This window comes from Pseudomonas sp. WS 5503 (assembly GCF_012985385.1).
In the GTDB taxonomy this organism is placed as follows: Bacteria; Pseudomonadota; Gammaproteobacteria; order Pseudomonadales; family Pseudomonadaceae; genus Aquipseudomonas; species Aquipseudomonas paracarnis.
The window spans coordinates 113,710-169,164 of sequence record NZ_JAAQWI010000012.1; the positions used below are offsets into that span (position 1 = coordinate 113,710).

Sequence of the window (55,455 nt, forward strand, 5' to 3'; positions counted from 1 at the left end):
GGTGAATATCGCCGCGGATTTGCTCGCTACCGGGGTGTGGCACATCGGGTTGCTGCTGGTGCATGCGCGCTGGCACGGCAGCGGGCTGGCGCAGCGCTTGCACGCGGACCTTGAGGCCTGGGCGGTGGCGAAGGGCGCCCAGTGGCTGCGGCTGACGGTAGTGGTGGGCAATACCAGGGCCGAGCGTTTTTGGCCCAGACTTGGCTATGTACAGGTGCGTACCCGCGAGGGCATCACGATGGGTCGGCAGGTGAATAAGGTGTCTATCCAGGTAAAGGGTGTTGCCAGCGCGAGCATTGAAGACTACGTGGCGTTGGTTGAAAGGGATCGACCTGATACGCCATAGCCAGGGATGTACATCAATCCCATGTAGACGCTGATTAGGCGTGCCGCCGTATCGTTGCGTATGCAGAGTGCCAGGCAGTGAATTTGTAGCTGACACACCGCTATCGCAGCATAGGTATCTACACAACTTCGGCGCGACGCTGGACCTGTGGCGAGGGAGCTTGCTCCCGTGACGGCCTGGCAGTCGACGCTGATCGAGCTGACGCACCGCGATCCAAATGTGGGAGCTGGCTTGCCTGCGAAGACGGCCTGACAGTCAACACAGTTGGACCGTGTACATATCCATTCCTGCGGTAACGGCCACTTAGGGTTCCGCTTTTACAGCGGCTCACTTTTGAAAAGCCGGAATGCCGGCCCAGACAAAAGTAAGCAAAACGCTCTTTCCTGAACCCATCCTGAAGAATCTTCCTATTCACCAGCCTGCCACTTTCCTACGGTTTACTCCGCCAACATCGGGGCGTAAGCTTCGCGCGTTTTCATCAATAGCGGAGACCCTCAGTGGGTACTTGTTCGAGTGACAGTCGTCGGCCGGTTTCGGTAACCGGCCTCTACTTGGCAAGGTAACGCGCATTTTCCAGATGCCGTTGTCTCGCCTCATAAAGCGAGAAGCGGCATCCCGGCGGTGGCCAGTCCTGGCACCTGCCTGATTCCCTCTCATCGACGCTGACCAGCACCTGGGTAACGCCTGGATGCTACGGACGCGCCTGCCTGTTACGGCGGGCGGGCCAGGTTCGGCTGTGCCTGTGTGACGGGCGCGGTGTGGACGGGCAGTACCTGCACGACGGTTTTTCCTCGCGCAGGAGTTACACCATGAACCTCACTTTGCTCAAAGAGTTCTTCGCCGGTTTCCTGCGGACCCGGCATATCGCGCGGCATTTTCGCCGCCTGGCGATGCTGGAGACCGTGACCGATGCCAGCGTCAGCCGCGAAGTACCGCCCAGCCTGGCGCAGACACTGGTGGCCTCTGCCAACCGCAGCACTGTGCAATTGCTGGGCGTGCTGGGCAGCCACGCCGAGGGCTTGAGCACTCAGGAAGCCGACGCCTTGCGCGTGCAATACGGCCTTAACGAAGTCGAGCACGAACAGCCGCTGCCGTGGTGGGTGCACCTGTGGCATTGCTACAAGAATCCGTTCAACCTGCTGCTGACCCTGTTGGCGGTGATCTCTTGGCTGACCGAAGACATGAAGGCCGCCACGGTGATTTTCTCCATGGTGGTGCTCTCGACCCTGTTGCGCTTCTGGCAGGAGGCCAAGTCGAACAAGGCCGCCGACGCCTTGAAGGCCATGGTGAGCAATACCGCGACGGTGCTGCGCCGCGATGCTGCCAAGCGCATTGAACTGCCGATCAAACAACTAGTGCCAGGCGATCTGATTGTGTTGTCGGCCGGCGACATGATCCCCGCGGACTGCCGCGTGCTCAGCGCCAAGGACTTGTTCGTCAGCCAGGCGGCTATGACCGGTGAATCCATGCCGGTGGAAAAGTTCGCCCACCAGCAGGACGCCCACACGCGCAACCCGCTGGAGCTGGAGAACATTCTGTTCATGGGCACCAACGTGGTGTCCGGCGCCGCCACGGCGGTCATCCTCGCCACCGGCAACAGCACGTATTTTGGTGCCTTGGCGCAACGCGTCACGGCGACGGACCGTGCGACCACCTCGTTCCAGCAGGGGGTCAACAAGGTCAGTTGGTTGCTGATTCGCTTTATGTTCGTGATGGCGCCGCTGGTGCTGTTCATCAACGGCTTCACCAAGGGCGACTGGACCGAGGCGTTGCTGTTCGCGCTGTCGATTGCGGTAGGCTTGACCCCGGAAATGCTGCCCATGATCGTCACCTCGACCTTGGCCAAGGGCGCGGTGTTTCTGTCGCGCAAGAAGGTCATCGTCAAGCGCCTGGACGCGATCCAGAACTTCGGCGCCATGGACGTGCTGTGCACCGACAAGACCGGCACGCTCACCCAGGACAAGATTTTCCTGGCGCGCCATGTGGACGTGTGGGGCCAGGAGTCGGACGACGTGCTGGAAATGGCCTATCTCAACAGCTACTACCAGACCGGCCTGAAAAACCTGTTGGATGTGGCCGTGCTCGAGCATGTGGACATCCATCGTGAGCTGAAAGTCGGTACCGCGTTCCACAAGGTCGACGAGATCCCATTCGATTTCAACCGCCGCCGCATGTCGGTGGTGGTGGCCGAGGAGCACCAACCGCACCTGTTGATCTGCAAAGGGGCGGTGGAGGAAATTTTGTCGGTGTGCAATCGCGTGCGTCATGGTGACGTCGATGAGGCACTGACCGACGAACTGCTGGCGCGCATTCGCCAGGTGACCGCGGCCTTTAACGAAGAAGGGCTGCGGGTGGTGGCGGTAGCGGCGCAGCCGATGCCGGCAGGACGTGACACCTACACCCTGGCCGATGAAAACAACCTGACGCTGATCGGCTACGTGGCGTTTCTCGACCCGCCCAAGGAAAGCACCGCGCCCGCCCTCAAGGCCCTGAAGGCCCACGGCGTGGCGGTGAAGGTGTTGACCGGCGACAACGAACTGGTCACGGCGAAGATCTGCCGCGAAGTGGGCCTGGAGCAACAAGGCTTGCTGATGGGCAACGACATCGAGGCGATGAGCGACGCCGAACTGGCCCTGGCCGTGGAAACCACCAATGTGTTTGCCAAGCTCACGCCCAGCCACAAGGAACGCATCGTGCGGCTGCTCAAGGCCAACGGACATGTGGTCGGCTTTATGGGCGATGGCATCAACGACGCTCCGGCGTTGCGCACGGCGGATATCGGGATTTCGGTGGACAGTGCGGTGGACATCGCCAAGGAAGCGGCTGACATCATCCTGCTGGAGAAGAGCCTGATGATCCTGGAGGAGGGCGTGCTGGAAGGCCGGCGCACCTTCGCCAACATGCTCAAATACATCAAGATGACCGCCAGTTCGAACTTCGGCAACGTGTTCTCGGTGTTGGTGGCCAGTGCCTTTATCCCGTTTTTGCCGATGCTGCCGATGCACCTGCTGGTGCAAAACCTGCTGTATGACATCTCCCAGATTGCGATTCCGTTCGACAACGTCGATGACGAGATGCTTGCCACGCCGCAACGCTGGCAGCCGGGGGAAGTGGGGCGCTTCATGTTGTTTTTCGGGCCGATCAGTTCGATCTTCGACATCACCACGTTCGCACTCATGTGGTATGTGTTTGATGCCAACACTCCAGACCACCAAACGCTATTTCAATCCGGCTGGTTTGTGGTGGGGCTGCTGACCCAGACCCTGATCGTGCACATGATCCGCACGCCAAAAATCCCATTCCTGCAAAGCCGCGCAGCGCTGCCGTTGATGTTGATGACCGGCGTGATCATGGCCGTGGGGATATTCCTGCCGATGGGGCCTTTGGCGCACTACTTCAAATTGCAGGCGCTGCCGTCGCTGTACTTCGTGTTCTTGCCGGTGATTTTGCTGGCTTACATGGCGCTGACTCAGGCAGTGAAGGGCTACTACATTCGCAGGTTTGGCTGGCAGTAACAGGTTCCATGCAACATCGCAAATCCTGTGGGAGCCGGGCTTGCCCGCGATGACGGTGTATCAGTCGCCAGATTCATTGGTGGTGTACCGCTATCGCAGGCAAGCCAGCTCCTACAGGGACCTGCGAGTTACCAATGTGCCGCTGCATTCATGGAGATTTCTTATGCAGGCAATCAACAACATCAACCTCAACTCCCTGGTCGACACCGTGGTCAGCCTCAGCGCTGCGTTTATTCTCGGTGGCCTCATCGGGTTCGAGCGCCAGTACCGCCAGCGCACCGCCGGCTTACGTACCAATGTGCTGGTGGCGGTGGGCGCGGCGATCTTTGTCGACATGGCCAACCGACTGGGCGGTGCGGAAGGCGCGGTGCGCGTGGTCGCTTACGTGGTGTCGGGCATCGGCTTCCTGGGGGCGGGTGTGATCATGCGGGAGGAGGGCAATGTGCGCGGGCTCAATACGGCCGCCACCCTCTGGGCTTCGGCCGCGGTGGGTGCCTGCGCCGGCGCCGACCTGATCCTCGAGGCGTTGCTGGGCACGCTGTTTGTGCTGGCGGCCAACACCTTGCTGCGGCCGATCGTCAACAACATCAATCGTCAGCCCTTGGACGTGGTGTCGGCAGAGGTCACCAATATCCTCTATGTCATTGCGCGCCGCAGTCAGCAACAGGCCGTGATGGTGTTACTGGAAGCCGAGCTGGCACGCTGCAACTACCCTGCCAGCGACGTCGACGTGCGACCGTTCGGCAGTGACGAAGTGGAAATCGAGGCCATCCTGGCCGCCACGTCGGTGGATGGCGACGAACTGGACGCGCTGGTGGCGCGCCTCTCAACGTCAACCCTGGTGGTGCAGGCCTTCTGGAGTCCGAGCACCACCGACTGATCCTTATGGGCTGGCCAGGATTGGCTAAGCTTGCATGTGGAAAAATCCTACATGTTGTCCGGATTATCCCTTCGGTTGAAACATCATTGCATTGCTAAAGTTGGGTACTTGCGGCTGTTGCGCCGTTGAGGCCCGGCGTCCGTCGCTCTGTTGAGTTAATTGAAGAGGCCAGACACTGCTTGGTTACCGCTCCAAGGAAGCAGTGCCGCTTGTCGGAACTGTCATTTCTCACAGGTACCCAGGTCCGGCGTGATGTGTAAGGGTATTTTGTCCACATAAGGAAGTTTTATGAGCAAAGCATTAATTGTGGATGACCATCCGTTTATCCGGGCAACGGTCAAACACCTCCTGCAATTGGAGGGGTTTGATGAGATTTTTCAGGCGGGGGATGGCGCTGACGCCATGCAGTTGGCGAGGGAGCAACGTCCCGAGCTGATTATCCTTGACCTGGCGATGCCTAAATTAGGCGGGTTGGAGGTTATCAGCCGCATCAAGGCGTTGGGCTTGCCGTGCAAGATTCTGGTGCTGACCTCCTACCTGGCGGTATTTTTTTCTACCCGTTGCATGCGTTCCGGCGCGATGGGGTTCGTCGCCAAGACCGGTGAGCTGGATGAGCTGCAAAAGGCCATCAAAGCGATCATGTCGGGCTACAGCTGCTTCCCCAGTTTGCCGACCAGTTCGGTGCGCCGCGATGATCTGCAAGAAACGGAACGGCAGATGATCGAGTGCTTATCGGACCGTGAGTTAACCGTGTTGCAAATGTTGGCCCTGGGGCTGGGCAACAAGGAAATTGCCGAACAAATGCTGCTCAGCCACAAGACCATCAGCACTTACAAGACTCGACTCAAGGAGAAGTTACGCATGTCTTCGGTAGTGCACTTATCCAAGTTTGCCCAGCGCAACCATCTGATCTGAATTGAGATGATCACCACCGCGTTTATAAGGTTCACCACGATCTTCTGGATGAGCCTGTTACCTCAGATCGCGGTGGCCCTGGATGAGCCCCATGCTTTGCGGCTGTTGGGGCACTCACGTATTGACACCCCGCAAGTAGCACTGGACGAGTCTGATTGGCGCTGGCTGCGCGAGCGGCGCACATTACGGATGGGGGTTTCTGCTCCCGATTACGCGCCTTTTGACTTGACCAATAACAACGACGAGCTCGAAGGTATCACCGCCGATTTTGCCGCACTGGTGGGTCAGGCCCTGCATATCTCCATAGAGGTACGGCGTTACGATACCCGCGATGAAGTGATCGAAGCCTTGAAGCAGGGGGGCGTGGATTTTCTCGGTTCCGCCAATGGCTACGAAGCGGCCGACCCGCAACTGCTTTTGTCTCGCTCCTATGCCAACGATCAACCGACCCTGGTGACCCGCAGCGGTGACAGCCAGGTATTGAAAGACGACTTGGCGGGCAAGCGCGTAGCGATGCTGTATCACTATATGCAGCCCGACGCCGTTCGGGCGTTTTATCCCCAGGCCCAATTGGAGTTGTTTGCCTCGACTTTCGAAGCCATTGGTGCCGTAGCGTTTGGTCGCGCCGACGTCTATCTGGGGGATGCTATCAGCAGCAACTACCTGATCAATCGCAATCACCTCAACAATGTACGTATGGCGGATTTTTCCGGCTTGGAAGTCAACCCGTTTGCGTTTGCCGTCGCCCGCGAAAATACACGTTTACTGCCCATTCTCAATGCCGCGCTGGAGGCGATTCCCGCCAGCGAGCAGATGGAAATCCTGCGCCGCTGGAGCGGAGGTAACCTGGGGATAATCGGCGTTGACCGGTTGCATTTGAGTGCCAGCGAACAACGCTGGGTGCAAAAGAATCCAAGGGTCAGAGTCGCGGTACTCAATGACTTTCTACCGTTATCTTTTATTGGTGATCAAGGCCAGTTCGAAGGGTTGAGTGCCGAGGTACTATCGCGTATCAGCTTGCGTACCGGCTTGAAGTTCGATGTGGTCCCGGGCGGCTCATTGCCGCGCCAGATCAATATCGTCAGTGCGGGTACGGCGGACATGCTGGCGGTCGTCACGCCTAGCGCGGAGCGTGCTGAAAAAGTGCGCTTTACCCGGCCCTACCTGACCAATCCCTTTGTGCTGGTAACCCGTAACGGTCCCCACAGCCCGCTCACGCTGGAGGACATGGTCGGCAAACGCCTGGCCATGGTGGTCGGCAATGGCCTGCATGAGGACATAGCGAAAAATTTTCCAGGTGTGATGTTTGTCGACGTGGAGAACCCCCAGCAAGCCATGGCGCTGGTGGCCAATGGTGACGCCGACGGCGCGGTCAACTCGTTGATCAGCGCACGTTATCTGATCACCCGGTATTACCGCGACCGCTTGCGTGTCAGCAGCACGGTTGGCATTGAGCCTGCACGCGTGACCTTTGGGGTAAATCGCAGTCAGTTGGAGCTGTATTCGATCCTCGACAAGGCGCTGCTGAGCATCACCCCTCAGGAAATGGACGAACTGATTGGCCAGTGGCGTAGCGAGGTCATCATCGAGGACAGCTATTGGTTGCGTTATCGTAATGTGATTCTTCAGGGCTTTGGGTTGGCGGCGTTGTTGTTGGCCATCACGCTGGGCTGGGCGATTTACCTGCGCAGCCTGATTCGCAAGCGCCTGCAGGCCGAGCGAGCGCTGAGCGATCAGATGCGGTTCATGAGCGTATTGATCGACGGCACGCCGCACCCGATTTACGTGCGTGATCGCCAAGGGCGACTGATGGCCTGCAATAACGCCTACCTCGACGTGTTTGGCTACAAACTTGAAGACGTGATCGGCAGGACCGTAGTGGAAACCGACATCGAAAACCCGCCACAGGCCCGGTCGTTTCATGACGATTACCTGCGCTTGATGGCCGGCGGCGAGCCGCAGATTCATGATCGAATCCTCAAGGTGCCCAATGGCGATGTGCTGACCATTTACCAGTGGATGCTGCCGTATCGCGACGGCGACGAGAAGGTGGTGGGCATGATTGCCGGTTGGGTAGACGTAAGCGAACGGCACCGGTTGCTCGGCCAGCTACAGGAAGCCAAGGACGATGCCGACGCCGCCAATCGCGCCAAGACGACCTTCCTGGCGACCATGAGCCACGAGATCCGCACGCCGATGAACGCCGTGATCGGCATGATCGAACTGGCCTTGAAAAATGCCGAGCAGGGACGGGTCGACCGCGATGCTCTGGAGGTGGCCTCGGTGGCTTCGCGGGGTATGTTGGAGCTGATCGGCGATATTCTCGATATAGCGCGGATCGAGTCCGGGCATTTGTCACTGACCCTGGAGCCCGCCAATCTGCATGAGTTGTTGGCGTCGGTCGCACGCGTATTCGAGGGGCTGGCCCGAGCCAAGGGGTTGGCACTGCAGGTTGAGCTGGACCCGTTGATTGACCAGGCGGTGCTGGTCGACCCGCTGCGATTCAAGCAGGTGGTCTCGAATCTGCTGAGCAATGCCATCAAGTTCACTCCCCATGGGCAGGTCAGTTTGGTCGCGCAGGCGGTGGTCGAGGGCGATCGCTTGGCCGTGCAGTTATGGGTGCAAGATACCGGCATCGGAATCAGCGTCACCGACCAGCAGCGGTTGTTCAGTGTGTTCATCCAGGGCAGCAATAACCAGCAATCGGCACGCAGCGGGTCTGGGCTGGGGTTGGTGATCAGCCGCAGCCTGTGCGAAATGATGGGCGGCCAATTGCACTTGAGTAGTGTGTTGGGGCACGGCACTCGGGTGGACGTGACGTTGACCCTGGTCATGACCGCCACGCTGCCAGCCCCGATTGAGCCTGTGCAAGAGGCGGCGCCTGAGGGGCGCGCGCTGAGCATTCTGGTGGTGGACGACTACCCGGCCAACCGCTTGCTGCTGGCCCGACAGTTGAGCTTTCTGGGCCACCGTATCATCACGGCCGAAGACGGTGTCCAAGGGCTTGAACAGTGGCGAACGGGGCAGTTCGACGGCGTCATTACCGATTGCAATATGCCGTTCAAGAACGGCTATCAGTTGGCCCAGGAGATTCGCGCACAGGAGCGTGAGCGGGATCTGGAGCCCTGCCTGTTACTTGGGTTCACCGCCAACGCCCAGCCGGAGGAGGCCGAGCGCTGTCGGCAGGCTGGCATGGATGGCTGCCTGTTCAAGCCAACCGGGCTTGACGACTTGCGGGCGGCATTGGCGTCGCGTTCAGTTGGCACGAGCCCGCGACCCTTGGTTGCCTTCAACTTGAGCACCCTGGTTGCGCTGACCGGGGATGATCATGCCGCGCTGGTCGAATTGCTGGCGCCGTTACTCGAAAGCCTGGAGGCGGATCGTGCCTTGCTGCCACGGCTGGCAAGCCAGGCAGACTTTGCCAGGTTGCACGACCTGGCTCATCGTGCCAAGGGAGGAGCGCGGATGGTCAAGGCCAACCCATTGATCAGTGTATGTGAGGCATTGGAGGCGGCGTGTGAACAGCGGGACCGTCAGGCATTGGGACCAGCGGTTGAAAGCGTGGGTGAGGCGATCGATGTTTTGCATCATGGCTTAAGCGCTTATTGCAATCAGCCCTGACTGTGGTTGATCGCCTTTCGGAGGATTTGGGAAAGTTCTTACATGAACGGGGAATAAGCCTGATTTTTTCGTCGGCATATGTCTGGAAAATGGGCGACGCTCACTGTCGAGCACTGCCTGCCCAGGGGTTTGCCATGCCGAACAAAGCATTGACCATCCTGATTGCCGATGAACAGCATTTGCAACGCCTGTACATCGAGAAAATGCTCAACCAGTTGGGCTATTACCGGATCGTGCCGGTGCAAACGTTCGAGGAGTTACGGATTCTCACCGCTATTCCTGCCGACCCATTCGATGTGCTGATTATCAATGCGGCGCTGATGGCCCAGGCTTACGAAGCTCAGCCTCAGGTGCGTCATGTTCTGGTCTACGATCACCTGGATCTGGGTGCGCCTTGCGGTGTAACGCCGGTAATACGGGTGCGCCTGCCGGGCATGCCGGACAACGTCAATCTTGAACATTTCATGGGCATCGTCGACCCCTCGGAGGTCTTCCACGGCCTGCGAGTGTTGCCGTGGCTGCGGGAGTTATCCCGCATGCCGGTGGCCAGGGCCTAGCCGCGTGCCTTAGGGAGCTTGCCCCCGCTGGGGCGCGAAGCGGACCCGCTTTTTGTCTAAAATGACGGGGCCTGCACCCCGTCCAGCGAGAGCAAGCTCCCTCCCGGATTTTGATTTTCACCGATCAGTCGGCTTTGCGCTGTTCCCGCAATTGCTCAGCGGCACTGCGTAACAACTGCTCGGTCCCGTCCCAACCCAGGCAACCATCGGTCACCGAAACGCCGTATTTCATCGACGCGCTCAGCGGCTGGCAGCCTTCGAACAGGTGACTTTCAAGCATCATGCCGACCAGCGAGGTATCACCTTGCAGGCGCTGCTCCAGCACGTCATTGAATACCGCCGGTTGGCGCAGCGGGTTCTTGCCGCTGTTGGCATGGCTGCAATCGACCATGATCCGTGCCGCCACCTTGGACTTGGCCAGGTCGTGCTTTACGCCGGCCACGCTTTGCGCATCGTAGTTGGGCCCACGGTGGCCGCCGCGCAGCACCAAGTGGGTGTCGGGGTTGCCGGGAGTCTGGATGATCGCCGGGTGGCCCTGGCTGTCCACGCCGAAATGGCGATGCGGGTGAGAGGCTGAGCGCATCGCATCGCAGGCAATGGCGACGCCACCGTCGGTGCCGTTCTTGAAGCCCACGGGCATGCCCAGGCCGCTGGCCATTTCGCGGTGAATCTGCGACTCGGTAGTGCGTGCGCCAATGGCGACCCAAGTGAGCAGGTCATCGAAGTAGCCGGCGGCCATGGGTTGCAGCAACTCGGTGGCCACCGGCAGGCCCAGGCGCAGCATTTCACGCATCAGTTCGCGGGACAGGGTCAGGCCGGCGGCCATGTCATCGCTGCCGTCCAAGTGCGGATCGTAGGCCAAGCCTTTCCAACCCACAGTGGTGCGCGGTTTCTCGACGTAGGCACGGATCACCAGCAGCATCTGGTCGCTGACTTCAAGCGCGAGCTTCTTCAGATTGCGCGCGTATTCCATGGCCGATTCCGGGTCGTGGATAGAGCACGGGCCGACAATCACCAGCAAGCGTGAGTCTTCGCCATTGAGGATGGCGCGCACGGCTTGGCGATGGGCGTGGACTTGTTCGTTGAGGAACGGGCTGAGCGGGAGTTGGTGCTTGAGTTCAAGAGCGCTGGGCAAACGCTGGGTCAGGGCTTCATTGGCGCTGTTGAGGGCAGAGACGGGCAAAGCGGCGACGGAGGAGTTCATATTCAAGGCTTCCTGGGCAAGCGGCGGGCGATTCCCGCACGCTTGGCCTACTGGGGTGTTCGACAATTGGCCGTATCGGCTACGTGTGTTGGCTTGCCACCACGGGGTGACCGGTCGGAGGCGGCAGGCTGTCCCGAACGGAGCTGGCTAAATCGCCATGCAGTGCAAGTGTCGTAGCGGTAATAAGTGGCGTAGTCCATGGTGTGATTCCTTTAAGTAAGCGTGATAAACAAATTGTCAGGCGCTGAAAAAACAAAACCCCCGGTCGGGGAGCCGACCGGGGGTTTAGATTTCTCTGGTAGGCGACCCCTTGAGTAGTGGGCGCCGATTTCAGGTATCAGGCGCGCCAGTGGCTAAACCAATACCCAAAATAAAAGCCGGCCATTGCGCTCGAACCGTTCACACGGGTAGCCGACACCGAGCGCAAGGCGCTGGCAGCAGGGCAAACCTGAGTGTGGGTGAGTGGCAACATGGGGCTCTCCAAATGATGGGGGGAGCTTACTAGAGGCGTGCGGGTGGATTCAATCAGTAATTTCTATTGCGTGGTAGTACTTACCGCTATGGGGTAAGTGTGGATATGCTGCTAACTCTCAACCAGTGATTGCCAGGACGCGACCATGACTGCCTTGACCCTTGCTGCGGCGCAAACCGTTTCCATCCCGGGCGATGTCGCTGCCAATATCCAGCGGCACCTGGCGTTGATGCGGGCCGCGGCTGAACAGGGCGTGCAATGCCTGGTGTTTCCAGAACTGTCACTGACGGGCTACGAGCCGTTCCTGGCGGCCGACTTGGCCATCGACCCGCAAGACGCCGTGTTGACGCCTTTGCGTGAGTTGGCGCGGGAGCTGCGGTTGACGGCTGTGGTGGGCATGCCGGTGCGTCTGGCGCCACAAACAGGTGTGCTGATCGGCGCGCTGGTGCTTGGGGCGGACGGTTCAGTAGGCGTCTACACCAAGCAGCATCTGCACCCCGGCGAAGAGCTGGCATTTGCCGCGGGGCAGGGCGGTGAAGCCCTGGAATTGGCCGAGGAGCGTATCGCATTGGCGGTGTGTGCGGACTTTTCCCAGGCCAGCCATCCACGTCAAGCGGCGGCAGCGAGCGCCACGGTGTATGCCGCCGGCGTACTGATCAGCGAGGGAGGCTACGCGGCGGACAGTGCTTTGCTTGAAGGCTATGCGGCGGAGCATGGCCTGTTGGTACTGATGGCTAACCACGGTGGCCCATCTGGAGGCTGGGCTTGTGCCGGTCGCAGTGCGATCTGGACCGCCGATGGCAACTTGCTTGTTGCCGCCCCCGGTGTCGGCGACGCGTTGGTGATCGCCCGTCGCGATGGCGGGCAGTGGACCGGCCAAGTGGTTGCCCTCTGAATGAGGTTTCATTTGCGCCGGGCCACCGAGCAGGACCTGCCGTTTGCCCGCACCCTGACCCAGCAGGCCATGAGCCATTACTACCGTCAGAACGGCTTGTTGTGGTCCAACGACGGCTTCGACGTGGCCTGGGCGGGCCGCGAGAACTGGCTGATCTGCAACGATGACGTCGTCATGGGCTTTATCAGCCTGAGCCGCGATGGCAAGGCCCTGTATATCCGCGAGCTGCACCTGCTGGAATGCTGCCGCAAGCAGGGCGCGGGCACATGGGTGCTGGAGCAAATGGCGCTCAAGGCACGCGTCGAGGGCCTGGGCTTTCTACGTTTGACGGTGTTCAAGACCAACCCGGCAAGAAGGCTGTATCAGCGCCTGGGGTTGAGCATTGTCGGTGAAGAGGATGGCTTCTGGCGGATGGAGCGTGAGTGTCGCGCACTCACATCGGACTAAAACAGGCACGTCCTACAAATAAGCGCATACTGCTGTCAGCTAGTGCTTTGTTCATCGTGGGGTTGAGCTCTTGGCTCATCCACGATAACGCCCTCTTTCATGCCCAGAAGTACCGCCACTTTATGGGCTTCTCCACGCCTTCCCTTTTTTCGCCCGGCGAGCACTTGATAGGTGGTTGCCGGGTCTACGCCATGCTCCCGGGCGAATGCTTGAACTGACTTTCCTTGATGTTCCAGCCAGGCCTTGGCTTGTGCAGCAGTACGGATTCCGGGCATAGTTCAAAACCGTTCAAATTTGTTTAACGAAGTGATGGTGTGACACCTCTTGGGGTGTGCCAATTTAGGATCATACATCCAAATGAGTGGAATCGGTTCGCGCTTAAGGCAAGAAAGAGAGCGACTTGGCCTGTCGCAGAAAGTTTTTGGAGAGATTGGAGGCGTTGAAGCGAACGCCCAAGGCAAATATGAAAGCGGTGGTCGTGCACCCAAGGCCGACTATTTGTCTCGCGTCGCCGAAAAAGGAGTGGATATCCTGTACGTATTGACCGGCAGCCCAACGCCGATCCAGCTGGATAACCTGAGCAAGATCGAAGAAAAAGTGCTGGGCAATTACCGAGCGATGTTCAAGGAAGACCAGGACGCAATCCGTCGCTTGACCAGTACCTTGGCTGAGCATTCATCCGTGGTGAACGGAAAAGCCAAGTCGCCCCCCCAGGAATCCTGACCTTTAGCCCAGGAAACAGGGCTGTTCGCCAGCCGGCGAACAGCCGCAGCACGTTTAATCTCTATATATATGACACTTGCAACTAGGTCTGCGCCTTGGTTTTTTGCTAAGGTGTTCAGCAACCTATAAGACCATATCGCGAGGTGTCTGCTTGATTAGGGTGCTAGTAGTCGATGACCATGATCTCGTTCGTACAGGCATTACACGAATGCTGGCTGACATCGACGGCCTGCAAGTAGTCGGCCAGGCGGAGTCGGGGGAGGAATCCCTGATCAAGGCCCGGGAGTTGAAGCCCGATGTGGTACTGATGGACGTCAAGATGCCTGGGATTGGCGGTCTTGGTGCCACGACCAAGTTATTGCGCAGCCATCCGGACATCAAGGTCGTGGTGGTCACGGTGTGCGAGGAAGACCCGTTTCCCACCCGTTTGCTGCAAGCCGGTGCCGCCGGCTACCTCACCAAGGGCGCAGGCCTGGCCGAGATGGTGCAAGCCATTCGCCTGGTATTTGCCGGCCAGCGTTACATCAGCCCGCAGATTGCCCAGCAATTGGCGATCAAGTCGTTCCAGCCTACCAGCGATTCGCCATTTGATGCGCTGTCGGAGCGGGAAATCCAGATCGCCCTGATGATCGTCGGTTGCCAGAAGGTGCAGACCATCTCTGACAAGCTGTGCCTGTCGCCCAAGACCGTCAATACCTACCGTTATCGTATCTTCGAGAAGCTTGCCATCAGCAGTGATGTCGAATTGACCCTGCTCGCAGTGCGCCACGGCATGGTGGACGCCAGCGCCTGACATGACCACACCGTTTGATCCGAGTGCCTTTCTCTCCACCTGCAGTGGCCGCCCCGGCGTGTACCGCATGTTCGACAGCGAGGCGCGCCTGCTTTACGTGGGCAAAGCCAAGAACCTGAAGAACCGTCTGGCGAGCTACTTTCGCAAGACCGGCCTTGCGCCGAAAACCGCCGCTTTGGTGGCGCGTATCGCCCAGGTCGAAACCACCATCACCGCCAATGAAACCGAGGCGCTGCTGCTTGAGCAGACGCTGATCAAGGAATGGCGGCCGCCCTACAACATCCTGCTGCGTGATGATAAATCCTACCCTTACGTGTTTTTATCGGATGGCAACTTTCCGCGCCTGAGCATTCACCGCGGGGCAAAAAAGCAAAAGGGCAAGTACTTCGGGCCTTACCCCAGCGCCGGGGCGATTCGTGAAAGCCTGAGCCTGCTGCAAAAAACCTTTTTTGTGCGTCAATGCGAAGACAGCTTCTACAAGAACCGCACCCGGCCGTGCCTGCAATACCAGATCAAGCGCTGCAAGGCGCCCTGCGTGGGCCTGGTGGAACCTTCGGAGTACGCCGAGGATGTGCGCCATTCGGTGATGTTCCTCGAAGGGCGCAGCAACGCACTCACCGACGAGCTGTCCGGGGCCATGGAGCAGGCCGCCAGCACCCTCGATTTCGAAAAGGCCGCCGAACTGCGCGACCAGATCTCCCTGTTGCGCCGTGTCCAGAACCAGCAAAGCATGGAAGGCGGCACCGGTGACGTCGACGTGATCGCCGCGTTCGTCAACCCGGGCGGCGCCTGTGTGCACCTGATCAGCGTGCGTGGCGGGCGGGTGCTGGGCAGCAAGAACTTTTTCCCGCAGACCGGTATCGACGAAGACGTGGCAGAGGTCATGGCCGCGTTCCTTGGCCAGTACTACGTCAGCAGCCCTGAGCGCGACCTGCCGTCTGAACTGATCGTCAACGTGGTGCACGAAGACTTCCCCACCTTGATCGAGGCCATCCACGAGCTGCGCGGCCGCGAGCTGGCCATCAGCCACCGCGTACGCGGCACCCGTGCCCGCTGGCAGCAACTGGCCGTCACCAACGCCGAACAGGCCCTGGGTGCACGCCTGGCCAATCGACAGCACGTCGCTGCACGCTTCGACGCCCTGGCCGAGGTCCTAAACCTGGACGAGCCGCCCCAGCGCCTGGAGTGCTACGACATCAGCCACTCCAGCGGTGAGGCCACGGTGGCCTCTTGCGTGGTATTCGGGCCGGAAGGGCCGATCAAGGCCGACTATCGGCGCTACAACATCGAAGGCGTTACCGCAGGCGATGACTACGCCGCCATGCACCAGGCGCTCACGCGGCGATTCAGCAAGTTGAAGGACGGGGAGGGCAAGTTGCCCGATATCCTGCTGGTAGACGGGGGCAAGGGCCAGTTATCCATGGCCCGTGACGTGCTCAACGAACTGGCGGTGCCCGACCTGATCCTGCTCGGTGTGGCCAAGGGCACCACGCGCAAGGCCGGTTTCGAGACGTTGTACTTGAATGATGCCGCCCATGAGTTCACGTTGAAGGGCGACTCACCCGCACTGCACCTGATTCAACAAATCCGCGACGAAGCGCACCGTTTCGCCATTACCGGCCACCGCGCCCGCCGTGGCAAAACCCGGCGAACCTCAACCCTGGAAGGGGTTGCGGGGGTTGGCCCGACGCGGCGTCGCGACTTGCTTAAACATTTTGGTGGCTTGCAGGAGCTCTCCCGTGCCAGCATTGACGAAATAGCCAAAGCACCCGGTATCAGTAAAAAGCTCGCTGAATTGATTTATGCCAATCTGCATAGCGAATAGAATGCCTTCTCACCTCGTAGCCAGTTGTGCCGATGAATATCCCTAATCTGATCACCGTTCTACGCGTCCTGCTTATCCCGATTTTCATTTTGTTGTTCTATTTGCCGTATGAATGGAGCTACGTCGCGTCCAGTTCGGTATTTGCCTTCGCAGCCGCCACCGACTGGCTCGACGGCTACTTGGCACGCCGCCTGGAACAGAGCACGCCCTTCGGCGCGTTCCTCGACCCCGTGGCCGACAAACTCATGGTGGCCGTCGCCCTGGTCCTGCTGGTGCAGGAACACGGCAACCTGTGGCTGACCCTGCCGGCCGCCGTGATCATCGGCCGCGAGATCGTCGTCTCGGCCCTGCGCGAATGGATGGCCGAAATCGGCGCCCGCGCCCACGTGGCCGTCTCCAACATGGGCAAATGGAAAACCGCCGCGCAGATGCTCGCGCTGGTGATCCTGCTGGCCAACCCGTCGGACTTCTCGTTCTGGGTGCTCACCGGCTACGCCTTGCTGCTGGTCGCGGCAGGCCTGACCCTGTGGTCCATGCTGCAATATCTGCGCGCGGCCTGGCCCCATCTGCGAACCACCGTTGAAAAGAAATAAAACTTTTTTGAATCAAGGGGTTGACGGGTGCTGAGGATTCTATAGAATGCGCATCACCAAGCGGGAATAGCTCAGTTGGTAGAGCACGACCTTGCCAAGGTCGGGGTCGCGAGTTCGAGTCTCGTTTCCCGCTCCAAGCATAAAAGAAAAAGCCACTCTAACGAGTGGCTTTTTTTTGCCTGTGATTTACGGAATAGACGCTAAGGCGTCTTTTTTTGAGTGCAAAACCGTGGGTGCTCAGTGTGATCCGGTAAGACTCAAATTCGTATTGCTCCTGGATTCGCTCAGTTCACCTGTCACCAAGCCTGCTACTGTTTATTCATCTTCCCGGCGCGCATCGACCTTTGGTCACGCGTCACTTCTGGTACCGATAATCCTGAGTCACGGTGGTTTCCAGGCGGTGGACTTGCCCCATCATGCGACAGCAGCAGCTCGCCTTCATCAGCTCAACCCCGACAACCTTCCTATCCTGGCAACTGCTTGAAAAGGCCTCGCTGCGTGATGCGCCCCCCAATGCTCACCCGAAGAAGCTATGAGACATGAGAATTGGACCCCATGAACGCGGTGTTTATACTCAGTGAACCCGCAGTGTGAAAGGGGCAAAAAACACATGGAGCTACACAAGGAGCAAGGAATGGTCTACGGCCAACGGAAAGAAACGCAAACGGGGCGACGATCAACGACTCTTCGCGCTGCCAGCGCGGAATGTTCCGGCGTGCGTCTGCGGGTAGTGCTGTCGGAGTGCAAGATCGCGCCAATGGATTTCGCGCTATTTCTGAAGATCAGCCCCCAGCGGCTGACCAATTGGTTTTCTCGTGGTATCCCACACTCGCAGCTCGATAAGATAGCCAGGCTGCTGAGCGTTAATGCACAGTGGCTGGAAACAGGGGATGGCGAGAAATTCCCGGCGAAAAGCGAGTAGCGAAGCCCTGCGCGAGCACATAGCAGAGAGCCCCCGGCAGGCGGGGGCTCAAGGTCTGATGGTTGATTGGGTTACGGCGTGACGGTTCGCAATATCAGGTGGGTCGCCGTAGCGGCGATGCTCTGCGCGCACATCCCCCCCAATCGCCGCAGATGTGCTGGCGCACATAAGGCAGCGGGTCGAGCAGATCCTGTCGGATCAGGGCGTTCACGCAGCGGGAGATGGTCAGGCCACCGAAGGGAAATCGGGGCTGGAGGTTGACGGAGGCGGGCATGGGGATATGCAGATCCTCCACGGCAATGGGGCTTCGTACTCTGGCAAGGTAGAACGTCTCGGCGGCGAGGTCGCGGTCACAATCACGCACGTAATGGCGTTGCCTATGAGGGCAGCAGGCATGCTCTATGGGTAGAAAAATCCATCGCGAGGGTGTTAGTGACGGGCTGCCGGCTAGATGTCCAACCCGCAGGTACGTCATCGTTTGCTGACCCATGGCGGTGTCACTTTTTATGGGGGAGGGTGTTCACCTCGCTGGTTTCCCTGACCGCAAACATCAGGCAGCGCACCGCTTCACGATCCTGCTCCGACAAGCAACGGTAGTAGTGGATCAGGCGCTCTTCCTCTCGGTTGAGCTGTCGGGGCCGCAGGGCTGTACCGATGGCGGTACGTAATGAGGGAAAAAACGAAGTATTTAGCATGATCCGAGTTCTTCATGAGATGAATGGAGACGTGGGCTTCTTGCCCAGAACAACTGAATACATAACGTTTATTGTAGAAAAGGGCTCGTCATTTTTCGTGACTGTTGGGTATTTCAGATGGGGCCGTCGGAGGTATTTGGAGAAGGTGTAGGAGTGATCTTTCAATGGAGGGTGAAAACACGCGATGAGGGGCCGCTACCGCGGATCGGGTCCTATGCAGAGCCTGAGAGGTTCCAGTGCTGGCTTTCGATCAGGTAGTCACGAGCGGTTTTCATTAAATGATTCAGAGGCACAGATCGTCGACTACGTGCGCTCAGCGTCAAGTAACAATGGGCTGCCTCACCTTGCGACTTAACCCCGGTGTCTTGCCCGTAATGCGTTTGAATGCGCGGCTGAAAGCGGCCTGGGATGTATAGCCCAAGCGCTGTGCTACCTCTTCGATCGGCAGCCTTTCCAGGGTCAGCCACTGGCTTGCAAGCCGCATTCGTAGTTCGGTGACATAGCGCAGCGGCGTCATGCCAATCGTCACCTGGAAGCGATCCGCGAAGGCTGAGCGTGAGGTATTGCATTGCTCTGCCAACTGGGCAACGGTCCAGTCGCGGCCCGGTTGTTGATGGAGCGCTAGCAGCGCACCGGCCAAGCGTGGATCGCGCAAGGCGGCGACCAGGCCAGAGGCATTACCGCAAGCGCACTCCACCCAGCCGCGAACGACCATGGCGGCCACCACGTCGGCCAACCGCGCGAGGATACCGGCGAAGCCCACACGTGCGGCGCTGACCTCGCGTTCCATGGTGGTCAGGATAGGCACCAGTCCAGGGTAGCGCTGGCCGCCGGCATCAATCAACATCAGGCCCGGCATCAGTTTGCCAAGGCCATGGATACTGCCCAGTTCAAACTCCATGCAACCACTGAACAAAATAGTGCTCGGCGTTGGGCTGGCATCGGTTGCGGTGTGCACCGCGCTCACGGTGTCACCGAGGGGGACGCTGTCTAGACCGTCGATGTCCTGAACAGGTGCGTCCGCATGGGAAGACAGTTGATGGGCCGCGCCATGGGAGATGAACACGGCGTTGCCGGCAGACAGCGCGTAGGTGGTGCCGTCCGCCATTCGCAGTACCGCATTGCCGACCGCCATGAAATGGAACCAGGCATGCCCAGTTTTTTCAGCGAAGCCCAAACCGAAAGTCGGACTCGTTTGTATACGCCGGTATTCGACGCCACGCAGGCGCATGCCGCGCAACAGCTCGTTGATGAGATCCGAGGAAAGAGCAAACTGTTCTGCAGGCATTGTTCAGGTGTTTTAGTCAAAAAGTAGAGGTTTTTGATCATAGATCATCCAGTTTCCGGCGCCTAGACTGCGGCTTGAAATGAAGACTGGAGATCCCTGCAATGACTGACTGTATATGTAGTGCCGTATCCAACCGCCATCCCGGCGCCTTCTCGGAGGCAGAGCCTGCGGCCCCCGCGTGGATGGCGGTCTTCTCGCTGGCAATGGGGGTGTTCGGATTACTGACCGCTGAGTACCTTCCGGCCAGTTTGTTAACACTGATGGCGACTGATCTGGGAGTGTCCGAAGCACTGGCTGGCCAGGCGGTAACGGTGACAGCAGTGGTAGCGCTGTTCGCCGGTTTGTTGGTGCCAGGCCTGACCCGCGGTATCGACCGACGTTGGGTGTTGCTGGGGTTTTCAACGCTGATGGTTGCCTCCAATCTTCTGGTCGCCGTTTCCTCCAGCTTCGCGGTGCTGTTGTTGATGCGCATCTTGCTGGGGATTGCCCTAGGCGGGTTCTGGAGCATGGCTGCGGCGGTGGCGATGCGCTTGGTGCCGAGTGCTTTGTTGCCTCGGGCGCTGTCGATCATTTTCAGCGGGATTGCCATCGGGACGGTCGTTGCCGTGCCGCTGGGCAGTTATCTGGGCGGGCTATACGGCTGGCGCAGCGCGTTCTTTGCAGCGGCGGCGGTCGGCATGGTGACCCTGGCGTTTCAGTCATTGACTTTACCGCGCCTCGCGCCGCGCCGGCCGGCACGTCTGCGCACCGTTTTCGAAGTGTTGCAGCGCCCGGGCATCGCCATGGGGATGTTCGGTTGTGTGCTGGTGCATAGCGGTCACTTTGCGATGTTCACCTATGTTCGGCCATTCCTGGAAGGCACTACCGGCATCGGCCCGCAAGGGCTGTCGCTGATGTTGCTGGGGTTCGGTGTGGCGAACTTCTTCGGCACGCTGTTGGCTGGCAGGCTGCTGGAGCACCACCCGCTGGCCACTCTGGTGTTAATGCCTGCGCTGGTCGGGGTTGCAGCACTGGCGTTGGTGCTGTTGCCACCCTCGTTGCCGGTGCAGGCAGTACTGCTGGCAATATGGGGCTTGGCCTTCGGCGGTGTGCCGGTGGCGTGGTCGAACTGGGTCGCCAGCGCGGTACCTGATCAGGCGGAAAGCGCCGGGGGCATGGTGGTGGCATCTGTGCAGTCCGCCATCGCCACGGGCGCCGCCGCTGGCGGAGCAGTGTTCAGCCTCGGTGGCAGCGCGGGCGTATTCATAGCGGCAGCGATGCTGATGCTGCTGGCTGCGTTGCTGATTGCGCTGCGTGTCCGGGTCCCTTCTGTCCATGGCGTTCGCGAGTCCACGCCCGCATTACACCTTTGATTCGGTTTTCCAAACCGCCTCGTTGCGCTTTGGGTGGATGTCACATTTGGCACCGATAATCCTGAGTCACGGTGGTTTCCAGGCGAAGCATAGGCGCCCCTGCGCGAGCGCATAGCAGAAAATATCCGCAAGGCGGTATCAAGGGCACCGCGGGATTGCCGTGTGGGATACTCCTTTGGGGCCCAACTCGGAGCCAGACTCCACTGAGTGCCTCAAAGCTCCCCGGTTAGAAATTGTGCCCGTCCATAACCAAAGCTCCAGTCCGCATCTGTATTGGTTACGATTGAAACCACCAGTTCGGAGGCGGCAATTCCACATTTCTCCCGCAGGCCTTTCGCTAGCAACTGATAGAACAAGACTTTGGATTCCTCAGTCCTAGGACGACTGATCACAGTGATCACCACTACATTGTCCGTTCGATCGATACCGAGCCCTGTATCTTTGACAATCAATCTACTTGGGCGATGTTCGTTGACGATTTGATACCGATCCCCTTCGGGTACTTGAAATGCCTCCACGACTGCACAGTGGGCAGCGTCGAGCAAGGTTTTTACTTGGTCATCAGAACGCCCATCTATAAGGTCGATTTTGATCAATGGCATGTCTTGATTCTCACTAGTCAAAGGTGCGTGCATTGCAGGAAGGATTCACACGATAAAGCTTTGGACTGTTCATAAAAAGGCCATATATTTAAATTCATTGTTTTCTTTTTAGAACAATTCACTTTCAAAAACGTTGGAAATTCATCGACTTAAGCCTCATGAATCACCCGCTCATTCTCAGCGGCATCGACGTCTACGACTGGCTTTGAGGCGCTGGCCTTCAACGGGCACAGCGCGCACCCCACCTCACTGGCTACATCCTTGTAGCCAGTGAGGTGGGGTGAGTTGCATCAGACGGGATATCTCGATGCTATCCACTACGGGTTTGTCATCGAATTCAAACCCGTTGTCTTACAGCCTCCGTTTACTTGAGCGTAACGTCGAGCATCGGCGGGATGTAGCCGTAGTCATACTCCGCGACTACGAACGTTTGCTGCCCTTTGATCTTGATACCCACCGTCGGTGCCTCGGTGCCGCCGATACGGATCTGCGTGCCGGTGTCGTCGGTCGGTACGCTGTCGATGAAGGAGGTCACCAGGCCGTTGGGCATGACGCAGTGCGAGTAGGTCTGGAACGGTTGGGAGGACGGGTTGCCCAGTACCAGGCCAGAGCCGTTCAACGGCACATACGGGCCGAATAGCGAATCGGCGACGAAACCGTACACCCCGTCTGGGCCGGTTACACCGTCGGCGTAGGTGAAGGTGTGGCTGATGGTGAACAGGTAGTACTTGCCGTCCTGGAACACGAAGTGCGGGCGTTCGGTCTGGTCGTTGACGCCGACCGCGGTCAGCAGCGGTGGCAGCATTTCCCAGTCGTCGCCGTCTTCGTCGCGGGCCACGGCGATCCCGACGCAGGCGGTCTGGAAGCGCGAGTTGCCGACGTCTTCATAGCCGGGTGGCACGTCGCCGATTTCGGCTTTACCGACCTTGTGCGAACCGCGCTCGCCGGCCACGTTGCCTTCGAACAGCATGTACAGCTTGCCGTCTTTCGGGTCGCGGAATGGCCATGGATCGCGAAAGCCCCAGAAGGCGTTTTGCGCTTCGGTCTGGTACATCTTGCCGTCCGCCTCGAACAGTGGCTTGACCTTCTCGAAGCCCACCAGGCTGACGCCGTGCTCGGTGGTCACCACGCGGCCACGCACCTTGACGATGGTCGCGCCGGGCGTGACGGCGGTGTAGTACAGGTCCACTTCGCCTTGTTCGTTCAGCAGGATCGGTGTGCCAGCCCATTCGCGCACGGTGGGCGAAACCCCTTCAGCCATTACCCGGCCGCCGAGTTTCCAGTCTTTGCCGGTGCGGGAAAACCAGTAGTACATCTTTGCCCGGCCATGGCGATCGTTCCAGTCGCGGATGACGTCGTAGTTACCATTCTGATCGAGGTATTGCGGGTCGTTCGGATGGCGATCCGCAGTGAGGGTGAAGATCACCGACCAGCCGTCAACGGAGGTGATGTTGCCGTCGATATCACGCAGCGGCATGGTGTCCCAGATAAAAACCTCGTCACTCAATACCGGGAAGTTCGCACTGACCAGCGGCTGGGTGGTGGTGGGGTCGTCCGCATGGACTTTGAGCGCATCGGCGCGGGTCCACAGGCTGGGTTGATGGGGTGTTTTGCCAAATTTCGAAGGGGTGCTTTTCATAGTAAGCCTCGTCCATGAAGGGATTCAAAATACTGTATTCATATACAGTTATTTGAATTTAGAGGACTCGCTGTTATGGGTCAAGGTTAAAAATGCATTTGTGCATAATTCGTGCTTTTGCCAAGGCTGATACGTTTCAGCTTGTCTTGTTTCAAGAGGTTCGTTCCTGAACGAATCGGCGAAGTTGTCCGCATGATGGCGGCAAACCAAGCGCCAGGCAGAAAGCCTAAAAATAATGAACCCTGCCTGCGCCTGCGCACCCAAAGTTACATAACCTGGAGGTGCATCATGCAAACCACTTACTTCTGGATAGGCCTGGCAGTGATCCTCGTACTGCTCGACGCGTGGATCATCAACAGCATCTGGCGCAGCGATAACGCCTCGGCCAGCAAGGCAGGCTGGAGTGCTGTCGTCGTGGTACTGCCGTTCCTGGGCGCCGCGATATGGGCGATTGCCGGCCCAAGGGGTGTCACCAAGGGGCCGTCTTCTCCCGAGCACAGCAAGGGCTGAGTCCGGGCCGCGCTATGAACAACCCAGACCCCGACGACTTACAGAGCCGCAACTACCCGGTACCGGAAGATATGGCCTTGCAGCGCAAGGTCTGGCGCTTTGAAAGGGTGGGTTGGTACGCGCTGCTGGTGCTGATGGGGCTGAGCCTGGCGGGCCTGTTTTCCAGCGGGCCGCTGAGCACTCGCGAAGTGCGCAGTGCCGATGGGCAGTTGCGCGTGGAGTACCAACGCTTTTTGCGCAATGGCGCCTCCGATGGGCTGGTGATTCATGTGCAAGGCAAGGCCCAAGAACCCCAGGAGGTAGAGTTGAGCGGTGAGCTGCTGCGCGGTTTCAATATCGAGATGCTCCAGCCGCAGCCGCTCAAGGCCAGGGCGGCCGGGGAGGGTGTAAGCGTCTGGATGCTGAGTGACAGCGCCGGCCAGGCCGTGTTGTACCTGACCTTGCGCAGCGACACGGTGGGCAGCGTGGATACCCAGGTGTCGCGACCAACAGGGGCGTCCGTGCGCTTCTCTCAGTTCATCTACCCTTGACCGTCAGCCCAAACCCTAACGGCGTGAGCGGCACAGTTTTTCGATCAAGGAGATCAACGAGTCATGGCCCACGGGTTTGCTGACATGCGCATTAAAGCCCGATTCAGTCGCCTTTTTCTGGTCATTGCCAGCGCCATAGCCCGTTAAGGCGATGGCGGGAGCCTGTCGAAGGTGGCTTACTTTGCGCAGCTTCTGCATCAGCTCATGGCCATTCATTTTAGGCATGCCGATGTCCGAAATAATCACGTCGTACTGGGCATCCCGGGCTGTTTCAAGTGCGCTTAACGGGTCGCTGAAGGCGCTCACTTGGGCGCCTTCCATTTCCAGCAGCATGTTCAGCACCTCAAGGACTTCGGCTGAATCATCGACCAGTAAAACCTTGAGGCCATTGAGGCGCTGATCTTCGTTCTGGGTAGCGCCGCTATCCAGCAGATGATCCTGCTGTTCGCACAGCGGCAACCAGATCGAAAAGGTGCAACCGAAGCCCAACCCTCGCGAATGCACGCTCACCGAACCGCCGTGGGCCTCCACCAGCTGCCGCACCAACGACAAGCCAATCCCCAGGCCTTCGCGCTGGTGAGTCTGGTGCTGGTTTTCCGCTTGCCCGAACAGGTCGAAGATTTCTTCCAGGCTTTCTTGGGCCAGGCCCGCGCCGCTGTCGATGACGTCCAGTTGCGCGCGCCCGTCCGAGCGGCTGACCACCAACTGCACCTGGCCGTCTTCGGGGGTGAATTTCAGGGCGTTGTTGACCAGGTTCCAGATCACTTGCTCGATGCGCGTGGGGTCTACGTCAACGATCAACGGGCCCGGCACCGAAGGTGTCTGAAGGCTGACCTGGCGACGATGACCGTCGGCAAGGACCACGCTGTGAATGTCCTTGAGGGTGCGAATCAGGTCGATCGGTTGCTTTTTCAGCTTCAGTTTGCCCGTGCGAACCCGGGCGACATCCAGCAGGTCGTCAATGATCCGCGCCTGGCTGGACACCGCTTCGCAGATAGTATTGACCGCCTTGATGGCCGGGCCCGCGACCTTGGTGGCTGGCAAGCGCCGCAACAGTTCGGCGTTCAGCTGGATCAGGTTCAACGGATGCTTGAGTTCGTGGGACATCACCGCGAAGAACTCATCCTTGAGATGGCTTTTGGTCTGGGTTTCCTTCAAGCGTTGATTCTGTTCGTCCTGGGTCCGTTTGTGGCCGGTAAGGTCGCGGGCAATCTTGACGTAGCCGCGCAAGCTGTCGCTCTTGAGCTGCGTTACCTCGCCACTGCAATAGAAACGGCTGCCATCCTTGCGCACATGCCAGCGTTCATCTTCGCCACGCCCATGTTCGCGGGCGGTGCGCAGTTCGCTCTCCGGCACGCCAGCGGAGCGGTCTTCCGGGGAGAAAATCAGGTCGTAGTAAGCGCCCAGCACCTCGTCCTTGGTGTAGCCGAAGATCAGTTCGGCACCGGTGTTCCAGTCGGTGATGGCGCCGTGGTCATCGAGGATGATGATGGCAAAGTCGTGGGTGCTCTCGGCAACCAGACGCATGCGCTCCTCGCCCAGGCGCAGTTCCTCTTCGGCCTGACGCCGCTTGGTGATATCAATGAAGGTCAGCACGGTGTCATCAATGTGGTCTTCACTGGAGCGGTAAGGCAGCAACCGCGCAATGTACCAGCGGTCGTCGTTGCTGCTGATTTCCCGCTCGATCAAGCTCAGGGACTCAAACACGGTGGCGGCGTCTTCGGTCATTTGCGGGTAATTGAGGCGGTGGGTGATGTCCAGCAATGAGCGTCCGGTGTCCACCGGCAACATACTGAAAATATCCGTGGCCCGTGGCGTGAACCAACGGATGCGCATGTTGCGGTCGACAAAGACCGTGGCGATGTCGGTGGACGCGATCAGGTTGGTCAGGTAGTCGTTGACCTTGTCCGTCTCTTCCACCTTGGTCTTGAGCTCGAAATTGACGGTCAGCAATTCTTCGTTGATCGACTGCAACTCTTCCTTGCTGGTTTCCAACTCCTCGGTGGCCGAGCGCAGTTCTTCGTTGACGGCCTGCATTTCTTCGTTGGAGGCCTTGAGTTCCTCGCTGGAGACTTCCGCCTGTTCGATGGTGTCCTGCAGGTGCAACTTGGTGCGTTGCAGCTCGCGCTCCAGGTTGCTCATGATCGCGTTTTCGGCCTGGCTGACGTTGTCGATGTCGGGCAGCTGTGGGTCGACGGCGGTTTCCTGGAAGATCACCAGCACGTAGTCGTTTTCGGTCGCTTCATCGCGGTAGGGGCGGGCGCTGATGTCCACCAGGAAGGGGCCTTGCTCGCGTTGGATGCGGATCTTGCGCGAAGACACCGGGCTATTCGATTGCTGGACCTGAAACAAGGTGGTGCGGATATCGAGGCGTAAATCGGGATGCACCAACGTCAGCAGGTTGTGCGTCACCTCGCCGGCCACGTAGCGCAGGAATCGACCTGCGCCTTCGCTCATGTGCAGGATATCGGCCTGCATATTCACGATAACGCTGGGCGGCGCGGCTTTTTCCAGAGCGCGCAGATGGATGTCCGCGAACGAGACCTTGCTGGGCGCCTTGGTTTCAATCGCCAGCGTCGTGGCGCTCGGGCGCAGGTAGCCGCCTCGCGGCATGGTCGGGGCGCGACGCACGGCGGACGAGCCGGCACGCACCCTGAAAATGCGGTTGCGCTTGTCCACCGGTACAAACAGGTCCAGGCAGCCGTCGGCCGACTCCGAGGAGCCGAGAAACAGGTAACCTCCGGGGCGCAACGCGAAGTGGAACATTTGCAGGATGTCGCGTTGCACTTCGCGGTCCAGGTAGATCAACAGGTTGCGGCACACGATCAGGTCGATCTGCGAAAACGGTGGGTCGGCCAACAGGCTGTGCTTGGCGAACAGTACCTTTTCGCGAATTTCCTTGCGCACCCGGTAGTGCTGGTTCTTCTCCTTGGCAAAGTACTGGCGCAACCGTTGAGGCGGTACGTCGGTGATGATCGCTTCGGGGTACACGCCGTTGCGGCCATGGGTAATGGCGCGCTCGTCAATATCGGTGGCAAACACCTGCATCTTCGCGCCGCTGGCATCCAGCGCCAGTTGCTCGGCCACCAGCATCGCCAGGCTGTAGGCCTCTTCGCCGGTGGAGCATCCTGCCGACCAGATGCGCACCTCCTCACGGTGCGGCACGCTGTCTTCCAGTGACTTCACCAGGTTGGGGATCACGTCCCGCTCAAGCGCTTCGAAGGCCTCGCGGTCGCGAAAGAAGTTGGTCACGCCAATCAGCATGTCGCCCAGCAAAGCCTTGGTTTCGTCCGGGTTGGCCTGGAGGAAGTTGTAATAGGTGGCGAGGTCGGGTTGGGCCGTGACCTGCAAGCGCCGCTCGATACGACGTAACACCGTGGCGCGCTTGTAATGCTTGAAGTCATGCCCGGTACTGGCGCGCAACTGGATCAGAATATCCAGCAACAGCTGCTCGGCCACGGCGGCATCGCGCTCGGTGCTGGGTGGGGTGGTCTTGATCTCAGGGTCGTTGGCGGTGGGCAGCACAATCGACTGGGCATTGCGCCACAGTTCCAGCAGCTTATGCGGCATTTCCACCACAGGCAGCACCAGGTCGACCATCTGGGTTTCGATGGCCGCCAGCGGCATGCCATCGTACTCGGCGTCTTCCGGCGCCTGTACCAGGGTGATACCGCCTTGCTCTTTGATGCGCGACAGCCCCACCGCACCGTCTGAGCCGGTACCAGACAGGATCAGGCAAAACGCGCGTTCTTTATGGGTGTCTGCCAGGTCGCGAAAAAACAGGTCGATGGCAATGTGCGATCCACCTTCGCGCACGGCAGGCGAGACCGCCAGGTAACCATCGTTCATCTTCAAGAGCTGCGCCGGGGAGATGACGTACACGTGATTCTTTTCGATGGGCGTGGCGTCATTGACCTGCGACACCGGCATGCGGGTCGTTTCCTGGATGATCTTGTCTGCCACGCTTTGATGGTCGGGCGAAAGATGCAGGATCACCACAAAGGCCATGCCGCAGTCTCTGGGCATGTGCTCGAAGAACGCTTTCACGGCTTGCAGCCCGCCCGCCGACGCGCCAATACCCACCACCGGGAAATTCAAGTTGCTGGGGGTCAGATCTTTGCGTTGCGGAACGTTGGGGGACCGCGGGGGGGCAGACTTCATAAATACCAACCTTGGATAACGGCGCACAGGAAGACGGGTGTAGAGGGAAGAACTTGAGCAACGAGGGCGAGGGCTGAACCGACAGTGAAATATAGCTGAAAACCTGCCGCCAACAAAAAATGCGTTTAGGCCACCCGGTCATTCGACCGACCACTTACACCCGGTTGAGGCGCGCAGCCTGCGGAAGGTTTAATCAAACTGACGAGTGGCCATCGTGGTTGCACGGTTATCCGATTTTCTGAAAATCCGTCTGAACTTCGCTTCCTGGCGAACCCTCGCAAAGAGAAACCCACCCAGGAGACGTTCTGATGAACAGCTATCCAAAACCACCCTTCAACGCCCAGCAACAGCCCGTACCCGGTGAGCAGCGCAAGATGGACCCGATGCCCGATTGCGGTGAGCAGTCGTACCAAGGCTCGGGGCGGCTCTCCAATAAAATCGCCTTGGTCACCGGGGCCGACAGCGGCATCGGACGGGCGGTGGCCATTGCCTTCGCACGTGAAGGCGCGGACGTGGCGGTGTCGTATCTGGATGAACATGAAGACGCCAAGGAGACCGCACGCTGGGTCGAGGCGGCGGGTCGTCAATGCCTGTTACTGCCCGGCGACCTGGGCGATGCGGCGCAGTGCACGGCCATCGTCAACGACACCGTGGAGAAGTTCGGCCGCATCGATGTGCTGGTCAACAACGCAGCGTTCCAGATGACCTATCAATCGCTGGAAGACATTCCCGACGAGGACTGGGTGAAAACCTTCAACGTCAACATCACCGCGATGTTTCGCATCTGCAAGGCCGCGCTGCCTCATATGGCCGAGGGCAGTTCGATCATCAACACCAGCTCGGTCAACTCCGATATGCCCAACCCCAGCCTGTTGCCCTATGCGGCCACCAAAGGCGCGATTGCCAACTTTACCGCCGGCCTGGCGCAGATGCTCGGCGAGCGTGGGATTCGCGTCAACAGCGTGGCACCCGGGCCTATCTGGACGCCGTTGATCGTCTCGACGATGACGCCGGACATGGTGAAAAACTTTGGCGGCAACACCCCATTGGGACGCCCAGGCCAGCCAGTGGAAGTGGCACCGATCTATGTGCTGCTAGCGTCGGATGAAGGCAGCTACATCTCCGGCGAACGCTACGGCGTGACGGGTGGCAAGCCGATACTTTGATCAGTGATTGAGGAGGGCGGTATGAGAGAAGCCTCGAAGCACCACGAACCGAATCCTTCTGAGCGCAAGGTGCGCCCGCCGGCGGCTAAGCGAAATGATAAATCGCAGGCGCCGGCAGGCGGGCAACAGGCACAGGAGCAAGGCGGTGTCGCCCCTGGAGGGCCTTCGACAGACCCTGAGTCAGGGGCGTGAACGCAAGGGGATATACACTCGGCCTGACATCCTGATGGGTTGTCAGGCCGCTATCGCAGGCAAGCCAGCTCCCACAGGCTGACGTTATTTCCGCTTGGAACGATGAATTCGCATCCACTCTCGATAAGCCACCGTACGCTGCGCATCCGCACGTTTCTTCGCCTCGGTAAAGCGCGCCCACGTATGCGCATCGCCGCTGTAGGACTCAATGATCTCGTACGCCAACGCATCCAATCGATCCGCTTCGAAAAACATCTCGGCATTTCGCGCGACTTCGTCGTCCCGCCTGTTTGTAGTTGTGTAACCAAGAGTCTGACTGTTCATCCTCTGAGGCCCTCCGCCCATTGAATCTGTGCCGCGCCACTCCAGCGCACCTGGGTAATGCCGTATTTCTCCGCCATCGGTTTGGACACACGCTTGAACGTGTGTTGCCCAAATTTGGGGATGACCGCCACACCAGCGTCACAACTGGCCCAATGCCAAGCCTCGGCATTGTCCATGCGCGGTGCGCGCACGATGAAGGACTTGGGCTCGCCATGCAGCTGGTACTCGATAGTGAAAAGGTCGTTGTGTTTCATGAGGCCTCCTTGATACTCATGAACTACAGATATTTGACGTCAAAAATAATTCAAATAAGTTGTCCGACAATTCGATGATTGGGCGCAGGGCGTGGACGAGACCTAATCGTCTACCGTAAAGGTGACCCATCCAGGCCCATCGGCCGGGCGTTGCAGCTCGGCGATGACCCCGCTGACAGAGGAGCCGTCGGGCAAATTGACGGTGATAAAGTTGGGATTGCCGGGCCAATCCATTGGCGTGTCAAAGTCCAAGCGCGCGATGGTCGGTTTACCGCTACTGGTCATTTGAATGTTTTTTGATTCGTTAAGGCGTTCATCTGAGGGTGTTCCAAGATGGCGCGAGGCAGTGATGACACTGGCAATACCTTGGTAGTCGTAAGACATGCTGGGTTACCTCATGTAAAGGGAACAACGAAGATCAAATGTGGGAGCGGGCTTGCTCGCGAAGACGTCCGTCCATTAAACATTGACGTGACTGATCCACCGCCTTCGCGAGCAAGCCCGCTCCCACAGAGGAGTTGCGCTTGACTGGCTGCTATTCGGGATTTGCCCCGTTTTCATTTGTGACGAGCCGAATATTTGCGCGCAACGACAACGCTGCCCACTAGCAGCGCTGCGCCTATTGCAACCATCCCATAGGGCGTACGGCGGGTTTGCCGCCAGCCGCCTTCGACACGACGTTCGCCGCATGCCGGGGTGTAGAGGTTGCCCGTAGAGGTCGCGGCGCGCTGGCTGCGCTCCAGGCCGAGGCGGGTGAGCCAACCGGATAACCGGGCAAAGCCGGGCAGCAAAAAATGCGCGACGCGGGCCACGGTGGCAGCGCTGCCTACCGTGGTGCTGTCCCTCGGTTGCAGCGCACAGGCCACCATCGCTTGCGCGACTTTATGTGGGTCGTAGACCGGTGGCGGTGGCGTCAACTCGTGGCCGGTAAAATTGCCGCCATCGCGAAAGCCCGGTGTGTCCATCACGGCGGGATAGATGTCGCACACATGAATATCCGGGTAGTCAGTCAGCTCGCCGCGCAGTGCCTCAGTCAGGCCGCGCAGGCCGTATTTACTGGCGGAGTAGGCGACGGCATAGGGCTGGGCTACCCAACTGCCCAGCGACAAGGTGTTGATCAGAGTGCCGCGGTGCTGGGCTTTGAAATAGGGCCACACCACGTGGGCGCCGCGCAGGTACCCGAGCAGGTCGGTTTGCAGCACCTGTTCGTGGGCTTCCAGGGGCGTGTCCTCGAAACTGCCGACGGCGCCTACTCCGGCGTTGTTGATCCAGATATCGATGCGGCCATTGCCGAAGGCCGCCGCTTGTTCGGCAAGGGCGCGCATCTGGTCGCCCTGGGTTACATCGGTTTTAACGGCGATGGCCTCGGCGCCACGCGCAGCGCATTCCTCGACGACCTCTTCCAAGGCTTTTTCATCTCGGGCCGCCAACACCAAGCGGGTACTTTGCTCGGCAAAGGCGTGAGCAGCCGCGCGACCAATGCCACTGGAGGCGCCGGTGATCACCACGGTCTTGCCGTGCAGTTTTCCCTTGGCCTGCATGACGCCAGGCGAATCCTCGGGCACGTGGACGGGCACCGGGTGCAGTTGCAGGCGGGTACCATCAGTCAGTATCAGGGTCAGGTTTTCGACGGTGCCAGCGACGCGGTTGGGAAACACCGGTTCGCCTGTGGCGTCGAGCTCATCATAAATAAACGTCTGGCCCTCAAGCCATCCGACGGCCGTCATCAGTTCAGGGCCCAGGTAGTACTTTCCGTCCAGGAAAAAACCGCTGAAGTTCGGTGTGCGCTCCAGGTTTTCCACGGCGTATCGCTCGCCAGGCCTCATTCCGGTTGCGGTATCAATCATCATGACATCCTCCTTTGGCTGGTCTTGGGTAGAGAAAGGCCCGCAAATGATCGTTCAATCCAAATGACTGAATGGCGGTGTCAATGTTGATGGGCCTTCAGGGTCGGGTCGGCGATCTGGATAACCGTGCCCTGGCGCCACGCGTCCGCCCCAGGGGCGATGGGCGGCGCGGGGATATCGGCGCGCGTCTTTTTCTTGTCGACACTGTCGATGCCCAGTCGTTTATCGCGTTCGGCGACCATACGCGGGTCAGCCTGGCCGTCTGCGGTAAACCCCATCATCAACTGAGGCACGCCTAACGGCAGGCGTTTATCCAGATCGGTATGCCAGGTGTGCCAGGTCTTGCCGTAGGTGTGCACCAGCTTCTCCATCAGCGCATGTTCCGCCGCCTCAGGAATGCCCGGCGCGACCAGTTGCCCTGACTTCACTTCATGCACATGGCTATGCCACAACGCCTTTTCAGGCGCGGGCAGCGTGTTGAACTGCGCCTCGCTGATGATGTACTCCACGCCCATCAACTTGGCATCCTTGCGGTTGCCGTCGTAGATCACACACTGGATGACCTCCTCGTTGAGGATTGCGCAGTAGTGATGGGCTTCCATTTGCACATCGGGATGGCCGTTGTAGAAGTGAAAACCGTCCAGGTAGGCGTTCAGGGCATCAATCGGTGGGCGTGATTGCAGCAGGGCGGCGCCGGCTTCCAGCGTTCGGGTCGAAGGTGTTGTCGGCTTCCCAGGTGCCTCGACATTCGAAGGTGAGTTGTTGCCAGCGCAGGCGCTGAGCAGGGCCAGCGTCACTGCTGCGGCCAGGGATTGGGTCACTTGATGGATGGGGTTGTCAGTCATGGTCGGCTGCCTCCTGTTGCCGGTGTGTTCATGCGCGATGATCAAAGCCAGGTTTGATCCTGTTCTCGTTGGAAAGACGCGCGTACGGGGCGTTCAAAATGCTTTGAGTTGAACACTCACTCATTCATCAGGTCGTTTTTTATAGAGGCGCTGACAGCGCAATTGCTTACCTGCCAGTGAGGTGTTCATCCCATGCACAAGACTGAAAATCCAGCGTCGACGCTGCTTACCCAATTGCTCCGGGCACGCGGGCCGGGCGGTCAGGAGGACGAGGTGCGCGCCATTTGCCTGGAAAGCCTGACGCCGTTGTGCGATGAGGCCTGGGTCGATCCGGCGGGTAATGTGGTGGGTTTGATCAAGGGCAAGCACAGCGATGCCGAGCCTGCCGGTGCTGTTAAAGTCATGGCGCATATGGATGAGATCGCCATGGTGGTTAAACGCGTCGAGGCGGATGGCACGTTGCGGGTGACGGCGCTGGGTGGGGCCAACCCGGTCAACTTTGGCGTGTGCCCGGTGGATATCCTGGGGGACGCACGCATCCTTCCTGGCGTGCTGTCCTTTGGCTCGATGCACGCCACCAGTAATACGGCACAAGGGGCTGATGTGCTCTCGGGCGATGTGCACTGGAACGACGTTCATGTGATCACGCGATGCACTGCCCAGGCATTACGCGAGCACGGCATTCGGCCCGGAAGCCGTGTGGTGCTGAGCCGTCATTGGCGTGAGCCCTTCCAAGTGGGCGATGCCATTGCCGCGCATTTTCTGGATGACCGCGCCCCGATTGCTGCCGTTCTGCATACGGCCCAGCTGCTGGCTTCGCGCCGGGAGGCGTTGGCCAGGGATGTCTATCTGGTATTCACCACGCTCGAAGAGGAGTGCAATGCCGGGGCAATGTATGCCGCGTCGACGCTACCAGGCGACACCACCATCGCGGTGGAGGTGGGGCCGGTGATGCAGGAATACGGCACGCGCCTGGCCGTCGACCCGATCATCAATACGGGGGACCAGAAAGGCTATTACACCCGGGCGGTGGTCAACGACCTGGCGGCTGCCGCAGAGCGCTGCGGCTACAGCCCCCAATATGCGCTGTTGGTGGATTTCGCTTCGGATGCCAGTGCGGTCATGAGTAACGGGACCTGCGCCCGCGCCGGCTGCCTGGCCATTCCAACGGAAAATACCCATGGTTATGAATTGATTGTGGATGGGGCGGTGCAGGCCTGTGCCGCGACATTGGCCGAGTACCTTGCAACCTGATAGACGGGGCAAGGTACGCTGACCGGTGTGGGGCTCAGATCGGGCCGCTTGAAGAATCCGCCTCCTGCCTGATGTCATCGGCCGCGTTGGGTTGCCCCAGCTTGCTGTATTGCTCACGCAGTTTCTGTAGCTCTCGCGACCCGAGCTTATCCAGGCTCAACGCCGCATTGTGAGCTTCTTTGGTGGCACGAATCAGCTCGTCCAGTTTCAGATGAAGAATATCGTTGTCGCGGTTCTGGGTATTCTGGATCAGGAACACCATCAGGAAGGTGATGATGGTGGTGGAGGTGTTGATGATTAACTGCCAGGTGTCGTTGTATTGAAAATAAGGCCCGGTGAGCGCCCAAACAGCAATCAAGCTGACGGCCGTCAGAAAGGTTTTTGAGCTGCCCGCCTGGTTGGAGAGTTTTTGGCAGAATTTCGCGAACTTCATGGTGCTGTCTCCTGGGGGATGTTCCTCTGTAGACCCCAGCAGATTTTCGAAATTCTTTTTTACAAATCGATTTTTTTTGACAAAAATCAATCAGCAACACCCCTCTGCACAGGAGCGTTCAGCATGTCGGTCGCTGCTTCTATCGTTGAATACCTCAAGCACCATCAATTGGTCATCACGACGGCGGAGTCGTGTACCGCAGGCAAGATCATCACCTTGCTTTCCCAGGTCGACGGCAGCGGTTCATGGATCGAAAGCGGGTACGTGGTGTATTCGCCAGAGGCGAAACAGCGGCTGTTAAACGTACGCCCTTACACCATCGAAACGTTCAACCTCACCAGTTGTGAGGTCGCCCAGGAAATGGCCCAAGGCGCGCTGCGCGACAGCCCCGCCGATGTGGCGGTCGCCACCACTGGCCTGCTGGGGCCGGATGGGATGGACGGCATTCCCCCAGGCACTGTCTGTTTTGCCTGGGCTTATCGAAACGGCGGGGCTCTGAGTGTGTTCAGTCGCAAGGAACGTTTTATGGGCTCTCGTGAGCAGGTGCAGTTGGCCGCGTCTCTTCACGCGTTGAAATGGCTGCCGCATTTTCACCAGCGGGCGTTGGCGGGTGAACGCGCCTAATGCTGCCAAGTGCGCGCGTTTACGGCTGCGGTTCGATGTCCAGCAGCAAGTCGCCGTTGGTCAAGGATTCAGCCGCCTGCACCACACCACGATAGGCCTGACCGTTCCATTCAAAGCTAATCCAGTGGGCCTTCAGCAATTGCGCGGGCCATGGCGGCGCAAGCCGCAACTGCACACCGGGCGCAGCGCGCACAAGCTGCGCCATGCACTCGCTGGCGAGCGTGTTCACACCGAACAGCGTGTCTTGCAGGTATTCAATGTTAACCGGTTGCAGCGTTGCGTCAGTAGCGTCTGGCATATCTGTTACCCCACCGATGACAGCCAGAAAGACTGCCTGGCGATGACCATTTCTTCACGTATTTCCCGCACAAGCCGGTTGATCCCCGAAACACCGTGGTAGTGGGCGCGGTTGATGTTGGCGATGGTGAATTGGTCCATACCGTGCGCCGTTACAGTGACTGAAAGGCTGCCGTCCGCGTTGAGTGCGCACTTGACCGCGCACTTGGGAAGGCGAGCGGACAGGGCCGTTTCGATTTCGGCTTTCGTTAACGTATCCATGAGTTCACCGCATAAAGGACTCAGCGCGGTAAGGCTAGCTCATAATGACGGGGCGTAAATACTGGCAAGGTGATGGCTTTGTAAGAAGGGTCGTCCACAACTTTGCGTCGAAAGCCTCTACTTGAAACTTGGGCTGAAGGTTCGCTCGTTGTTAAATCAAGCGGACAGGATGAGGGGGGGGATTATAAGGTGTAGCCTGTTCAAACTATTGGGTTTGAAGGGGCAGCCAGGCTGCCCCTCCCACCGTTACTCAAGAACCCGACTTCCGACCGCCGCCATGGCTGTGCTGCCCACCTTTACGGCCGGCTTCCGAGGCTTTTTCACGGTCGTTGGCGAAGTTGCCGCCCGACGCCTGGCCGCCTTTTTTACCGGCTTCGGAGGCTTTTTCGCGATCATTGGCAAAGTTGCCCGGGTTTTTATTACCTGTAGTCATGATAGTTCTCCAGTCGCTAAGTTTGCGTTTCGTTAGTTGGCCGTTTCGCAACGGACACTTATTCCGATATTGGCTTTTTGAAAAATGTTTTACCGATTTTTCTAACCGGCGACGAACGGTAATTTCGCTGAAAAAGTTATACAGAAACTTGGTTGATGCGCCGCTTCGTATAACTTTTATTGCCGGCCAGCGCTTTGATATTAATCAAATCGAAACTGCTGGTTTAGTTAACGGTCCTGCCATTCGTCTTTTTCGTCGCACTCCAAAAAAGGGTGTGGTTCCAACGAGGTTCCTAACCTGTGAACGGGAGCTTTTCAGCCATGAAACACAACCCATCCAACCCACAGTACCGGCCGCTCGAGCATCCAGACGCACCCAATGAAGACGGTTGCGTCATCGGCACTGCCGGGCGCGACGAAGACCCCAACGCGACCACCGATTGGGACCACCCCGACAGCGCCGCAACACCCGCTGACGCCAGCATCAAACCCGCCAGCGGTACGCCCGGCATCGACGCCGTGCCCGAGTCGGAAAACCACGGCGCCGATTGAGAGAACTGCCCTACAAGTGCCGTTTCGCTTGGCCTGCAGCGCATTACCGCTGGTCGTGAGGCGTCGGTTTATTTTGAAATTTTCCACGCGCAGGCCACTTCCCATGCAAGGTAGGCGCGCATTCCAGCAGGGCGCCTTTTTCCGTAAGCCTGAGGAGATTTGTTCATGTTTCTACATAACAAGCGACTTCAATACACCGTCCGCGTCGCCGAGCCCAATCCGGGCCTGGCCAACCTTTTGCTCGAGCAGTTTGGCGGCGCCCAAGGTGAGTTGGCCGCCGCGTCCCGTTACTTCACCCAAGCCTTGGCGGAAGACGACCCGGGGCGCAAAGATTTGCTGATGGACATCGCCACCGAAGAACTCAGCCATCTGGAGATCGTCGGCTCCATCATCGTCATGCTCAACAAGGGCGCCAAGGGGCGAATGGCCGAAGGCGTGGAAGAGGAGGGCGAGTTGTATCGTGCCCTCAATGGCGCCGGCAATGACTCGCATATCACCAGCCTGCTGTACGGGGCGGGTTCGCCTTTGACCAACTCTGCCGGCGTGCCGTGGACCGCCGCCTACATCGACACTATTGGTGAACCCACCGCAGACATGCGCTCGAATATCGCCGCCGAAGCCCGGGCCAAAATTGTCTATGAGCGGTTGATGAACGTCACCGATGACCCGGGTGTAAAAGATGCGCTGGGTTTTTTGATGACGCGGGAAATCGCTCACCAGATATCCTTCGAAAAAGCGCTGCATGCGATCCAGCCGAATTTTCCCCAGGGCAAGTTGCCGGGCAAACCGGAGTTCACCCAGGTGTACTTCAACATGTCCCAAGGCGCGGAGAACCTGCGCGGGCCCTGGAACCAGGGTGACGGTTGGGAGTTTGTGGAAAACCCACAACCGGCGGTCGATGGCGGTGACGGCACCGCCAGCGTGCAGTTGGACGCCGACGATGAAGCGGTGCTGAGCGCGATGAAAATCCGCACGCTCTCGGACCCCACCAGCGACCCCACCACCGGCGCTGACCTGGGGGCGGGCCTCAAGCCCAAGCCCGACCTTTGATTGAGAATAGCCGCACGCTGAAGGGCGTGCGGTGCTTTCGACTTTCTTGACGAGGACAACGACATGGCAACCCCACAGGAAAACCTGCTCGACTGGCTACGTGATGCCCATGCGATGGAGCAACAGGCCGAGAAAATGCTCAAGGCACAGTCCGAGCGCCTGGAGAATTACCCCCAACTCAAGGCGCGAATCGACGAGCACATTGAGGAAACCCTTGGGCAGCAGCAACTGATTGACGAATGCCTGACGCGTTTGGGAGGCAGTGCCTCGACCCTTAAAGACGTGGGCGGCAAGCTGATGGCTTTCGGTCAGGCGGTCGGTGGCTCGCTGATGAGTGACGAGGTGATCAAGGGCGCGATGGCCGGCTACGTGTTTGAAAATATGGAAGTGGCCAGCTACACGGTGCTCATCGCGGCCGCGAAGGCAGCGGGTGATGCCGAGACACAAGCGGCGTGCGAAAAGATTCTGCCCCAGGAAGTCGCCATGGCTCAGTGGTTGCTCGAGCACTTGCCAGAGCTTACGCAAGCGTTTTTGCAACGCTCTGAGGCGCCTGACACACAAGCCAAGCGTTAATGACACGTGCGGTGCCCTTGGGGGCGCCGCGTCCGCTCGGCACAAGATGGCACTGCGCAGCGTTTTCACGGTCCATGGAACACGTACCACGTATCTGGAGGTGAACCTTGGCGACAAAGAAGAAGCCTGTGGTCGACGGTATGGAATTGGCAATGCTGTCTGCCAGCCGCAAAGACCTGTTCTTTGCGGCCATGCAAGCCAGCCACAGCGCAATGATCGTGACCGACCCCGCGGGGCCTGATAACCCGATCATCTTTGCCAACCAGGCGTTCCTGACCCTGACAGGCTTTGAACTGGACGAAGTGATCGGACGTAATTGCAGGTTCCTGCAGGGGCCCCAAACCGACAAAAACGCGCTGCACCAAGTGCAGCGCGCGGTTGAGCAGCACCATGAGGCCTGTGTCGAGGTGCTCAACTACCGCAAGGATGGCTCGACCTTCTGGAACGAGCTGTTCATTTCGCCGTTGTTCAACGAACGAGGGCAACTGGTGTATTTTTTCGCCTCGCAGTTGGACGTGAGCCGGCGCCACGACGCTGAACAGCGCGTGCGTCGCGCACAAGACTTGGAAGCGCTGGGGCAACTGACCGGTGGCATCGCCCATGACTTCAATAACCTGCTGCAAGTGATGATGGGTTATCTCGGCTTGATCCAGCAGAGCGCCAAGCGCCCCGGTAGCGATCCGCAGCGCATCGTCAACAGTGCCAGCCGTGCCAGGGCCGCGGCGGAAAAAGCTCAGACCCTGACCCAGCAGTTGCTGGCGTTTTCGCGCAAGCAACGGCTCGACAGTCGAGTGATCAACTTGAACAGCTTGCTCAGCCGCCCCGAATTCATGGCACGTGCGCTGCAGGGCGTCGAGTTGCATGTAGAACTTGCCGACGATTTGTGGAACTGCCGCATCGACCCTGTCCAGGCGGAGCTGGCAGTGCAGCACCTGTTATCGAATGCCCAGGATGCTTTGCGCGGGCGTGCTGACCCAGCGGTAACCGTCCAGACCTGCAACGTCCAGGTACCGGGCGATGTCGGTGCCGAGCGGGATGGGTTGACCGAGGGCTGTTACGTGAGTATTTCGGTCTCGGATAACGGCAACGGCATCGACGCAGGTATTCAGGACAAAGTCATGCAGCCGTTCTTCACCACCAAGGAAGAAGGCCAGGGCTCGGGCCTGGGGTTGTCGATGGTGTACGGCTTTGTCAAGCAATCAGGCGGCACGGCGCGGATTCATTCAGACCCGGGCATCGGTACGACGATTCGCTTGTACTTTCCTGCAGATGACAGCCAGCTGTGGGTCGAGCAGACCCCCACAGCCATCTCACCGCAAGGTAACGAACGCATCCTGATCGTGGAGGACCGGCCCGAGGTGGCCGAGTTGGCGCAGGTCATTCTGTCTGACTACGGTTACCACACGGACATCGCCCTCAATGCAGCCGAGGCGTTGGGCATGCTCAAGCAGGCGACGTATGACCTGGTGTTCAGTGACTTGATCATGCCCGGCGTGATGAATGGCGCAGCGTTGGCGCGGGAGGTGTCGCGCTCGTATCCGCACATCAGGATCTTGCTGACCACCGGCTATGCGAAAGACGCGTTGGGCCGCGCGGAGATAGAGGTGCATGAGTTCGAGTTGATTCCCAAGCCGTATCAGCCTGCTGACCTTCCCCGGAAAATCCGTGCAGTGCTCGATGCCTGATCGAGCAGGCCACTGTGCCCCAAATGTGGGAGCGGGCTTGCCCCAATGCCAGTCAGTTAAGCGCAATCCCCTGTGGGAGCTGGCTTGCCTGCGATAGCGGCGGGTCAGTCAACATCAATGTTGGGTGGGCCGACGTCTTCGCGGGCAAGCCCGCTCCCACAGTTGATCTTCGTTGCTTTGAGCATTGCATCCCTCGAGGGCGCCGCCCACAAAGCTACCTCAGCACCGCCAGCGCCAGGTCAAGCGCCAGCACCAACACAATCGAAAACCCGAATATCCTGCGCGCCCAGCCGGTCGGGTCAGCGAGGCGTGTACCGCTGGCCGCGAGGGTTAGCCAATAACTCCCCAGCCCTAGCATCACCACAAAATACAACGCCGCCATCTGCGCCACCGCGCCTAGCACCAGGGCGCTGGCGAGGAAGGCCAGCATGTACGCCTGGATCTGCCGATGGGCTTGGGCCAGGCTCAACAGCGGCAGGCCTGCGGCGCGGAAATCCTCGCGGCGCATCACGTTGATGGCGTGTGAATGCGGCATCTGCCAACAACAGAACACCACAATCAGCAGCAACGCCGTAAGGTCAAACCGCCCGGTGACCGCGCAATAGCCGATCACCGGCGGCATCGCCCCGGAGACGCTGCCGATCAAGGTGGCCCAGTGGGAGCGTCGCTTGAGCCAGTAGGTGTAGACCCCCGCATAGATCACCAGCCCGACCATTGCCAGCCCACACGCCAGCGCATTGCTGCCGGCCCACAGCAAGCCAAAACCGCAGGTGCCCAGGACGATCCCATAGCCTGCGGCAGTGGACACGCTGATGGTGCGCAGTGCCAATGGCCGATGACAGGTGCGCACCATGCGCCGGTCGATGTCGCGGTCAATGCAGTTGTTGACGACACAGCCGCAACCGATCACCAGGGCCGTGCCGAGCAGTGTGGCAAGCCCGTGCGTCACCGAGGCCACATGCCCGCTGGCGGCGAGCAGGTAACCGCCCAGCACCGACGCCAGGTTACCGATAATAATGCCCGGCTTGGTTAGCTCGATAGCGGTATTGAACAGCCCCCGCCAGTGTTTCAGTGCGCCAGCATGTTGTGATGAATACTGTCCATGATCCATAACGAAAGCCCCACCAACAGAAGAATGATGACCGCCGAGAAAATCAGCGCAATCAGGTTCCAGCGTTGTTCTTCGGCCGTGTCCAGGTGCAGGAAGAACTTGAGGTGGACCACGATTTGTATCGCGCCCAACGCCACTACCAACCAGGCGGTGACGGTGCGCGGCAGTGACGGGAACATCACCAGGGCGAACGGAATCAGGGTGAGCAGTACTGACACCAGGAACCCGACCAGATAGGAGCGACTGCTGCCATGGCTGGTACCGGCACTGCTGTGAAGCGAGCTTTGCTTGTACATGTCACACCACCCCCAACAGATAGACCACGGTAAAGACGCAGATCCACACCACGTCCAAAAAGTGCCAGAACAGGCTCAGGCAACTGAGCCGGGTGGCGTTGGTGCTGGTCAGGCCGCGTTGCTTGACCTGGACCATCAGCACCGCCATCCAGATCAGCCCGGTCAACACGTGCGCGCCGTGGGTGCCCACGAGGGTGAAGAAGGCCGTCAGGAAGCCGCTGCGGTCCGGCCCGTAGCCTTCTTCGATCAGGTGGTGGAATTCGTTGATCTCCATGGCGATAAAGCCCGCGCCCAACACGAACGTGAGCCCCAGCCAGCGCAGCACATCGCGTTGCTTGCCGTGGTTCATGGCGAGCATGGCGTAGCCGTAGGTGATACTGCTCAACAGCAGCAGCATGGTTTCGGCCAGCACATAGGGCAGTTCGAAAATATCCATGCTCGACGGCCCGCCCGCCACGCTGTCGCGCAATACGGCGTAGCCGGCGAACAAGGTCGCGAACAGGATGCAGTCGGTCATCAGGTAGATCCAGAACCCGAACAGGCTCAGGGAACCGGCGTCTTCATGCCCCTGTTCGTGGGTATGGGCAATGTCTTTTTCCATAACGATATTGGACATGGGTCAAGCCTCCGCCAGGTCTTTGAGACGGGCCGTTTCGATGCGCGCGACTTCCTGGGCGGGCACGAAGTAATCGATGTCTTCGTCGTAGCTGCGCACCACGAACGCCACCACCGAGGCCACCAGGCCGAACGCCGCCAACCACCAGATGTGCCACACCAACGCAAAGCTGCAGACCAGCGCAAACAAGCTGATGACCAAGCCCGACGCGGTATTGCGCGGCATATGGATGCTGCGATAGTCGGTGTGGCTCAGGGTGCTGACGCCGCGCTCCTTCATGCCCCAGTACGCGTCCAGGTCATTGACCTTGGGCTGCTCGGCGAAGTTGTACAGCGGCGGGGGAGACGCGGTGGCCCATTCCAGGGTGCGCCCGTCCCACGGATCGCCGGTGCGGTCGCGGTATTGATGACGGTTGCGGATGCTGACAAACAATTGCAAGGCTTGCGCCGCCACGCCGCAGAGGATGATTGCCACCCCCACCAGCTCCAGCAGCAGCCAGGGCCGCCACTCGGGGTTGTCGAAATGATTGAGACGGCGCGTCATGCCCATGAAACCCAGCACGTAGGAGGGCATGAACGCGAAATAAAAGCCCACCAGCCAGCACCAGAAGGCGATGCGGCCCAGCTTGTCGTTCAAGCGGAAACCGAACGCCTTGGGGAACCAATATGTCAGGCCGGCCATATAGCCGAACACCGCGCCACCGATGATCACGTTGTGAAAGTGCGCGATCAGGAACAGGCTGTTGTGCAGCAGGAAATCGGCCCCGGGCACCGCCAGTAGCACCCCGGTCATGCCGCCGATGCTGAAGGTCACGATAAAGCCCAGGGTCCACAGCATGGGCGTTTCGAAGCGCACGCGGCCGCGGTACATGGTGAACAACCAGGTGAAGATTTTTACGCCGGTCGGCACCGCGATGATCATCGTCATGATGCCGAAGAACGCGTTGACGTTGCCCCCCGCGCCCATGGTGAAAAAGTGATGCAGCCACACGATGAACGACAACACGGTGATCGCGATGGTCGCCCATACCAGCGACACGTAGCCGAACAGCCGCTTGCTGCTGAAGGTGGCGGCAATCTCGGAAAACACCCCGAACGCGGGCAGGATCAGGATGTACACCTCCGGATGCCCCCACGCCCAGATGAGGTTCACGTACATCATCGGGTTGCCGCCGGCCTCGTTGGTGAAAAAATGCATGCCCAGGTAACGGTCCAGGGTCAGCATCAGCAGGGTGGCGGTGAGGATCGGGAATGCCGCCAGGATCAGCACCGAGGTGCACAGCGCGTTCCAGGTGAACACCGGCATCTTGAACAGCGTCATGCCTTCGGTGCGCATCTTCAGGATGGTGACGAAGAAATTCACCCCCGTGAGCAGCGTGCCGATACCGGATATCTGCAATGACCAGATGTAGTAATCCACGCCGACGCCGGGGCTGTAGCCCAGCTCGGATAACGGCGGATACGCCACCCAGCCGGTACGCGCGAACTCACCGACCCCCAGCGAAATATTCACCAGCGCCGCACCCACCACGAACAGCCAGAAACTCAGGGCGTTGAGAAACGGATAAGCCACATCGCGAGCGCCGATCTGCAACGGCACGACGATGTTCATCAAGCCGACCACGAAGGGCATGGCCATGAAGAAGATCATGATCACACCGTGGGCGGTGAAGATCTGGTCGTAATGTTCCGGCGGCAGGTAACCCGGCCCGCCGCTGGCGGCCATGGCTTGCTGGGTGCGCATCATGATCGCATCAGAAAACCCGCGCAGCAGCATCACCAGGGCGACGATGATGTACATGCAACCGATCTTCTTGTGGTCCACCGAGGTGAACCACTCGCGCCACAAATAACCCCACTTGCGTTTCCAGGTAATCGAGCCCACCAACGCCACCCCGATCAGGCCCACGATGGCCAGGGTGTACATCACAATGGGTTCAGTGGTTGGGATCGCGTCCCACGACAGTTTTCCGAACATGGTTACCGCTCCTCAGCCAGCAGACTTGGGTGTTGATCGGTGCGTTGTGCAGCGTCGCTCAATGGCGAGCGCCGGGGTTTATTGGCCTTGTTCATGCCTTCGTATTTATCGACGATGTCCAGGAACAAGCGCTCCTGTACCGCCGAGTAATAGGTCACCGGGTGCTTGAGGGTCGGCTTGGCCAATTGCGCGTAAGTGCTGTGATCCAGAGAGGTGGCCGCGCCCTTGACCTTTGTCACCCAGGTTTGAAAGTCGGCAGTGCTCAGGGACAGCGTGGTGAAATGCATGTCGGAAAAACCGGGGCCGTTGTAGTTGGCGGCAATCCCTCTGAACTCACCGGTTTCGTTGGCGATCAGGTGCAACTTGGTCTGCATGCCGGCCATGGCGTAGATCTGCCCGCCGAGTGCGGGAATAAAGAACGAGGTCATGGCCGCGTCGGAGGTGACGGTGAAACTCACCGGCGTGTGCACCGGCAGGGCCAGTTCGTTGACGCTGGCGATGCCCAGGTCAGGGTAGATAAACAGCCACTTCCAGTCGGTGGCGACCACCTGCACATTGATCGGCGGGGTGTCTGATTCCAGCGGGCGATAGGGGTCGAGTGCGTGGGTGGTCTCCCAGGTCACCCACCCCAGGACGATGATGATCAGCAGGGGAACGCCCCATACCACCGCTTCGATTTTGTGTGAACTGGCCCAGCGGGGGGAGTAACGCGCTTTTTTATTGGTGGCGCGGTAGCGGTAGGCGAAGACAAACATCATCACAATCACCGGAACGACCACCAGCAGCATCAGGCCCGTAGCGAGAATAATCAGGTCGCGCTCATCGGTTGCTACTTGCCCCTTGGGGTTGAATACCACCAGGTTGCAACTGGTGAGTAAGAAGAGGCTGGTGATAGTGACCAGGCAATAACCCATCGCTCGTTTCATGCCTTGCTCCTGTATTGGAAACTTGCGTTTTGCTGTGCCGAATCTGTGCTCGCGCGTTAACTAAGCGAAGCGCTTGTTAACACCAGGAGCCATCAGGTGATAAACATTCGGCAATAAGCTGCCGTCAGTAGATAAAGTGCGTCTACTGTCCGGTTCTATTGGCTTTTTCTGCCGCTCTGCAGGGCGCATTTCGCCGCGCTCCCGAACATTTTGAATAGAGCCCGATGGGTTGGTTTAACAATTTGTTTCCTCGCCTGACGAACGGTTTAACAGGCGAAACGGTAAAGGGTTTTTATCGGTGCATGATGGAGGTGGCCTTGCAGAAAGTCTGAATTCTGGTTAGGGATTTCAGTCGTTAGTTGATGGCCAACCCCACTAACGGTTTTGGAGAAGCGCTATGTTTATACGTGGCAACACCTATAAAGCCTGGGTCTCAAAAGCACTGGAAGAAAAATGCTTCACCCGGGAAGTCGAAAATGGCTGCCATATCGAAGTCAGGGCCCGAGAGCGGGACGATGCTGATATTGAAGTGCTGCTCTGTGTTTATACCGCGACGGGACAATGTGTGGTTGAACGCATCAAGCAGTTGCCGGGTGCCGAATGGACGGTGAATGACGCGCTCAAACGCGGTATTGACCAGGCGGAACGGATTGCCGGAGGTGAGTCCGGCCGACTGCCCTGTGCTGACGCTCACGTGCACGACGACGATTGAGTGGCTCCGCGATCTTGAATGTGGGAGCTGGCTTGCCTGCGATGACGGCCTGACAGCCGACGAGGACTTTGGTCCGACAGGCAAGCTTGGACCTCGGTGCGTCAGTTAGACAAGCGTCGGCTGCCAGGCCGTCACGGGAGCAAGCTCCCTCGCCACAGGGTGTAGCGTCGCGGCAAAATAAAAAAGCCCGCACAGAGTGCGGGCAAGACAGGAGTTTTTACCAAGAGCCTGGAGTGAACAGACTCAGTATTAAGAAACAGAAGAAGCATGAACCGTTTTATTTTTTTAATGCGAGGCCGACGAACGGTAGTGCGACAGAAAGTGCGTGATCGTCGTCATTAAAAGATTAAAATTTCTGAACCTTCGTTCTGAGCAAATAACAAAAAATCAGAAGGAGAGGTTATGAAAAATTCTTTATATGTCATCGAGTACGAATACCACCACGAGCCTAAGTCTTTCATTATAAGAGCGGAGGTGATGAATAACGCAGAGGCGTGGCATTGGGCCTGTTGCGATGCTGGAATTGGCATTATTCCCAGGTCGCGTAATGAAAAGATCAAACGCATCAGTAAACCGCTGGCCGAGCGCTACGGTCTTGAGAATGTAAGATGGCGCCCGTCTGGGAGTATCCCGTTTATTGCAAAGCCCTATGTGCCGCCGCCACCTGAATGAATGTGTTTTTAATGGGCGGGGTTCATGCGGGTGGCGGTAGGGGCGAGGCGAGTGTTTACTGTTTTTTGCGTCGCTCCTGCAACATGCACAACTTTTGCACGCTGCGTTGAAGTGCCTCTTTCATAAGGTCGGCTGCATAGTGTTGCTTGCACGCTGGGCAGAGCATGTCAGAGGCCGACGACACTAGAAAGTCGGGGTCATCCAGCGTCGATTCGTAGGGTTGTTTACATTGCAGGCAACTTCGGTTCGCTTGTAGATGGGTCACATCGATTCCTCCCTGAATGAACGGCCACTCTCGATTAAGAAGTGGGCGTTTTCAACTGCTAAAGAGGAAGAATTCAAACAAGCGATTAGTTGATGTTTCAATGCCAGTATCGAGAGGCGGCGGGGAGGGGATGGCGCTTGGACGGCTGTCTATGTTTTAGAACCCTGGCAGGTTTATCGACAGGCGCGTCCTCACTCTCTGCTCTGTGGGTTCAGCAGTTGGGTTTTCTGCTGCGGGTTTTTTGCCCGGCGGCGGTCGCCTGGCGCTTTGATCGGTCCGGGTTGGGCGGGGTGACGCTACTTGCTATCGAGCCTGCCAGGCCGTCATTCGGCGGGGTTGTCAGCTCCTCCCTGGCTTGTAACCAGTGCACGAAATCCTGACCATCAGGCTTCCCTTGCTGTTCCCAAATGCGGTACGCGGTGAGTCGGATCGTTTCTTCGTCCATTGTGAGGCTCCCCTATTGAATAAAAGGTGCTAGGAGTGAATGAAGCTGCTCACGAAGTCCGCCTTGACCACGGGAAGTTCGATCCCATGGATCAAGCCGGCGGTCAGCGCTTGTTGCGGGTCGAGAATGCGTGGCGCGGCGATCAGGTACTTTTCGGTCTCCAGTTTTTCGACAGCATCGGCGGTGCGCTCGGCTACGATGCGTGCGTACAACTGCAAGTCGTAATCGAGGCTCATCGCATATTCGGACATGCGCGAGTGGTCAACCGCGCCTTGCACATGCCAGTGGAAGGGGTGGAACAGGAATTTACTGTGCTTGCAGGCGGTTCTGCGCTCACCGGCCAGGAAGATGATATTGCCCATCGATTCCACTGTGCCGAGGTTATGGGTATGCACCGGAATCGGCAGGGACAATAAAAAGTTGTACATCGTAAAGCCGTAGCTGCATTCACCACCCATGGTGGCGATATTCAGTACCAGGCCCTGGGCATCTTGTTGTACGGCCAACGAGGCTTTTTCAATCAGTTGGCTGCACGTAGAAGCGGTGACCGGTGCGGTGAAGTTGATAATGTGTAAAGGCATGGTGTCCCTCATCAATGAAAGCAGGGGAGCATGGCTCCCCTGCATCAAGCACATCAGCTTTTGCGTCCGCCGCCGTGGCTGTGTTCGCCACCTTTACGCCCGGCTTCGGAAGCTTTTTCACGGTCATTGGCAAAATTGCCGCCACTGTTCTGGCCGCCTTTGCTGCCCGCCTCGGCGGCGCGTTCGGGGTCATTCTTGAAATTGCCCCCGCTGTTCTGGCCGCCTTTGCTGCCGGCTTCAGCGGCGCGCTCGGGATCATTCTTGAAGTTCCCGCCACTATTTTGGCCACCTTTGCTGCCGATCTCCTGGTAGAACTCTTTGTCATGGGACGCAGAAGTGGCTTCGCCGCCTTTCTTACCGGCTTCGCTGACGCTCATCTGGCCTTGCTTGTCTTGAGTAGTCATGTTCAGTTACCTCGTCGTTATGTCGGTAATGTAACGTTCACTTCGATTGTGCTGGAAACGTGCACTTAGTCGCGTGCGTCAAACGGCACGGTTATAAGTGCCTTTCACACAAGGGTGGCGTTTTAGATGCACTTATCGTGGCTTCGGCTTGTTCAGCAAGTTGCTGATGTTCGTAACACGCAGACGTATTAGAACGCAGGCCAGTCCTTGCTTTAGTTTGCACTTCTACAATCGGCCTGCGAGCTGGCTCGCCGCGCTGATTATCAATGGACGCACGCATGATGAATGCCCTTTGTTAACGAACGGAACAGCGGTACTGCCCGTGTGGTCAGGACTTACGTCCACCACCATGACTGTTCTGGCCGCCTTTACGCCCGGCTTCCGAGGCTTTCTCGCGGTCGTTGGCGAAGTTGCCGCCAGAGGCCTGTCCACCTTTCTTTCCCGCCTGTGATGCTTTTTCGCGATCATTGGCAAAGTTTCCAGGGTTTTTATTGCTCGTCGTCATAACAATACTCCCAGTTTTGAAATGTCGTTTCGCTAGTTGCCCGTTTATGCAACGGACATCTTTTCTGATAGGGGCAAGTGCGCAGATGTTTTGAAATTTTTTAAAAAGGGCGATGAACGGTAGAGTGGTAGATGAAACTTGTACAGCTAGGCTCAGGAAGTGCCACTTCGTATAAGTTTTTCTGCGTCGATTGATATTGAATTAATGGCGACCTTAACGGTTTGTTTAGCATTCAATAAACTGCTTGATAGTGGTCATTAAAGGCGCTGGCTACTCTGGCCGGCGCTCAGCCGCACACTCTGTTGCTGCAGCCCGCACAGACTGCTTGTATGCTGGCACTCTGGAACCGGTTGCCCCTGTGAGTACCGACGTTCGAATGATGGCTGGAACGGAAACCGGACTTCCTTAAGGTGCTGACGTGAAGCGTGATACCCGTCTTGTGATGCTGTTGCTGTTGGTGATCGGCTGTTCCCTGACTTCGCTGACGATTTGGAAAGTCCTGTCTTCCCGCGACCGTGCGCTGGCGGAAGTGGATGTGCATGGCTTGAACCTGACCCAGGCCCTTAACACCTATACCGAAGGCATCGTGCGGCAAAGCTCGTTGCTGTTGCTGGGGCTGGTTGAGCGCCTGGAAACCGAAGGCAGTGGCCCTGTGCAAATCCAGCGAATCAGCACGCTGATCAACCTACAGCAGCCGCTGATGCCGCAGCTCAGCGGCATCACCATTTATGATCATCAGGGCCGGTGGCTGCTGTCTTCCAATCGTGCGATTCCGGAGGGCGCCAATAGCAGTGATCGGGCCTATTTCATCCACCATCGCGACGATCCGAGCGCTGAACCTTTTATTGGCCCGCCGATTCAAAGCCGCGCCAACCATGAATGGGTGGTGACCATCAGCCGCCGTTTCAACGACGCGGCCGGCAACTTCGCTGGCGTGGTCGCCGTGACCCTGGGGGTGGAAAACTTTCTGCGGGTATTCGGCAAACTCGATGTGGGCCAGGAGGGCGCCATCGGCCTGTCCTACGCCGACGGCACGTTACTGGTGCGTTACCCGTTCCGCGAGCAGGACATGGGCCGCAACTTCTCCACCTCGCCTATTTATTCCAAGTACCTGGTCGACCAGCCTGTGGGCACTGCGGCCTATACCTCCAGCCTGGACGGCGTAGAGCGGCTCTATGCCTTTCGCAAGAGCGAAACCCTGCCGCTGATCACCACGGTCGCGTTGGGCAAGCACGAAGCCCTTGCGGCGTGGCGCATCGAGGCGGCACTGTCAGCGGTCGTGGTGGTGGGGCTGTTGGGGCTGACGGGGCTGATCGGCTGGTTTCTGATCCTGGATATCCGCAGGCGTACGGCGGCGGAAGAGGCGTTGCGTGTCGCCCAGCAACAGTTGCTCGACTCCAATCGGCAATTGGCGCTATTAGCGAAAAAGGATGCGCTGACCGGCCTCGCCAACCGCCGCTGTTTTGACGAAACGCTGGCGGTGGAAGCGCGCCGGGCGCAGCGCGAGGGTACGTCACTGGCATTGCTGATGATCGATATCGACCATTTCAAACGCTTCAACGATGCCTTTGGTCACGTCGCGGGAGATGCGTGCTTGCAGGCAGTCAGCACGTTATTGGAAACGTGCGTGCGGCGCCCGTCGGACCTGGTGGCGCGCTATGGCGGAGAAGAAATGGCGCTCATCATGCCCGCGACTGACAGTGCAGGCGCTGCGGTGGTCGCGCAACGCATTCTTTCGCGCCTACAGCAGGAGAACATCACACACCCAGGCAGCCCCTTCGGGCGCGTGAGTGTGAGTATCGGCGTTGCGACGGGCATGGGCTCACGGCTGGAGCCGGTGTTGGGTTTGGTCGAGGCGGCCGATGCAGCGCTTTACGGTGCGAAGGCGGCTGGGCGCAATGGGTTCAACGTGCATCCTGCGCACGTGGCTTCGGGCGGCTGAAACGGCTTTTACCTGGGTATGCGCGGCTCACATCCCAAGCGTCGGGATCATGAGTTCGCCGCACTCCATCAGTTGGCCAGCGGTGACTTGCAGCTGCGGGGTGGGTTTGGCCGCATAGCCTGCGATGAAGCCGGCACTTAGCAGTGCCAGGCAGAGGACGGCTTTTTTCACAAGCATGCGCAGGGTCTCGATCGGTTCAAAAGGGTGAACCACAGATTGTGCATTCGAGAAAAGGTTCCTGCGTAGCGCAGATGGCGTTCTGCTTTCTGTAGGAGCGAGCTTGCTCGCGAAAAACCTCAACGATAACGCGTGCTCCCTGAATAAGCGCGGCGCCTGTGAGTGTTTCGCGAGCAAGCTCGCTCCTACAAAAGGTATCGTCAGCGAATGAACCTGACGTACACACGTTCAGGGTCGTTATCGTCCAGATTCTCGATCTGCCCGCTGGGAATAAAGCCGGCTTTCGTCAGCAGGGCCTGGGACGCGCCGTTGGAGGCATTGGTCGACGCGAACAGCTTGGGCGTCTTGCAGGCCGCTTCGGCCGCTGCCAGCAGACGAAGGGCGACGCCTTGGCGTTGGTACAGCGGTGAAACCACCACCAGCGCTATAAACCCATGGTTGAAAAAATCGTGGGTGAGCACCAGGTAGCCGGCGCACACGTTAGCGTTGGCGGCTACCAGGCATTGCTGGCGAACCACGGCATCATAGATAAACACACGACGGCTGGCATGCTCGGTTGCGTAGGCATCCAGTGCGACCAAGGCATGCACATCGTCGGGGATGGCTTGGCGGATCAGCCAGTGTGGAGCAGCGGGAGGCAGAAGGTATTCAGCCATGGTCGTGGAGCATCCTCTGTTTAGACATTTGCCCCCACGTGCTTGATGACAGTCCCTTGTGCATTGATGACGCGATGCTATCGCCCGCTAGAGGGCGGCGTTATGGATAGCACAGTTATGGGGCGCGAAGGGTTTACGTTTGTTGGCCTGATTGCAGTCGTTGTTTAGAAATGTTTATGTGTTCCAATGGTTATCTCGACTTGCGCAGGAAGCGCATCGGCCGAGGCCATTCAGTCTTTTAACAGATACATCCCAAGGAGTAACACCATGCAAGGAAGCACATCGTTCAAGTACCTGGCGTTTTCGTTGATCCCGTTGATTGCCGCCTGTACCACGCCCACACGCCAATCCGCCGTCCTCCCTGCGCCACCCTTGCAGTTCGATAACTGCGCGGTTGGCTGCCCCACCGGCGGCAGCCCAGTGACGTTGAACCGCCAGGCCTACACGTTGAACAACAACGGTTCGACCAAGTTTGCCAATTGGGTGTCCTATAAGATCACTAAAGCCACCGCGGCCAGCGGGCGTTCCCGTGACTGGCGCACCGATCCGGATATTCCAGCCGGGGAAACCCTGGACCCGGTGGATTACAACGGCGCCAACGTCGCGCTCAAAATCGACCGTGGGCATCAGGCCAACCTGGCGTCAATGGCCGGGGTGGCCGACTGGCAAACGCTCAACTACCTGTCGAACATTACCCCGCAAAAGGCCGAGCTCAACCAGGGGCCGTGGGCGCGTCTGGAAGACCAGGAGCGCACTCTCAGCAAGGAGCCAGGCGTCGATCAGGTGTATGTGGCCACCGGGCCGCTGTATGAGCATTTTGTGGGCTCGTTGCCGGGTACGAACAAAGTACACACCATCCCGAGTGGATATTGGAAAATCATCGTGGTCGGCAGTTCGCCGGAAACGGGTCTGTACGCCTCATTCGTGATGAACCAGGAAACCCCCAAGGGCGCAGACTTCTGCGATTACCAGGTCACCGTGGATCACATCGAAGAGCGCTCGGGGCTGACGTTCTGGAGCACCTTGCCGCAAGCGATGCAAACCACGCTGAAGGCCAGGCAGGGCCAGTTGCCGAGTCGGATCGGCTGTAGCCGAACCTAAGTCTGACGCCTATTCGGCACACACCAACGAGGGCCTGCGGCTGTTGTTCTTGCCCAGGCGCTCACGGGTGCTGATCTCTGTGAGCGGCGTGCCGGTGCTTGCCTGTTCATGCAGCGCTGCTTCCAGCGCTTGCAAATGCTTGTTCAGGATTTTCACCGAACCGCTCGGGTTGGCGGGGTCGAAGGGGATCCGGCCGTTGGCAATCAGCACCATGGCCAGTTCCCAGGCGCGTTGTGAGTCGTTCATGACAGGGGTTCCTTCTTCAGCGTGATCGATATAGAGCTGTGACCCGCTGCCAACGCCCCGGTATCAACTGGGTTGCTGTCGAAATTTCGATCATTTCAACGATTCAGTTGCGCTGAAACTATCATCTTTTTAGATGGTGGCCGGGGCACGTTGAAAGAATGAACCTGAGCGGCACGGTGCTCACCTAATCCGTATGAATCGGTCGTTTCCCATTCACTGTTCCGAGGGGCAACCATGGACTCTGTACTGCGGGCTGTGGCGATTTACCTGGTGCTGCTGGTGCTGTTCAAAGTTGCCGGCAGGCGCACGCTGGCCGAGCTCACCACCTTTGACCTGGTTTTGTTGATGGTCATCGGCGAAGCCACCCAGCAGGCGTTGCTGGGCGAAGATTTCTCAATGACCAACGCCGTGCTGGTCATCGCTACCCTGATTGCCATCGACATTGGCTTCTCGCTGGCCAAGCAGCGTTCAGCCTGGTTCGCGCGGGTGCTCGATGGCGGGCCGACGGTGCTGGTCGAGCAGGGCCAGGTGCTGCATAAACGGCTCAAGCATGCGCGGCTGGACGAGGGTGACATTCTTGAGGCGGCCCGGTCCACCCAAGGGCTTGTCGAGCTCAAGCAGATCCGCTTCGCGATTCTTGAGCGCAACGGCAAGATCTCGGTGATCCCGTTTGATTGATACGCGGCCCCCATTCGTCAGCCAAGGGTCTGTTTTTTGAACGCACGCGCCTCTGTACCAGACAGATAGATCATGGGCGGACGAATGTTGCTGTCGTCACGCGGATATCACTCACTCGCCAGCAGGTGAACCTTCATGAAGAAGCTTTATATGTGCCTGGGCCTGTGCAGCGCATTCATGCTGCACGGCTGTTTTGACAACGCCGACAACGCCACTAAAGACAACAACAGTGGCACCCAGTCGTCGGTGCAGATGCAGGAAGGCAAGGCGGACGAAAACAAATAGCGCGGCCTTGTAGCCGACGCTTATCTACCTGAATGCTCATCGCCCAAATGTGCGAGCTGGCTTGCCTGCGATGCAAACACCTCGGTTCATCAGGTAAACCGAGTCGATGCATTCGCAGGCAAGCCAGCTCCCACAGTTGATCGCGACCGATCAGCGCATATGCAGGATGATCGGGCTACTGCTCGCCGGGTCGGTATGCCCACGCAACTTGCCCACGGCCTTCGCATCGACCGCACCGCCGTGGTTGCCCCAGGTACCGCGCACGTAGCTCAGCACGTCGGCGATTTCCGAGTCGGACAATTGCTCCCGGAACGCTGGCATGCGGTAGGCGTCCGGCAGGCCGGCGGTGATCACGCGCTGTGAGCCATTGAGCGTGATGTTGATCGCGGACGCATCTTCCTTGGCCAGGGCCGAGGTAGCGCCGGCCAGGGGCGGCATCCAGTCGGGTTGGCCTTTGCCGTCGAGCCCATGGCAGGAGGCGCAGCGGGTGGCGTACGTGTGAGCACCGGGGACATCCGAGCGCGCCGTTACCGGCTGATATTGCCAGGGGCTGCCGTCACGCTGCGGGTCGCCGGGCAGTGACTTGAGGTAGCGAGCGATCGCGGCCAGGTCATCGTCCTGCATGAACTGCGTGGAGTTGTTGAAGGCTTCGGTCATCGAGCCATAGACCACGGCATGCTGGTTGCGACCGGTCTTGAGGAACTGCACGATCTGTTCCTCACTCCAGCGCCCCAGGCCGGTGTTGTGGTCCTGGCGCAGGCTGGGGGCGTACCAGCCGTCGAGCAGGGCACCGGCCAGGAATGGCGCGCCGGATTCGTCCAGGGCCTTTTCGTTGAACGCCAGCCCCCGTGGCGTGTGGCAACTGCCGCAGTGGCCCGGGCCTTGGACGATATAGGCGCCCCGGTTCCACAGTGCGTCCTGGCCGGGCTTGGCGGCATAGGTCGCGGTCGGTGCAAACACACCGTTCCACAGGGCGATGGGCCAACGCAGGTTGAGCGGCCAGGGAATGTCGCTGGGGATATTAGGCTGGTTGGCCGGTTGCACGCCTTTCATGAAAAACGCGTACAGCGCCTGGATGTCATCGTCGCTGAGCTTCACATAAGACGGGTAGGGCATGGCCGGGTAGAGTTGTCGCCCACCCGGTGCTACGCCGTGGCGTACGGCGCGGTCGAAGTCGGCCAGGCTATAGGTGCCGATACCATGCTCGCGGTCGGGGGTGATGTTGGTGGCGTGGATCGCCCCCAGCGGTGTGGCCATTTCCAGGCCACCAGCGAATGGCTGCTTGCCGGCCAGGCTATGGCAGGCCACGCAGTCACTCACTCGCGCGACGTATTCGCCGCGACTGACCAAGGCGGGGTCGAAACTCGTGGCCTGTTGCTGTTCAAAAGGCGAGGCAGGCTCGCGGGTGACGTACCAGGCCAGCAGGCCGGCGGCGACCACGCAGGGCAGCACCAGCCACCCTGCGGTTCTTGCGAATCGGCGGTTATTCATGGGCATTCCCTGTCGGTTAGCTGAAGGTGTAACGGCTCAAAGGCAGACTGCGGATGCGTTGGCCGGTCAGCTGCGCCACGGCATTCGCCACGGCC

At 59.0% G+C, this 55,455-nt stretch carries 59 protein-coding genes and 1 tRNA gene (2 of these 60 cut by a window edge); 30 read left to right on the top strand and 30 right to left on the bottom strand.

The window, feature by feature from the left end:
* The 6 genes from HBO10_RS26615 to HBO10_RS26640 form a co-directional block, all read left to right on the top strand.
* Positions 1–346 carry the 3' portion of a GNAT family N-acetyltransferase gene (locus HBO10_RS26615; protein ID WP_034127077.1) on the top strand. The gene continues 254 nt to the left of window position 1, outside the view, so 346 of the gene's 600 nt are visible here — the last part of the coding sequence; the start codon falls outside the window, past its left edge; it ends in the stop codon at positions 344–346.
* Between the two features lie 809 nt (positions 347–1,155).
* Positions 1,156–3,861, top strand: a complete 2,706-nt coding sequence (gene mgtA, locus HBO10_RS26620) for a magnesium-translocating P-type ATPase (RefSeq protein ID WP_034127078.1) — start codon at positions 1,156–1,158, stop codon at positions 3,859–3,861.
* 163 nt (positions 3,862–4,024) lie between these two features.
* A complete protein-coding gene (locus HBO10_RS26625; protein WP_003190369.1) occupies positions 4,025–4,741 on the top strand; it encodes an MgtC/SapB family protein in 717 nt (238 codons plus the stop codon).
* Between the two features lie 288 nt (positions 4,742–5,029).
* Positions 5,030–5,656 carry a response regulator transcription factor gene (locus HBO10_RS26630; RefSeq protein WP_034127079.1) on the top strand — a complete coding sequence of 209 codons (627 nt, stop codon included), beginning with the start codon at positions 5,030–5,032 and terminating at the stop codon, positions 5,654–5,656.
* 6 nt (positions 5,657–5,662) lie between these two features.
* Entirely contained in the window at positions 5,663–9,277 is a 3,615-nt protein-coding gene (locus HBO10_RS26635) for a transporter substrate-binding domain-containing protein (protein ID WP_052199958.1), read from the top strand.
* A gap of 134 nt (positions 9,278–9,411) precedes the next feature.
* On the top strand, positions 9,412–9,834 hold the full coding sequence (locus tag HBO10_RS26640; RefSeq protein ID WP_034127080.1) for a hypothetical protein: 423 nt from the start codon (positions 9,412–9,414) through the stop codon (positions 9,832–9,834).
* Between the two features lie 124 nt (positions 9,835–9,958).
* On the opposite strand, the gene HBO10_RS26645 is transcribed toward HBO10_RS26640, so the two are convergent.
* Positions 9,959–11,038: a 3-deoxy-7-phosphoheptulonate synthase gene (locus HBO10_RS26645; protein WP_034127081.1), complete on the bottom strand. Its 1,080-nt coding sequence runs from the start codon at positions 11,036–11,038 to the stop codon at positions 9,959–9,961.
* A 617-nt stretch (positions 11,039–11,655) separates the two neighbouring features.
* Here HBO10_RS26645 and HBO10_RS26650 point away from each other — a divergent pair.
* Together HBO10_RS26650 and HBO10_RS26655 are read left to right on the top strand one after the other, a co-directional pair.
* The gene (locus HBO10_RS26650) at positions 11,656–12,405 is read left to right on the top strand and encodes a carbon-nitrogen hydrolase family protein (RefSeq protein ID WP_034127082.1); all 750 of its coding nucleotides are present in this window, start codon (positions 11,656–11,658) and stop codon (positions 12,403–12,405) included.
* Positions 12,406–12,852, top strand: coding sequence for a GNAT family N-acetyltransferase (locus tag HBO10_RS26655; RefSeq protein WP_034127083.1), 447 nt, complete (start codon positions 12,406–12,408; stop codon positions 12,850–12,852). It begins immediately after the preceding gene.
* A gap of 35 nt (positions 12,853–12,887) precedes the next feature.
* On the opposite strand, the gene HBO10_RS26660 is transcribed toward HBO10_RS26655, so the two are convergent.
* Positions 12,888–13,127: a DNA-binding protein gene (locus HBO10_RS26660; protein ID WP_080757702.1), complete on the bottom strand. Its 240-nt coding sequence runs from the start codon at positions 13,125–13,127 to the stop codon at positions 12,888–12,890.
* Between the two features lie 82 nt (positions 13,128–13,209).
* Between HBO10_RS26660 and HBO10_RS26665 the strand changes: the two genes are divergently transcribed.
* From HBO10_RS26665 to HBO10_RS26690, 6 genes are all read left to right on the top strand, one after another.
* On the top strand, positions 13,210–13,575 hold the full coding sequence (locus HBO10_RS26665; protein WP_003190384.1) for a helix-turn-helix transcriptional regulator: 366 nt from the start codon (positions 13,210–13,212) through the stop codon (positions 13,573–13,575).
* Positions 13,576–13,726: 151 nt separating this feature from the next.
* A complete protein-coding gene (gene uvrY / locus HBO10_RS26670; protein WP_003190387.1) occupies positions 13,727–14,368 on the top strand; it encodes a UvrY/SirA/GacA family response regulator transcription factor in 642 nt (213 codons plus the stop codon).
* 1 nt (position 14,369) lies between these two features.
* The gene (gene uvrC, locus HBO10_RS26675) at positions 14,370–16,193 is read left to right on the top strand and encodes an excinuclease ABC subunit UvrC (RefSeq protein ID WP_169922163.1); all 1,824 of its coding nucleotides are present in this window, start codon (positions 14,370–14,372) and stop codon (positions 16,191–16,193) included.
* A 32-nt stretch (positions 16,194–16,225) separates the two neighbouring features.
* Positions 16,226–16,786: a CDP-diacylglycerol--glycerol-3-phosphate 3-phosphatidyltransferase gene (pgsA, locus tag HBO10_RS26680; RefSeq protein ID WP_003190391.1), complete on the top strand. Its 561-nt coding sequence runs from the start codon at positions 16,226–16,228 to the stop codon at positions 16,784–16,786.
* A gap of 60 nt (positions 16,787–16,846) precedes the next feature.
* Positions 16,847–16,922 (top strand) — tRNA-Gly (locus HBO10_RS26685).
* Between the two features lie 498 nt (positions 16,923–17,420).
* The gene (locus tag HBO10_RS26690; RefSeq protein WP_052199959.1) at positions 17,421–17,708 is read left to right on the top strand and encodes a hypothetical protein; all 288 of its coding nucleotides are present in this window, start codon (positions 17,421–17,423) and stop codon (positions 17,706–17,708) included.
* Positions 17,709–18,205: 497 nt separating this feature from the next.
* Here the strand turns inward: HBO10_RS26690 and HBO10_RS26695 are convergent, their stop codons facing one another.
* Together HBO10_RS26695 and HBO10_RS26700 are read right to left on the bottom strand one after the other, a co-directional pair.
* Positions 18,206–18,403 (bottom strand): hypothetical protein, encoded by a 198-nt coding sequence (locus HBO10_RS26695; RefSeq protein WP_034127086.1) that lies wholly within the window; start codon positions 18,401–18,403, stop codon positions 18,206–18,208.
* A 319-nt stretch (positions 18,404–18,722) separates the two neighbouring features.
* Positions 18,723–19,691 (bottom strand): AraC family transcriptional regulator, encoded by a 969-nt coding sequence (locus HBO10_RS26700; protein WP_034127087.1) that lies wholly within the window; start codon positions 19,689–19,691, stop codon positions 18,723–18,725.
* Positions 19,692–19,792: 101 nt separating this feature from the next.
* Here HBO10_RS26700 and HBO10_RS26705 point away from each other — a divergent pair, with 101 nt between their 5' ends.
* A complete protein-coding gene (locus tag HBO10_RS26705) occupies positions 19,793–21,043 on the top strand; it encodes an MFS transporter (protein ID WP_034127088.1) in 1,251 nt (416 codons plus the stop codon).
* A gap of 212 nt (positions 21,044–21,255) precedes the next feature.
* Here HBO10_RS26705 and HBO10_RS26710 read toward each other — a convergent pair whose 3' ends face one another.
* Together HBO10_RS26710 and HBO10_RS26715 are read right to left on the bottom strand one after the other, a co-directional pair.
* On the bottom strand, positions 21,256–21,645 hold the full coding sequence (locus tag HBO10_RS26710; RefSeq protein WP_034127089.1) for a tautomerase family protein: 390 nt from the start codon (positions 21,643–21,645) through the stop codon (positions 21,256–21,258).
* Between the two features lie 364 nt (positions 21,646–22,009).
* Complete coding sequence (locus tag HBO10_RS26715) at positions 22,010–23,284, bottom strand: glycoside hydrolase family 68 protein (RefSeq protein ID WP_034127090.1); 1,275 nt, start codon at positions 23,282–23,284, stop codon at positions 22,010–22,012.
* A 288-nt stretch (positions 23,285–23,572) separates the two neighbouring features.
* Here HBO10_RS26715 and HBO10_RS26720 point away from each other — a divergent pair, with 288 nt between their 5' ends.
* Together HBO10_RS26720 and HBO10_RS26725 are read left to right on the top strand one after the other, a co-directional pair.
* Positions 23,573–23,794 (top strand): PLD nuclease N-terminal domain-containing protein, encoded by a 222-nt coding sequence (locus HBO10_RS26720; protein ID WP_003190416.1) that lies wholly within the window; start codon positions 23,573–23,575, stop codon positions 23,792–23,794.
* Positions 23,795–23,808: 14 nt separating this feature from the next.
* On the top strand, positions 23,809–24,324 hold the full coding sequence (locus tag HBO10_RS26725) for a hypothetical protein (RefSeq protein ID WP_034127091.1): 516 nt from the start codon (positions 23,809–23,811) through the stop codon (positions 24,322–24,324).
* 15 nt (positions 24,325–24,339) lie between these two features.
* On the opposite strand, the gene HBO10_RS26730 is transcribed toward HBO10_RS26725, so the two are convergent.
* Positions 24,340–28,485, bottom strand: coding sequence for a CheR family methyltransferase (locus HBO10_RS26730; RefSeq protein WP_169922164.1), 4,146 nt, complete (start codon positions 28,483–28,485; stop codon positions 24,340–24,342).
* Between the two features lie 308 nt (positions 28,486–28,793).
* Here HBO10_RS26730 and HBO10_RS26735 point away from each other — a divergent pair, with 308 nt between their 5' ends.
* The gene (locus HBO10_RS26735) at positions 28,794–29,651 is read left to right on the top strand and encodes an SDR family oxidoreductase (RefSeq protein ID WP_034127093.1); all 858 of its coding nucleotides are present in this window, start codon (positions 28,794–28,796) and stop codon (positions 29,649–29,651) included.
* 276 nt (positions 29,652–29,927) lie between these two features.
* Here HBO10_RS26735 and HBO10_RS26740 read toward each other — a convergent pair whose 3' ends face one another.
* The 5 genes from HBO10_RS26740 to HBO10_RS26760 form a co-directional block, all read right to left on the bottom strand.
* A complete protein-coding gene (locus HBO10_RS26740; RefSeq protein ID WP_034127094.1) occupies positions 29,928–30,167 on the bottom strand; it encodes a hypothetical protein in 240 nt (79 codons plus the stop codon).
* Entirely contained in the window at positions 30,164–30,421 is a 258-nt protein-coding gene (locus HBO10_RS26745) for a DUF6555 family protein (protein WP_003190423.1), read from the bottom strand. The genes HBO10_RS26740 and HBO10_RS26745 overlap by 4 nt, the downstream gene beginning before the upstream one ends.
* A 102-nt stretch (positions 30,422–30,523) precedes the next feature.
* Positions 30,524–30,805 (bottom strand): hypothetical protein, encoded by a 282-nt coding sequence (locus tag HBO10_RS26750; protein WP_020303208.1) that lies wholly within the window; start codon positions 30,803–30,805, stop codon positions 30,524–30,526.
* A 173-nt stretch (positions 30,806–30,978) separates the two neighbouring features.
* Positions 30,979–32,268, bottom strand: a complete 1,290-nt coding sequence (locus tag HBO10_RS26755; RefSeq protein WP_034127265.1) for an SDR family oxidoreductase — start codon at positions 32,266–32,268, stop codon at positions 30,979–30,981.
* Positions 32,269–32,348: 80 nt separating this feature from the next.
* Positions 32,349–33,113, bottom strand: coding sequence for an OBAP family protein (locus tag HBO10_RS26760; RefSeq protein ID WP_034127095.1), 765 nt, complete (start codon positions 33,111–33,113; stop codon positions 32,349–32,351).
* Positions 33,114–33,305: 192 nt separating this feature from the next.
* On the opposite strand from HBO10_RS26760, the gene HBO10_RS26765 reads away from it, so the two are divergent.
* On the top strand, positions 33,306–34,367 hold the full coding sequence (locus HBO10_RS26765) for a M28 family peptidase (protein WP_034127096.1): 1,062 nt from the start codon (positions 33,306–33,308) through the stop codon (positions 34,365–34,367).
* 34 nt (positions 34,368–34,401) lie between these two features.
* On the opposite strand, the gene HBO10_RS26770 is transcribed toward HBO10_RS26765, so the two are convergent.
* Complete coding sequence (locus tag HBO10_RS26770) at positions 34,402–34,800, bottom strand: low affinity iron permease family protein (RefSeq protein ID WP_034127097.1); 399 nt, start codon at positions 34,798–34,800, stop codon at positions 34,402–34,404.
* 123 nt (positions 34,801–34,923) lie between these two features.
* Here HBO10_RS26770 and HBO10_RS26775 point away from each other — a divergent pair, with 123 nt between their 5' ends.
* Positions 34,924–35,424: a CinA family protein gene (locus HBO10_RS26775; RefSeq protein ID WP_034127098.1), complete on the top strand. Its 501-nt coding sequence runs from the start codon at positions 34,924–34,926 to the stop codon at positions 35,422–35,424.
* A 19-nt stretch (positions 35,425–35,443) separates the two neighbouring features.
* On the opposite strand, the gene HBO10_RS26780 is transcribed toward HBO10_RS26775, so the two are convergent.
* The 3 genes from HBO10_RS26780 to HBO10_RS26790 form a co-directional block, all read right to left on the bottom strand.
* Positions 35,444–35,722, bottom strand: coding sequence for a hypothetical protein (locus HBO10_RS26780; RefSeq protein ID WP_034127099.1), 279 nt, complete (start codon positions 35,720–35,722; stop codon positions 35,444–35,446).
* A 5-nt stretch (positions 35,723–35,727) separates the two neighbouring features.
* On the bottom strand, positions 35,728–35,982 hold the full coding sequence (locus tag HBO10_RS26785; protein WP_014718023.1) for a hypothetical protein: 255 nt from the start codon (positions 35,980–35,982) through the stop codon (positions 35,728–35,730).
* Between the two features lie 250 nt (positions 35,983–36,232).
* Positions 36,233–36,415, bottom strand: coding sequence for a general stress protein (locus HBO10_RS26790; protein WP_003190457.1), 183 nt, complete (start codon positions 36,413–36,415; stop codon positions 36,233–36,235).
* Positions 36,416–36,735: 320 nt separating this feature from the next.
* Between HBO10_RS26790 and HBO10_RS26795 the strand changes: the two genes are divergently transcribed.
* From HBO10_RS26795 to HBO10_RS26810, 4 genes are all read left to right on the top strand, one after another.
* Positions 36,736–36,966 carry a hypothetical protein gene (locus tag HBO10_RS26795; RefSeq protein WP_034127100.1) on the top strand — a complete coding sequence of 77 codons (231 nt, stop codon included), beginning with the start codon at positions 36,736–36,738 and terminating at the stop codon, positions 36,964–36,966.
* Positions 36,967–37,131: 165 nt separating this feature from the next.
* Positions 37,132–38,016: a manganese catalase family protein gene (locus HBO10_RS26800; protein WP_014718025.1), complete on the top strand. Its 885-nt coding sequence runs from the start codon at positions 37,132–37,134 to the stop codon at positions 38,014–38,016.
* A 63-nt stretch (positions 38,017–38,079) separates the two neighbouring features.
* Positions 38,080–38,589 (top strand): DUF892 family protein, encoded by a 510-nt coding sequence (locus HBO10_RS26805; protein WP_019821478.1) that lies wholly within the window; start codon positions 38,080–38,082, stop codon positions 38,587–38,589.
* 107 nt (positions 38,590–38,696) lie between these two features.
* Positions 38,697–40,274 (top strand): histidine kinase famiy protein, encoded by a 1,578-nt coding sequence (locus tag HBO10_RS26810; RefSeq protein ID WP_169922165.1) that lies wholly within the window; start codon positions 38,697–38,699, stop codon positions 40,272–40,274.
* A gap of 214 nt (positions 40,275–40,488) precedes the next feature.
* Here HBO10_RS26810 and cyoE read toward each other — a convergent pair whose 3' ends face one another.
* From cyoE to cyoA, 5 genes are read right to left on the bottom strand one after another with little or no spacing between them, the layout of a single operon-like run.
* Complete coding sequence (cyoE, locus tag HBO10_RS26815; protein ID WP_034127102.1) at positions 40,489–41,385, bottom strand: heme o synthase; 897 nt, start codon at positions 41,383–41,385, stop codon at positions 40,489–40,491.
* Complete coding sequence (cyoD, locus tag HBO10_RS26820; RefSeq protein ID WP_034127103.1) at positions 41,343–41,681, bottom strand: cytochrome o ubiquinol oxidase subunit IV; 339 nt, start codon at positions 41,679–41,681, stop codon at positions 41,343–41,345. The genes cyoE and cyoD overlap by 43 nt, the downstream gene beginning before the upstream one ends.
* A gap of 1 nt (position 41,682) precedes the next feature.
* Positions 41,683–42,297, bottom strand: a complete 615-nt coding sequence (locus tag HBO10_RS26825) for a cytochrome o ubiquinol oxidase subunit III (RefSeq protein WP_034127104.1) — start codon at positions 42,295–42,297, stop codon at positions 41,683–41,685.
* A 3-nt stretch (positions 42,298–42,300) separates the two neighbouring features.
* Positions 42,301–44,274, bottom strand: a complete 1,974-nt coding sequence (gene cyoB / locus HBO10_RS26830; protein ID WP_034127105.1) for a cytochrome o ubiquinol oxidase subunit I — start codon at positions 44,272–44,274, stop codon at positions 42,301–42,303.
* Positions 44,275–44,276: 2 nt separating this feature from the next.
* Positions 44,277–45,188, bottom strand: a complete 912-nt coding sequence (gene cyoA / locus HBO10_RS26835; RefSeq protein ID WP_229999504.1) for a ubiquinol oxidase subunit II — start codon at positions 45,186–45,188, stop codon at positions 44,277–44,279.
* A gap of 409 nt (positions 45,189–45,597) precedes the next feature.
* Between cyoA and HBO10_RS26840 the strand changes: the two genes are divergently transcribed.
* Positions 45,598–45,912, top strand: coding sequence for a hypothetical protein (locus HBO10_RS26840; RefSeq protein ID WP_034127106.1), 315 nt, complete (start codon positions 45,598–45,600; stop codon positions 45,910–45,912).
* 402 nt (positions 45,913–46,314) lie between these two features.
* Positions 46,315–46,584 carry a DUF6555 family protein gene (locus HBO10_RS26845; protein ID WP_003190473.1) on the top strand — a complete coding sequence of 90 codons (270 nt, stop codon included), beginning with the start codon at positions 46,315–46,317 and terminating at the stop codon, positions 46,582–46,584.
* Positions 46,585–47,060: 476 nt separating this feature from the next.
* Here HBO10_RS26845 and HBO10_RS26850 read toward each other — a convergent pair whose 3' ends face one another.
* The 4 genes from HBO10_RS26850 to HBO10_RS26865 form a co-directional block, all read right to left on the bottom strand.
* A complete protein-coding gene (locus HBO10_RS26850; protein ID WP_014718034.1) occupies positions 47,061–47,294 on the bottom strand; it encodes a DUF2934 domain-containing protein in 234 nt (77 codons plus the stop codon).
* A 29-nt stretch (positions 47,295–47,323) separates the two neighbouring features.
* Positions 47,324–47,875, bottom strand: coding sequence for an ATP-dependent Clp protease proteolytic subunit (locus HBO10_RS26855; protein WP_014718035.1), 552 nt, complete (start codon positions 47,873–47,875; stop codon positions 47,324–47,326).
* A 53-nt stretch (positions 47,876–47,928) separates the two neighbouring features.
* Positions 47,929–48,279, bottom strand: coding sequence for a general stress protein (locus HBO10_RS26860; protein ID WP_014718036.1), 351 nt, complete (start codon positions 48,277–48,279; stop codon positions 47,929–47,931).
* 328 nt (positions 48,280–48,607) lie between these two features.
* On the bottom strand, positions 48,608–48,784 hold the full coding sequence (locus HBO10_RS26865) for a general stress protein (RefSeq protein ID WP_003190478.1): 177 nt from the start codon (positions 48,782–48,784) through the stop codon (positions 48,608–48,610).
* Positions 48,785–49,202: 418 nt separating this feature from the next.
* Between HBO10_RS26865 and HBO10_RS26870 the strand changes: the two genes are divergently transcribed.
* On the top strand, positions 49,203–50,726 hold the full coding sequence (locus HBO10_RS26870; protein WP_034127107.1) for a sensor domain-containing diguanylate cyclase: 1,524 nt from the start codon (positions 49,203–49,205) through the stop codon (positions 50,724–50,726).
* 27 nt (positions 50,727–50,753) lie between these two features.
* Here HBO10_RS26870 and HBO10_RS31130 read toward each other — a convergent pair whose 3' ends face one another.
* Together HBO10_RS31130 and HBO10_RS26880 are read right to left on the bottom strand one after the other, a co-directional pair.
* Positions 50,754–51,080 (bottom strand): hypothetical protein, encoded by a 327-nt coding sequence (locus HBO10_RS31130; RefSeq protein ID WP_196251067.1) that lies wholly within the window; start codon positions 51,078–51,080, stop codon positions 50,754–50,756.
* A gap of 23 nt (positions 51,081–51,103) precedes the next feature.
* On the bottom strand, positions 51,104–51,559 hold the full coding sequence (locus HBO10_RS26880; RefSeq protein ID WP_034127108.1) for a GNAT family N-acetyltransferase: 456 nt from the start codon (positions 51,557–51,559) through the stop codon (positions 51,104–51,106).
* 267 nt (positions 51,560–51,826) lie between these two features.
* On the opposite strand from HBO10_RS26880, the gene HBO10_RS26885 reads away from it, so the two are divergent.
* Positions 51,827–52,660 (top strand): DNA/RNA non-specific endonuclease, encoded by an 834-nt coding sequence (locus HBO10_RS26885; protein WP_034127109.1) that lies wholly within the window; start codon positions 51,827–51,829, stop codon positions 52,658–52,660.
* A gap of 9 nt (positions 52,661–52,669) precedes the next feature.
* Here HBO10_RS26885 and HBO10_RS26890 read toward each other — a convergent pair whose 3' ends face one another.
* Positions 52,670–52,906: a hypothetical protein gene (locus tag HBO10_RS26890; protein ID WP_034127110.1), complete on the bottom strand. Its 237-nt coding sequence runs from the start codon at positions 52,904–52,906 to the stop codon at positions 52,670–52,672.
* A gap of 234 nt (positions 52,907–53,140) precedes the next feature.
* On the opposite strand from HBO10_RS26890, the gene HBO10_RS26895 reads away from it, so the two are divergent.
* A complete protein-coding gene (locus tag HBO10_RS26895) occupies positions 53,141–53,584 on the top strand; it encodes a YetF domain-containing protein (RefSeq protein WP_034127111.1) in 444 nt (147 codons plus the stop codon).
* A 135-nt stretch (positions 53,585–53,719) separates the two neighbouring features.
* On the top strand, positions 53,720–53,869 hold the full coding sequence (locus HBO10_RS26900) for a hypothetical protein (RefSeq protein ID WP_164919367.1): 150 nt from the start codon (positions 53,720–53,722) through the stop codon (positions 53,867–53,869).
* A gap of 150 nt (positions 53,870–54,019) precedes the next feature.
* On the opposite strand, the gene HBO10_RS26905 is transcribed toward HBO10_RS26900, so the two are convergent.
* Together HBO10_RS26905 and HBO10_RS26910 are read right to left on the bottom strand one after the other, a co-directional pair.
* Positions 54,020–55,360 (bottom strand): cytochrome c, encoded by a 1,341-nt coding sequence (locus HBO10_RS26905; protein WP_034127112.1) that lies wholly within the window; start codon positions 55,358–55,360, stop codon positions 54,020–54,022.
* A gap of 16 nt (positions 55,361–55,376) precedes the next feature.
* Positions 55,377–55,455, bottom strand: partial view of a molybdopterin cofactor-binding domain-containing protein gene (locus HBO10_RS26910; protein ID WP_034127113.1) — the 3' portion only. It continues 2,159 nt past the right edge of the window; only the last 79 of its 2,238 coding nucleotides appear in the window; the start codon falls outside the window, past its right edge; its stop codon occupies positions 55,377–55,379.

Coding starts and splice junctions, on each gene's coding strand:
- mgtA (WP_034127078.1), top strand. CDS start 1,156: ATGAACCTCACTTTGCTCAAAGAGTTCTTCGCCGGTTTCCTGCGGACC.
- HBO10_RS26625 (WP_003190369.1), top strand. CDS start 4,025: ATGCAGGCAATCAACAACATCAACCTCAACTCCCTGGTCGACACCGTG.
- HBO10_RS26630 (WP_034127079.1), top strand. CDS start 5,030: ATGAGCAAAGCATTAATTGTGGATGACCATCCGTTTATCCGGGCAACG.
- HBO10_RS26635 (WP_052199958.1), top strand. CDS start 5,663: ATGATCACCACCGCGTTTATAAGGTTCACCACGATCTTCTGGATGAGC.
- HBO10_RS26640 (WP_034127080.1), top strand. CDS start 9,412: ATGCCGAACAAAGCATTGACCATCCTGATTGCCGATGAACAGCATTTG.
- HBO10_RS26645 (WP_034127081.1), bottom strand. CDS start 11,038: ATGAACTCCTCCGTCGCCGCTTTGCCCGTCTCTGCCCTCAACAGCGCC.
- HBO10_RS26650 (WP_034127082.1), top strand. CDS start 11,656: ATGACTGCCTTGACCCTTGCTGCGGCGCAAACCGTTTCCATCCCGGGC.
- HBO10_RS26655 (WP_034127083.1), top strand. CDS start 12,406: ATGAGGTTTCATTTGCGCCGGGCCACCGAGCAGGACCTGCCGTTTGCC.
- HBO10_RS26660 (WP_080757702.1), bottom strand. CDS start 13,127: ATGCCCGGAATCCGTACTGCTGCACAAGCCAAGGCCTGGCTGGAACAT.
- HBO10_RS26665 (WP_003190384.1), top strand. CDS start 13,210: ATGAGTGGAATCGGTTCGCGCTTAAGGCAAGAAAGAGAGCGACTTGGC.
- uvrC (WP_169922163.1), top strand. CDS start 14,370: ATGACCACACCGTTTGATCCGAGTGCCTTTCTCTCCACCTGCAGTGGC.
- pgsA (WP_003190391.1), top strand. CDS start 16,226: ATGAATATCCCTAATCTGATCACCGTTCTACGCGTCCTGCTTATCCCG.
- HBO10_RS26690 (WP_052199959.1), top strand. CDS start 17,421: ATGGTCTACGGCCAACGGAAAGAAACGCAAACGGGGCGACGATCAACG.
- HBO10_RS26695 (WP_034127086.1), bottom strand. CDS start 18,403: ATGCTAAATACTTCGTTTTTTCCCTCATTACGTACCGCCATCGGTACA.
- HBO10_RS26700 (WP_034127087.1), bottom strand. CDS start 19,691: ATGCCTGCAGAACAGTTTGCTCTTTCCTCGGATCTCATCAACGAGCTG.
- HBO10_RS26705 (WP_034127088.1), top strand. CDS start 19,793: ATGACTGACTGTATATGTAGTGCCGTATCCAACCGCCATCCCGGCGCC.
- HBO10_RS26710 (WP_034127089.1), bottom strand. CDS start 21,645: ATGCCATTGATCAAAATCGACCTTATAGATGGGCGTTCTGATGACCAA.
- HBO10_RS26715 (WP_034127090.1), bottom strand. CDS start 23,284: ATGAAAAGCACCCCTTCGAAATTTGGCAAAACACCCCATCAACCCAGC.
- HBO10_RS26720 (WP_003190416.1), top strand. CDS start 23,573: ATGCAAACCACTTACTTCTGGATAGGCCTGGCAGTGATCCTCGTACTG.
- HBO10_RS26725 (WP_034127091.1), top strand. CDS start 23,809: ATGAACAACCCAGACCCCGACGACTTACAGAGCCGCAACTACCCGGTA.
- HBO10_RS26730 (WP_169922164.1), bottom strand. CDS start 28,485: ATGAAGTCTGCCCCCCCGCGGTCCCCCAACGTTCCGCAACGCAAAGAT.
- HBO10_RS26735 (WP_034127093.1), top strand. CDS start 28,794: ATGAACAGCTATCCAAAACCACCCTTCAACGCCCAGCAACAGCCCGTA.
- HBO10_RS26740 (WP_034127094.1), bottom strand. CDS start 30,167: ATGAACAGTCAGACTCTTGGTTACACAACTACAAACAGGCGGGACGAC.
- HBO10_RS26745 (WP_003190423.1), bottom strand. CDS start 30,421: ATGAAACACAACGACCTTTTCACTATCGAGTACCAGCTGCATGGCGAG.
- HBO10_RS26750 (WP_020303208.1), bottom strand. CDS start 30,805: ATGTCTTACGACTACCAAGGTATTGCCAGTGTCATCACTGCCTCGCGC.
- HBO10_RS26755 (WP_034127265.1), bottom strand. CDS start 32,268: ATGATTGATACCGCAACCGGAATGAGGCCTGGCGAGCGATACGCCGTG.
- HBO10_RS26760 (WP_034127095.1), bottom strand. CDS start 33,113: ATGACTGACAACCCCATCCATCAAGTGACCCAATCCCTGGCCGCAGCA.
- HBO10_RS26765 (WP_034127096.1), top strand. CDS start 33,306: ATGCACAAGACTGAAAATCCAGCGTCGACGCTGCTTACCCAATTGCTC.
- HBO10_RS26770 (WP_034127097.1), bottom strand. CDS start 34,800: ATGAAGTTCGCGAAATTCTGCCAAAAACTCTCCAACCAGGCGGGCAGC.
- HBO10_RS26775 (WP_034127098.1), top strand. CDS start 34,924: ATGTCGGTCGCTGCTTCTATCGTTGAATACCTCAAGCACCATCAATTG.
- HBO10_RS26780 (WP_034127099.1), bottom strand. CDS start 35,722: ATGCCAGACGCTACTGACGCAACGCTGCAACCGGTTAACATTGAATAC.
- HBO10_RS26785 (WP_014718023.1), bottom strand. CDS start 35,982: ATGGATACGTTAACGAAAGCCGAAATCGAAACGGCCCTGTCCGCTCGC.
- HBO10_RS26790 (WP_003190457.1), bottom strand. CDS start 36,415: ATGACTACAGGTAATAAAAACCCGGGCAACTTTGCCAATGATCGCGAA.
- HBO10_RS26795 (WP_034127100.1), top strand. CDS start 36,736: ATGAAACACAACCCATCCAACCCACAGTACCGGCCGCTCGAGCATCCA.
- HBO10_RS26800 (WP_014718025.1), top strand. CDS start 37,132: ATGTTTCTACATAACAAGCGACTTCAATACACCGTCCGCGTCGCCGAG.
- HBO10_RS26805 (WP_019821478.1), top strand. CDS start 38,080: ATGGCAACCCCACAGGAAAACCTGCTCGACTGGCTACGTGATGCCCAT.
- cyoE (WP_034127102.1), bottom strand. CDS start 41,385: ATGGATCATGGACAGTATTCATCACAACATGCTGGCGCACTGAAACAC.
- cyoD (WP_034127103.1), bottom strand. CDS start 41,681: ATGTACAAGCAAAGCTCGCTTCACAGCAGTGCCGGTACCAGCCATGGC.
- HBO10_RS26825 (WP_034127104.1), bottom strand. CDS start 42,297: ATGTCCAATATCGTTATGGAAAAAGACATTGCCCATACCCACGAACAG.
- cyoB (WP_034127105.1), bottom strand. CDS start 44,274: ATGTTCGGAAAACTGTCGTGGGACGCGATCCCAACCACTGAACCCATT.
- cyoA (WP_229999504.1), bottom strand. CDS start 45,188: ATGGGTTATTGCCTGGTCACTATCACCAGCCTCTTCTTACTCACCAGT.
- HBO10_RS26840 (WP_034127106.1), top strand. CDS start 45,598: ATGTTTATACGTGGCAACACCTATAAAGCCTGGGTCTCAAAAGCACTG.
- HBO10_RS26845 (WP_003190473.1), top strand. CDS start 46,315: ATGAAAAATTCTTTATATGTCATCGAGTACGAATACCACCACGAGCCT.
- HBO10_RS26850 (WP_014718034.1), bottom strand. CDS start 47,294: ATGGACGAAGAAACGATCCGACTCACCGCGTACCGCATTTGGGAACAG.
- HBO10_RS26855 (WP_014718035.1), bottom strand. CDS start 47,875: ATGCCTTTACACATTATCAACTTCACCGCACCGGTCACCGCTTCTACG.
- HBO10_RS26860 (WP_014718036.1), bottom strand. CDS start 48,279: ATGACTACTCAAGACAAGCAAGGCCAGATGAGCGTCAGCGAAGCCGGT.
- HBO10_RS26865 (WP_003190478.1), bottom strand. CDS start 48,784: ATGACGACGAGCAATAAAAACCCTGGAAACTTTGCCAATGATCGCGAA.
- HBO10_RS26880 (WP_034127108.1), bottom strand. CDS start 51,559: ATGGCTGAATACCTTCTGCCTCCCGCTGCTCCACACTGGCTGATCCGC.
- HBO10_RS26885 (WP_034127109.1), top strand. CDS start 51,827: ATGCAAGGAAGCACATCGTTCAAGTACCTGGCGTTTTCGTTGATCCCG.
- HBO10_RS26890 (WP_034127110.1), bottom strand. CDS start 52,906: ATGAACGACTCACAACGCGCCTGGGAACTGGCCATGGTGCTGATTGCC.
- HBO10_RS26895 (WP_034127111.1), top strand. CDS start 53,141: ATGGACTCTGTACTGCGGGCTGTGGCGATTTACCTGGTGCTGCTGGTG.
- HBO10_RS26900 (WP_164919367.1), top strand. CDS start 53,720: ATGAAGAAGCTTTATATGTGCCTGGGCCTGTGCAGCGCATTCATGCTG.
- HBO10_RS26905 (WP_034127112.1), bottom strand. CDS start 55,360: ATGAATAACCGCCGATTCGCAAGAACCGCAGGGTGGCTGGTGCTGCCC.